General features: G+C 66.3%; 52 protein-coding genes (1 of these 52 cut by a window edge). 16 read left to right on the forward strand and 36 right to left on the reverse strand.

From position 1 onward, the window contains the following. The 3 genes in view from AC4JJG_RS17800 to AC4JJG_RS17810 are tightly spaced (at most 32 nt apart) and all read right to left on the reverse strand, a layout consistent with a single transcriptional unit that may run on beyond the window. Positions 1-668 carry the 5' portion of a class I SAM-dependent methyltransferase gene (locus AC4JJG_RS17800; RefSeq protein WP_495401800.1) on the reverse strand. The gene continues 61 nt to the left of window position 1, outside the view, so 668 of the gene's 729 nt are visible here — the first part of the coding sequence; it begins with the start codon at positions 666-668; the stop codon falls past the left edge of the window. Between the two features lie 32 nt (positions 669-700). After that, positions 701-1,954 (reverse strand): glycosyltransferase family 4 protein, encoded by a 1,254-nt coding sequence (locus AC4JJG_RS17805; protein WP_495401801.1) that lies wholly within the window; start codon positions 1,952-1,954, stop codon positions 701-703. Positions 1,955-1,956: 2 nt separating this feature from the next. Continuing rightward, positions 1,957-3,648, reverse strand: a complete 1,692-nt coding sequence (locus AC4JJG_RS17810; protein ID WP_495401802.1) for an FAD-dependent oxidoreductase — start codon at positions 3,646-3,648, stop codon at positions 1,957-1,959. Between the two features lie 99 nt (positions 3,649-3,747). Here AC4JJG_RS17810 and AC4JJG_RS17815 point away from each other — a divergent pair, with 99 nt between their 5' ends. Beyond that, positions 3,748-4,605, forward strand: coding sequence for an acyl-[acyl-carrier-protein] thioesterase (locus AC4JJG_RS17815; protein ID WP_495401803.1), 858 nt, complete (start codon positions 3,748-3,750; stop codon positions 4,603-4,605). 89 nt (positions 4,606-4,694) lie between these two features. On the opposite strand, the gene AC4JJG_RS17820 is transcribed toward AC4JJG_RS17815, so the two are convergent. The 8 genes from AC4JJG_RS17820 to AC4JJG_RS17855 form a co-directional block, all read right to left on the reverse strand. After that, positions 4,695-5,240 (reverse strand): DUF3558 domain-containing protein, encoded by a 546-nt coding sequence (locus AC4JJG_RS17820; RefSeq protein ID WP_495401804.1) that lies wholly within the window; start codon positions 5,238-5,240, stop codon positions 4,695-4,697. Next, positions 5,237-6,133, reverse strand: coding sequence for a DUF3558 family protein (locus AC4JJG_RS17825; protein WP_495401805.1), 897 nt, complete (start codon positions 6,131-6,133; stop codon positions 5,237-5,239). The genes AC4JJG_RS17820 and AC4JJG_RS17825 overlap by 4 nt, the downstream gene beginning before the upstream one ends. Positions 6,134-6,142: 9 nt before the next feature. After that, complete coding sequence (locus AC4JJG_RS17830) at positions 6,143-6,337, reverse strand: hypothetical protein (RefSeq protein ID WP_495401807.1); 195 nt, start codon at positions 6,335-6,337, stop codon at positions 6,143-6,145. A gap of 115 nt (positions 6,338-6,452) precedes the next feature. Then, the gene (locus AC4JJG_RS17835) at positions 6,453-8,159 is read right to left on the reverse strand and encodes a hypothetical protein (protein ID WP_495401808.1); all 1,707 of its coding nucleotides are present in this window, start codon (positions 8,157-8,159) and stop codon (positions 6,453-6,455) included. Positions 8,160-8,288: 129 nt separating this feature from the next. Continuing rightward, the gene (locus AC4JJG_RS17840; RefSeq protein WP_495401809.1) at positions 8,289-10,310 is read right to left on the reverse strand and encodes a 5-oxoprolinase/urea amidolyase family protein; all 2,022 of its coding nucleotides are present in this window, start codon (positions 10,308-10,310) and stop codon (positions 8,289-8,291) included. Between the two features lie 27 nt (positions 10,311-10,337). Continuing rightward, positions 10,338-11,015 (reverse strand): urea amidolyase associated protein UAAP2, encoded by a 678-nt coding sequence (locus AC4JJG_RS17845; protein ID WP_495401810.1) that lies wholly within the window; start codon positions 11,013-11,015, stop codon positions 10,338-10,340. Continuing rightward, positions 11,012-11,911, reverse strand: a complete 900-nt coding sequence (locus AC4JJG_RS17850) for an urea amidolyase associated protein UAAP1 (protein WP_495401811.1) — start codon at positions 11,909-11,911, stop codon at positions 11,012-11,014. Before AC4JJG_RS17850 ends, AC4JJG_RS17845 begins: the two co-directional genes overlap by 4 nt. 25 nt (positions 11,912-11,936) lie before the next feature. Further along, a complete protein-coding gene (locus tag AC4JJG_RS17855; RefSeq protein WP_495401812.1) occupies positions 11,937-13,496 on the reverse strand; it encodes an amino acid permease in 1,560 nt (519 codons plus the stop codon). Positions 13,497-13,744: 248 nt separating this feature from the next. On the opposite strand from AC4JJG_RS17855, the gene AC4JJG_RS17860 reads away from it, so the two are divergent. Both AC4JJG_RS17860 and AC4JJG_RS17865 read left to right on the forward strand, forming a co-directional pair. Continuing rightward, positions 13,745-14,401 carry a TetR/AcrR family transcriptional regulator gene (locus AC4JJG_RS17860; protein ID WP_495401813.1) on the forward strand — a complete coding sequence of 219 codons (657 nt, stop codon included), beginning with the start codon at positions 13,745-13,747 and terminating at the stop codon, positions 14,399-14,401. A 76-nt stretch (positions 14,402-14,477) separates the two neighbouring features. Continuing rightward, positions 14,478-14,966: a MarR family transcriptional regulator gene (locus AC4JJG_RS17865; RefSeq protein WP_495401858.1), complete on the forward strand. Its 489-nt coding sequence runs from the start codon at positions 14,478-14,480 to the stop codon at positions 14,964-14,966. 134 nt (positions 14,967-15,100) lie between these two features. On the opposite strand, the gene mmsB is transcribed toward AC4JJG_RS17865, so the two are convergent. The 3 genes from mmsB to AC4JJG_RS17880 form a co-directional block, all read right to left on the reverse strand. Then, positions 15,101-15,976: a 3-hydroxyisobutyrate dehydrogenase gene (gene mmsB / locus AC4JJG_RS17870; protein ID WP_495401859.1), complete on the reverse strand. Its 876-nt coding sequence runs from the start codon at positions 15,974-15,976 to the stop codon at positions 15,101-15,103. A 64-nt stretch (positions 15,977-16,040) separates the two neighbouring features. Continuing rightward, the gene (locus tag AC4JJG_RS17875; protein ID WP_495401814.1) at positions 16,041-17,216 is read right to left on the reverse strand and encodes an acyl-CoA dehydrogenase family protein; all 1,176 of its coding nucleotides are present in this window, start codon (positions 17,214-17,216) and stop codon (positions 16,041-16,043) included. A gap of 4 nt (positions 17,217-17,220) precedes the next feature. Then, a complete protein-coding gene (locus tag AC4JJG_RS17880; RefSeq protein ID WP_495401815.1) occupies positions 17,221-18,774 on the reverse strand; it encodes a CoA-acylating methylmalonate-semialdehyde dehydrogenase in 1,554 nt (517 codons plus the stop codon). A 181-nt stretch (positions 18,775-18,955) separates the two neighbouring features. On the opposite strand from AC4JJG_RS17880, the gene AC4JJG_RS17885 reads away from it, so the two are divergent. After that, positions 18,956-19,417, forward strand: a complete 462-nt coding sequence (locus tag AC4JJG_RS17885; protein ID WP_495401816.1) for a flavodoxin domain-containing protein — start codon at positions 18,956-18,958, stop codon at positions 19,415-19,417. Here the strand turns inward: AC4JJG_RS17885 and AC4JJG_RS17890 are convergent. After that, positions 19,334-20,272: a DMT family transporter gene (locus AC4JJG_RS17890; RefSeq protein ID WP_495401817.1), complete on the reverse strand. Its 939-nt coding sequence runs from the start codon at positions 20,270-20,272 to the stop codon at positions 19,334-19,336. The two genes, AC4JJG_RS17885 and AC4JJG_RS17890, sit on opposite strands and share 84 nt — an antisense overlap. Positions 20,273-20,404: 132 nt before the next feature. On the opposite strand from AC4JJG_RS17890, the gene AC4JJG_RS17895 reads away from it, so the two are divergent. From AC4JJG_RS17895 to AC4JJG_RS17910, 4 genes are all read left to right on the forward strand, one after another. Continuing rightward, positions 20,405-20,692, forward strand: a complete 288-nt coding sequence (locus tag AC4JJG_RS17895) for a hypothetical protein (RefSeq protein WP_495401818.1) — start codon at positions 20,405-20,407, stop codon at positions 20,690-20,692. Beyond that, positions 20,689-21,198, forward strand: coding sequence for a SixA phosphatase family protein (locus tag AC4JJG_RS17900; RefSeq protein ID WP_495401819.1), 510 nt, complete (start codon positions 20,689-20,691; stop codon positions 21,196-21,198). Before AC4JJG_RS17895 ends, AC4JJG_RS17900 begins: the two co-directional genes overlap by 4 nt. Before the next feature lie 25 nt (positions 21,199-21,223). Beyond that, positions 21,224-21,874: a DUF4126 domain-containing protein gene (locus AC4JJG_RS17905; protein ID WP_495401821.1), complete on the forward strand. Its 651-nt coding sequence runs from the start codon at positions 21,224-21,226 to the stop codon at positions 21,872-21,874. A gap of 61 nt (positions 21,875-21,935) precedes the next feature. After that, the gene (locus AC4JJG_RS17910; protein ID WP_495401822.1) at positions 21,936-22,307 is read left to right on the forward strand and encodes an ArsR/SmtB family transcription factor; all 372 of its coding nucleotides are present in this window, start codon (positions 21,936-21,938) and stop codon (positions 22,305-22,307) included. 15 nt (positions 22,308-22,322) lie between these two features. Here the strand turns inward: AC4JJG_RS17910 and AC4JJG_RS17915 are convergent, their stop codons facing one another. After that, positions 22,323-23,318: an esterase/lipase family protein gene (locus tag AC4JJG_RS17915; protein WP_495401823.1), complete on the reverse strand. Its 996-nt coding sequence runs from the start codon at positions 23,316-23,318 to the stop codon at positions 22,323-22,325. A 10-nt stretch (positions 23,319-23,328) separates the two neighbouring features. Beyond that, positions 23,329-24,504, reverse strand: a complete 1,176-nt coding sequence (locus tag AC4JJG_RS17920; RefSeq protein ID WP_495401824.1) for a DNA polymerase IV — start codon at positions 24,502-24,504, stop codon at positions 23,329-23,331. Positions 24,505-24,674: 170 nt separating this feature from the next. On the opposite strand from AC4JJG_RS17920, the gene AC4JJG_RS17925 reads away from it, so the two are divergent. Beyond that, on the forward strand, positions 24,675-26,075 hold the full coding sequence (locus AC4JJG_RS17925) for a lipase family protein (RefSeq protein ID WP_495401825.1): 1,401 nt from the start codon (positions 24,675-24,677) through the stop codon (positions 26,073-26,075). A gap of 96 nt (positions 26,076-26,171) precedes the next feature. Next, positions 26,172-26,546, forward strand: a complete 375-nt coding sequence (locus tag AC4JJG_RS17930; RefSeq protein WP_495401826.1) for a VOC family protein — start codon at positions 26,172-26,174, stop codon at positions 26,544-26,546. 54 nt (positions 26,547-26,600) lie between these two features. On the opposite strand, the gene AC4JJG_RS17935 is transcribed toward AC4JJG_RS17930, so the two are convergent. From AC4JJG_RS17935 to AC4JJG_RS17995, 13 genes are all read right to left on the reverse strand, one after another. Next, positions 26,601-30,557, reverse strand: coding sequence for a DNA-directed RNA polymerase subunit beta' (locus AC4JJG_RS17935; protein ID WP_495401827.1), 3,957 nt, complete (start codon positions 30,555-30,557; stop codon positions 26,601-26,603). Between the two features lie 46 nt (positions 30,558-30,603). After that, entirely contained in the window at positions 30,604-34,095 is a 3,492-nt protein-coding gene (rpoB, locus tag AC4JJG_RS17940; RefSeq protein WP_495401828.1) for a DNA-directed RNA polymerase subunit beta, read from the reverse strand. Positions 34,096-34,498: 403 nt separating this feature from the next. Then, the gene (locus tag AC4JJG_RS17945) at positions 34,499-35,515 is read right to left on the reverse strand and encodes a hypothetical protein (protein WP_495401829.1); all 1,017 of its coding nucleotides are present in this window, start codon (positions 35,513-35,515) and stop codon (positions 34,499-34,501) included. Continuing rightward, positions 35,515-36,129 (reverse strand): hypothetical protein, encoded by a 615-nt coding sequence (locus tag AC4JJG_RS17950; RefSeq protein ID WP_495401830.1) that lies wholly within the window; start codon positions 36,127-36,129, stop codon positions 35,515-35,517. Before AC4JJG_RS17950 ends, AC4JJG_RS17945 begins: the two co-directional genes overlap by 1 nt. A gap of 80 nt (positions 36,130-36,209) precedes the next feature. Then, on the reverse strand, positions 36,210-37,451 hold the full coding sequence (locus tag AC4JJG_RS17955) for an MCE family protein (RefSeq protein WP_495401831.1): 1,242 nt from the start codon (positions 37,449-37,451) through the stop codon (positions 36,210-36,212). A gap of 67 nt (positions 37,452-37,518) precedes the next feature. Next, on the reverse strand, positions 37,519-38,877 hold the full coding sequence (locus AC4JJG_RS17960) for an MlaD family protein (protein ID WP_495401832.1): 1,359 nt from the start codon (positions 38,875-38,877) through the stop codon (positions 37,519-37,521). 3 nt (positions 38,878-38,880) lie between these two features. After that, positions 38,881-40,236 carry an MCE family protein gene (locus AC4JJG_RS17965; protein ID WP_495401833.1) on the reverse strand — a complete coding sequence of 452 codons (1,356 nt, stop codon included), beginning with the start codon at positions 40,234-40,236 and terminating at the stop codon, positions 38,881-38,883. After that, on the reverse strand, positions 40,236-41,303 hold the full coding sequence (locus AC4JJG_RS17970; RefSeq protein WP_495401834.1) for an MCE family protein: 1,068 nt from the start codon (positions 41,301-41,303) through the stop codon (positions 40,236-40,238). Before AC4JJG_RS17970 ends, AC4JJG_RS17965 begins: the two co-directional genes overlap by 1 nt. 1 nt (position 41,304) lies before the next feature. Beyond that, positions 41,305-42,387 carry an MCE family protein gene (locus tag AC4JJG_RS17975; RefSeq protein WP_495401835.1) on the reverse strand — a complete coding sequence of 361 codons (1,083 nt, stop codon included), beginning with the start codon at positions 42,385-42,387 and terminating at the stop codon, positions 41,305-41,307. After that, positions 42,384-43,715, reverse strand: a complete 1,332-nt coding sequence (locus tag AC4JJG_RS17980; protein WP_495401837.1) for an MCE family protein — start codon at positions 43,713-43,715, stop codon at positions 42,384-42,386. The genes AC4JJG_RS17975 and AC4JJG_RS17980 overlap by 4 nt, the downstream gene beginning before the upstream one ends. 3 nt (positions 43,716-43,718) lie before the next feature. After that, positions 43,719-44,591 (reverse strand): MlaE family ABC transporter permease, encoded by an 873-nt coding sequence (locus AC4JJG_RS17985; RefSeq protein ID WP_495401838.1) that lies wholly within the window; start codon positions 44,589-44,591, stop codon positions 43,719-43,721. A 2-nt stretch (positions 44,592-44,593) separates the two neighbouring features. Continuing rightward, on the reverse strand, positions 44,594-45,400 hold the full coding sequence (locus AC4JJG_RS17990; protein WP_495401839.1) for an MlaE family ABC transporter permease: 807 nt from the start codon (positions 45,398-45,400) through the stop codon (positions 44,594-44,596). 6 nt (positions 45,401-45,406) lie between these two features. After that, positions 45,407-46,624, reverse strand: coding sequence for an ABC transporter ATP-binding protein (locus tag AC4JJG_RS17995; protein ID WP_495401840.1), 1,218 nt, complete (start codon positions 46,622-46,624; stop codon positions 45,407-45,409). A gap of 547 nt (positions 46,625-47,171) precedes the next feature. Here AC4JJG_RS17995 and AC4JJG_RS18000 point away from each other — a divergent pair. Together AC4JJG_RS18000 and AC4JJG_RS18005 are read left to right on the forward strand one after the other, a co-directional pair. Continuing rightward, a complete protein-coding gene (locus tag AC4JJG_RS18000) occupies positions 47,172-47,525 on the forward strand; it encodes a YciI family protein (RefSeq protein WP_495401842.1) in 354 nt (117 codons plus the stop codon). Then, complete coding sequence (locus AC4JJG_RS18005) at positions 47,522-48,748, forward strand: RNA polymerase sigma factor (RefSeq protein WP_495401843.1); 1,227 nt, start codon at positions 47,522-47,524, stop codon at positions 48,746-48,748. Before AC4JJG_RS18000 ends, AC4JJG_RS18005 begins: the two co-directional genes overlap by 4 nt. Positions 48,749-48,822: 74 nt before the next feature. On the opposite strand, the gene rplL is transcribed toward AC4JJG_RS18005, so the two are convergent. Further along, positions 48,823-49,215 (reverse strand): 50S ribosomal protein L7/L12, encoded by a 393-nt coding sequence (gene rplL / locus AC4JJG_RS18010; protein ID WP_495401844.1) that lies wholly within the window; start codon positions 49,213-49,215, stop codon positions 48,823-48,825. 82 nt (positions 49,216-49,297) lie between these two features. Further along, positions 49,298-49,822, reverse strand: coding sequence for a 50S ribosomal protein L10 (gene rplJ / locus AC4JJG_RS18015; protein ID WP_495401845.1), 525 nt, complete (start codon positions 49,820-49,822; stop codon positions 49,298-49,300). Positions 49,823-50,226: 404 nt separating this feature from the next. Between rplJ and AC4JJG_RS18020 the strand changes: the two genes are divergently transcribed. Both AC4JJG_RS18020 and AC4JJG_RS18025 read left to right on the forward strand, forming a co-directional pair. Continuing rightward, on the forward strand, positions 50,227-51,339 hold the full coding sequence (locus AC4JJG_RS18020) for a glycoside hydrolase family 76 protein (RefSeq protein WP_495401860.1): 1,113 nt from the start codon (positions 50,227-50,229) through the stop codon (positions 51,337-51,339). Between the two features lie 164 nt (positions 51,340-51,503). Then, positions 51,504-53,543: a CocE/NonD family hydrolase gene (locus tag AC4JJG_RS18025; protein ID WP_495401846.1), complete on the forward strand. Its 2,040-nt coding sequence runs from the start codon at positions 51,504-51,506 to the stop codon at positions 53,541-53,543. Positions 53,544-53,594: 51 nt separating this feature from the next. On the opposite strand, the gene AC4JJG_RS18030 is transcribed toward AC4JJG_RS18025, so the two are convergent. Together AC4JJG_RS18030 and AC4JJG_RS18035 are read right to left on the reverse strand one after the other, a co-directional pair. After that, complete coding sequence (locus AC4JJG_RS18030) at positions 53,595-54,131, reverse strand: TIGR04338 family metallohydrolase (protein WP_495401847.1); 537 nt, start codon at positions 54,129-54,131, stop codon at positions 53,595-53,597. Continuing rightward, positions 54,128-54,958: a DUF2786 domain-containing protein gene (locus AC4JJG_RS18035; protein ID WP_495401848.1), complete on the reverse strand. Its 831-nt coding sequence runs from the start codon at positions 54,956-54,958 to the stop codon at positions 54,128-54,130. Before AC4JJG_RS18035 ends, AC4JJG_RS18030 begins: the two co-directional genes overlap by 4 nt. Before the next feature lie 98 nt (positions 54,959-55,056). On the opposite strand from AC4JJG_RS18035, the gene AC4JJG_RS18040 reads away from it, so the two are divergent. Then, positions 55,057-55,659 (forward strand): NADPH-dependent FMN reductase, encoded by a 603-nt coding sequence (locus tag AC4JJG_RS18040; protein ID WP_495401849.1) that lies wholly within the window; start codon positions 55,057-55,059, stop codon positions 55,657-55,659. A gap of 17 nt (positions 55,660-55,676) precedes the next feature. After that, positions 55,677-56,063, forward strand: a complete 387-nt coding sequence (locus tag AC4JJG_RS18045) for a MerR family DNA-binding transcriptional regulator (RefSeq protein WP_495401850.1) — start codon at positions 55,677-55,679, stop codon at positions 56,061-56,063. Positions 56,064-56,146: 83 nt separating this feature from the next. Here the strand turns inward: AC4JJG_RS18045 and AC4JJG_RS18050 are convergent, their stop codons facing one another. Both AC4JJG_RS18050 and AC4JJG_RS18055 read right to left on the reverse strand, forming a co-directional pair. Continuing rightward, the gene (locus tag AC4JJG_RS18050; RefSeq protein ID WP_495401851.1) at positions 56,147-56,554 is read right to left on the reverse strand and encodes a hypothetical protein; all 408 of its coding nucleotides are present in this window, start codon (positions 56,552-56,554) and stop codon (positions 56,147-56,149) included. 111 nt (positions 56,555-56,665) lie between these two features. Next, entirely contained in the window at positions 56,666-57,073 is a 408-nt protein-coding gene (locus AC4JJG_RS18055; RefSeq protein ID WP_495401852.1) for a hypothetical protein, read from the reverse strand. Between the last annotated feature and the right edge of the window lie 39 nt (positions 57,074-57,112).

The raw sequence follows: 57,112 nt of genomic DNA on the forward strand, positions 1-57,112 counted from the left end.
GGATTCAGAATCTGCTCGCCGACGCGGGTCAGCCACGGCTTGCTCATCATGTCCCACACCAGCAGCTTGTGGTAGCCCTGAACCAGCGGGTTGTCGTTGTTCTCCACGCCCACAGCACATTTGAGCCACCAGTACGGGGCATGCAGCGCGTGGGCGTGATCCACGTCGGTCACCTCGAGCCCGGCGGCGGTGAGCTTGTCGGCCAATTCGGAGGCCTTGTAGATGCGCACGTGGCCGCCCTCGACCTCGTGATACTCGTCCGACAGGGACCAGCACACCTTCTCGGGCCAGTACCGCGGTACGGTCACCGCTGCCAGGCCGCCCGGCTTCAGGATGCGCACCATCTCACTGATGGCGGCCTCGTCGGACGGGATGTGCTCCAGGATCTCCGACATCAGCACCACATCGAAGCTGTTGTCCGCATAGGGAAGCCGCAACGCGTCGCCGACCTCGGCGCGCGCTTTGGCGGAGTCGGGCACGTGTCCCTCGGCCATCATCGCGTCGAACATCTCGCCGACCTCGGCCATATCCGACTCGGACTGATCGAAGGCGACGACATCGGCGCCGCGCCGGAACATCTCGAACGAGTGCCGTCCCTGGCCGGCCCCGATGTCGATGGCCTTGGTGTTCGGTCCGACCCGGAGACGATCGAAATCCACTGTCAGCACAAGCGTTTCCCTTCTGTCGACACCCGGCGGTGTCAGTTCGCCGAGCGCCCCACGCGCGCGAGCACGGTCTCGTAGTGGGCAGCGGTCTTGGCGGCCACTGCCGCCCAGCTGTAACGTTCCTCCACCCGTGCACGGCCACCCGCGCCCAGCCGGGCACGCAGATCGGCGTCATCGAGCAGCCGCCCGATGGACTGGGCGAGTTTGCCGGAATCACGCGGCGGCACCAGCAGCGCCGCCTCCTCCTCGGTCCCGACGACCTCCGGGATCGCCCCGGCGCGCGTGGCGACCAACGGTGTGCCACAGCTCATGAACTCCACCGCGGGCAACGAGAAGCCCTCGTACAACGAAGGGACACAAGCGACTTCGGCCGAAGCCATCAGTTCGGCCATCTCCTCGTCGGCCAGCCCGGAGACGACCCGGACACGATCGGCGATCGCGAGTTCGTCGATCATCGCGGCCGACGGACCGTCCGGATCCAGCTTGGACACCAGCACGAGCTCGACCTCGCGTTCGGCACTGAGCTTCGCGACCGCCTCCAGCAGATAGGACACACCCTTCAGGGGCGCATCGGCACTGGCCACGCACACGATCCGGCCGGGGACGCGCTGCGCCGACGGCGTGAAGATCGCGGTGTCCACCCCGAGCGGGATGGTGGTGATGCGTCCCGCCGGGATGTCGAAGGCCTTCCGGATGTCGACCTCGCTGCTGCGCGACACCGTGAGCAGTTCGGGGATCTGACGCGACACGCGACCCTGCATGCGCAGGAAGGAATGCCACCGCCACGCGGTGATCTTCCGCCAGCCCTTCGCCGCCTTCACCGCGAGGCTCCGGTCGCGGGTGATCGGATGATGGATCGTCGCGATCAGCGGGAAGCCGTCCTTCTGGATGTCCAGCAACCCGTAACCGAGACACTGATTGTCGTGCACGACGTCGAAATCGTCGCGACGCTTCTTCAGCAGCCGGGCGACCCGCTTGCTGAACGTGTACGGCTCGCCGAAGCTCGCCGTCCACATCGATACGACCTCGCGGACGTCGATCCAGTCCCGGATCTCCCTCGGCCGGGGAGTCCGGAACGGATTCGGTTCGTCGTACAGGCCGAGGCTGGGCACCTTGGTCAGCGTGACGCCCGCGTCCAGTGCGACCTGATCGAGGTCCGGATACGGCTGGCCGGAGAAGATCTCGACGTCGTGGCCGAGGAGTGCGAGTTCCCGGCTCAGATGGCGGACGTACACACCCTGGCCACCGCAATGCGGTTTGCTCCGGTACGAGAGCAGTGCGACGCGCATGCTCAGCGCACCGATTCCAGGCCGGCGGCGACCTCGAGATCACCGAGGGTCACGATCTTCACGCGGCGACGTCCCGCAGCCTTGCCCGCATCACGTTCGGCGGCGTCGATCGACTTCCAGGCGGCGAGATCGATGCGGCGGGCGCCCCGGCTCGCGACCAGGTCGGCGACATCGTCCCGCGAAGCGGACGGCGTGGGCAGCGTCCCGGCGACGAAATCGAGCAGCACGGCCTCGGCGGTCTCCTGCCCGCACATGCGGTTCATGCCGATGCCACCGGTGGCACCGCGCTTGATCCAGCCCGCGACATACAGGCCGGGCAGCACCTCACCCTCGACGGACTGGACGCGACCGTCGGTGTTCGGGACCAGCCCGCGCACCTCGTCGAATGGCAGATCCGGCACTGCGACACCGCGATAGCCGATGGCGCGCAACACGATTCCGGTTTCGATCTCGAAACGCTCATCGGTCGGGGTGACCGAGACGCGCTCTCCCGGAACGTATTCGTTGCGAACACATGTCACCGACCGCACCGCGCCGTCGCCGGTGAGTTCCACCGGGGAGACGAGGAAGCGGAACACGATGCGCCGGTTGCCGTCCGTCGTCGGCCGCTCCGAGAACTCCCGTGCCAGACGGATCTTCGTGGCGATCGTGGAATCCAGCGAGTCGTCGTCGAGCGCCGATGCGGTGGCCGGATCGAGAGTCAGTTCGTCGGGATCGATCACCACGTCGACGCCGTCGACATCACCGAGCGCCAGGAATTCACTGTTCGTGTAGGCGGCCTGCGCGACTCCGCGCCGGGCCAGCAACTCGACCTCTTTGACGTTCGACTCGCGGAGCTTCGCGAGCGCGTGATCCGCGATATCGGTCGTCGCCAGGTCATCCGGATTGCTGACCAGGATGCGGGCGACGTCGAGGGCAACATTGCCGTTGCCGACCACCACGGCCTTCTCCGAGGACAGGTCGACGTCCAGGTCCGCGTAGTCGGGGTGGCCGTTGTACCAGGCGACGAAATCCGTGGCGGAGATGGAACCCGGCAGGTCCTCGCCGTCGATCCCCAGCCGCTTGTCGGTCGCGGCGCCGACCGCGTAGATGACCGCTTGATACCGCGCGACCAGTTCGTCGTGGCTGATGTGGGAATCGCCGTCGACGTCGTCGCCGACGCGGACGTTGAGGAAGTATTCGAAGTTCCGCTTCCCGGCCGTCGACGCGAAGTGCTTCTCGACGCCCTTGGTGGCGGCATGGTCGGGTGCGACGCCGGCGCGCACGAGCCCGTAGGGCGTGGGCAGCCGGTCGAACATGTCGACCTTGATCTGCGGCTTGCGCACCAGTTCCTCGGCGGCATAGAAGGCGGCGGGGCCGGCACCGACGATCGCGACGTGCAATTCCCCCTCGGGCAACTGGGGGGCCTTCTTCGGCGGCACCAGCCCGGCCTCGACGTCGTGATCCTTGTAGTAGTCGGCGTTGATCTGCAGATACGGCTCGTCGCGGGCCTCGAGCTGATCGTCGGGGAGAATGGCCTCCACCGGGCACTCGTCGATACAGGCACCGCAGTCGATACAGGTCTCCGGATCGATGTACAACATCTCTGCGGTGGCGAACTCGGGCTCGTCCGGAGTTGGGTGAATGCAGTTGACCGGACACACGCTGACGCAACTTCCATCGTTGCAACATGGTCTGGTGATCACATGCGCCATCTGCTGTTTCCTTGATTCCCGACACGTGGAACGTGTTCTAGTTTTGCCGTTGACTGTATCTTAGCTTCAAAACTACAGGTGACCCGAAAGTAGGTCGGCGTGACCGCCCCCTCCCCGAATTCCGGGACTTTTGTCCCCACACCCGTCGAGCCGCTCGGCGACCGCAAACCCGACGCACGTTACTTCGGTGTCGATTATCGCGTCCGCACGGGTGATGTCGATCAGCAGATGCGCGTACGCCTGGATTCGGTGGCCCGCTATCTCCAGGATGTCGCCAACGACAACATCGAGGCCACCGACTTCGGTGACACCGATCCGTTCTGGATCGTCCGCCGCACCGTCATCGACGTGCTCCGGCCGTTCTCCTGGCCCGCGTCGATCCGTGCGGAACGCTGGTGCGGCGCCCTGTCCACCCGGTGGACCAACATGCGCGTCCGGTTGACCGCCGACCATGAGACCAACCGCTTCAACCCCGACGAACGTGCGCCCGGCCTCATCGAGACCGAGGCTTTCTGGATCAACGTCAACGATCAGGGCATGCCGTCGAGGCTGAGCGACGCGGCCTTCGAGATGTTGTCCTCGATGAACGACGAACACCGGCTGCGCTGGAAGTCGATGAATCCGGAGAAGGCCCCGGACGCTTCCGGCATCGCACTGCCCGACCGCGAGCACACTCTGCGCAGCACCGACTTCGATCCGTTCAAACACCTCAACAACGCCGCCTACCTGGAGGCCATCGAGGACGAGCTGACCGATCACCCCGACCTCATCGACGGTCCGCACCGGCTCGTCATCGAATACCTTCGGCCCATCGTGCCGGGCGTCCCGATCACCCTGCGCCGCGTCCGCGAGGACGACCGCCTGCTCGTGTGGATGCTGATCGACGGTGACGAACCCGGCGACAAGGTCGTCGCGGCGACCGTGACGGTCACCGTGCTGCCCGGGTCGTCGGCGTAACCGTCACCGCTGACGCCGCCGGAGTGGGTTTTCGCCGTGAATGAGCCCGGAGCGGTGACGGTTACGCCACGACCGCACCATCCGCTGACTTACTGTCCGCCGTTGAGCAGTAGTTCCATCAGTTTCGTCGGTGCGGCGCAGGGGTCGGCGGGCACGGCATTCGACATGGGTTCGACCCACCAGGTGTAGACGCCGCGGCTCGGCGCGCGGGCGGTGACGCCACACATCGCGGGACGTTTCGGGTCGCGCTGGGTGAAGGCCGACTGGCTCGCGATCTTGATGTTCTCGGTCTCGTAGCCGAGCTTGCGACCGACTTCCTTCTCGACGCTGTAGTTGCCCCACTCGAACCAGTTGAAGGTGACGTTCGCCGACACCGCACCATCGACCAGCCAGCGGCAGATGGCGCCGTTGAAGGTGCCCCGGGCGACGACCCCGCCGACGGCCTTGGCCACCTTCTCGGGCGAGACGACCTGACATTCGAGGGTCAGTTTGTCGAACGAGTCGGTGTCGACGTTTCCGGACTGATGCTCGTCCGCGCCGCCCACCGCGAAGGGCTGACCGTCGACCGTGCAGCCCGCCGTCACACCGACGATCAGCGTCAACGAGGCGAGCAGCAGGAGCAGTCTGCGCTTCATGACGCACGCTCGATGGACAGTCGTGACAGCTCGGTGACGGCGTCACAGAGTTGTTCGGTGGTCGGGCCGGGTGCACCGCCGAGATTCAGCACCCCGGAACTCACCGACCATTCGAAGAAGTCCGCACCGAACGCCACGCCGGTCTCACAGATGCCCGCGTCGTGCGCGATGAAACCCTTGTGGCCGTTGACCTCGAAGTCCTTGGTGGACTCCCGGGAGAGTTGTTCGGTGGCGCGCTCACGTCCGATCGGCGACCCGCGATACCAGTTGAACGACGCGACCGGACCGGTCCGATCGTTGCTCGATCCCCACTCGCAGACGGACGCATTGTTGACGGTGTTGGAAAGTCCGGAGAAGGTGGTGATCTTGATGACCTCCTCGGTGGTGAGGCCGCCGCACGCTCCGAAGAACGGTCCGGCTCCGGCCTTACCGGGCGGCTCCGGGGTGTTGCCCCCACCGGTGTCACCGGAGTCGTCGCCCGAACAGGCCGAGAGCAGCAGAACGATGACGGCCAGCATCGAGACCAACATCCCGCCGGACATCCGCAGCCGGTCGAGTTCGCGGCGCTCCCGTTTGGTGGGACGCCCGGCGCCCCGGTCGCGGCGCGGCACGCTCGCAAGAATCTCGCGGGGCGGGGGCGGCGGGCTGTTGTCGATGTAGCACTCGGCGGCGAGCGGCGCCGACACCCGTTTGCTGATCAGCTTCGTCACCTCGACGATCCGCTCCTGACCATGCAGCCGCACCCGGACCTCGTCACCCACGACGACCGGCTGCGCGGGCTTCGCGGTCGCACCGTTGACGCGCACGTGACCGCCACGGCAGGCCGCACCGGCGGCAGATCGGGTCTTCGTCAGGCGGATCGCCCAGATCCAGCTGTCGACGCGGGTGGACACGCAGGCGGCCTATTTCTGCCGGGTGAGGAAGTAATAACCGGCACCGGCGGCGACCACACCGACGATCACCGCGAGCCAGAAATTGGTCAGCAACCACAGGACCGCGAAGACCGCGATGCCGGGCGCGACCGCGGCCAGCGCCATTCCGGGATGCTGCCGGGCGACCTGCGAGACCGCCTTGCTTTTTGCGGGGTCAATGGCCATGACGTCTCCTTGGTAGGGATGTGCCTCCCACTGTAGCCAAGGAGCACGTCCGGTCGGCCCTGCCGCGGACTACGGATTCGCCACCACGCGACCGGTGACCGCCATGGATCGCGGACTACGAAGCGCTGCCGTCCGAGCCGCCGGACGACGAGGACGACTCGGAATCGCCCGACGAATCGGAGCCGGCCTCCGAGCCGGACGAATCGGCGCCGGAATCCGGGTCGCCACCGCCATCGGCCTCATCGGCACCCGACGAGTCACCGCCATCCGCGGAGTCGTCCGACCCGGAATCGGCGGCGGTGTCGTTCGCCCCGGCCCCGGAGGCGTTCTCCGCGTCGGCGCTGTCGTCGGCACGATGCCTGCCCTCGTAGGCCCGATGCTTGCCGACGTATTCCTCGGCGGCCTCCGCCTCGCTCGTGTCGCTCGACGCATCGGACTCCGGCGCATCGGACTCCGCAGTAGTGGGCGCGGGAGCCGGCGCCTCCACGACGCCGCCCTCCTCGACGGCGGGTGCAGCCGAACGCAACGCCGTCGGCTCGGGGGCCGCGGACGTCGTCCGCAGCGCGGTGGTCGACGGCGCGGACGGCGTTGCGTAGGGCCCGAATGCCGGCAACCCGAACGGGAGCCGGTACTCCGGCAGTGTCAGCACCGGGACCAACTCGCCGGTATCCACGGTGCCGAGCGTGATCACCGGCAATCCAAGGTGATTCGGCTTCGATGTACCGTTCACCTCGACCTCGGGATTGAAGGTGATCGACGACCCGAGCCAGGACAGGGTGATCGGATCCTGCGAACCGTAGTCACTGGTGAGTGTCAGCAGAACCGGCAGTCCGTAGGCATCCGTACGATCGCCGCCCATGCCGAGGCGAACGACATCCTTGCTGAGGCTGAGCGGTTGACCGTTCAGCAGCTGCGTGAGTACCTGACCGAACACACCGGCCGGATCGACGAGGATCGCCGTCGGATCCGTCAGGCCCAGTTGCAATTCCGGGATGCTCTTCCGCAGATCGAGCCGCGCGTCGAGGGTGCCCGCGACATTCGCGCAGCCGCCGACGCCCTCCGCGTACGCGCCGGTCAGTCCGCCGTAGCAGCTGACCGAGGAGATGCCCGGGATGTCGAGCCCGGTGTCGATGCCCATGACGGTGATCGGGATGTCGTCGGTGGTCCAGGCGTTGGCCATGCCGACGATGGCGAACGCATACGCGCTGCGGCCGCCACTGGCGCCGGCGGTCGCGAGGCTCACCGGCAGATAGGAGACGGCCGTCGCCGAGCCGCCGGTCGATGCGGCCGCGAACTGGAATCCGCTGCCGATGACCGTCGCGCTGCCCTCCGGGAGAAGAGCATCGGGCACCGTGGCGTCGATATCGAAGAGGTCCAGGATCCACTGCGTGAACGCGTTGTTCGCCGCCGCCTGGATGACGCCGTACGGTCCGTCCGGCACCACCTCCAGATTCCCCGGAAGCACCAGCGCGACACCGGTTCCCGTGGATCGGGAGCAATCAGCACCACCGGAGGTCCCGCCGGTGCCGCATCCCTCGATACGCCATTGCTCGAGCAGATACTGCGTGGCGCCGTTGTTCAGTGCACCGTCGACGATCTGTCCGATGCCCGCTGCCGGATCGAGGCTCTCCGCGAGCGCGGCCGCCTCCGACAACGTCATCGCCCGCGCGGGAGCCGGCTCGGCCATCTGTCCGGCCCCGACGGCCGCAACGGTGGCGGCAGCCATGACGCCGACGGCCGCACGCTTCCGTGACTCCTTGCGATCCCGGCGACGAGCCTCCTTCTGCGCGCGACGAATTCCCCGGTCCCCGGTGCCTGCCATGTGTCCCCAACCTCAATGCCTGACAGCGCCATCCGCTGTGATCGGGATCAGTGAAGCATGGGCAGTGGATCGGTTGTGTGCAATTTCAAATATTTCTCGGAGCGGACAAACGCGGGGGATCTCGGCTGATCAGGCAACCCGCTCGGCGTCGACGGGAACCGCGGGACGCGCGGCGAACTCTCCGGCCTGCGCCCAGCGCATCCGTTCCTCGGCGCGAGCGCCCTCCATCGCCGCTCGAGTGGCCGCGATGTCGGCGGCGTTGTCGTCGAGGAAACGCTGGTGCCCGGCGAGGGAGAAGGAGCCCTCGGTGATGCGGCAGCTGTCCCCGCGCCCCGCGGCGACATCGGCACGCAGGTCGAGGAGTTCGTCGGCGCCCACCGGGTACCAGCTGATGCGATCGAAAAACCTGAGGAGCCAGGGGTGTTCGGGATCGAAGCCGGGTGTCGGGTCAGGATGCCGGTGATTCCACACCTGCGTCGTCCGGCCGACGAACTGGTAGCCGCCGGGCCCCTCCATGCCGTAGATGCACATGTAGGCGCCGCCGATACCGACCGCGTTCTCCGGGGTCCAGGTCCGCGCCGGATTGTATTTCGTGGTCACCAGCCGGTGGCGCGGGTCCATCGGAACCGCCACCGGCGCACCGAGATACACGTCGCCGAGGCCGAGCACCAGATAGTCGGCGCCGAAGACGATCCGATGGACGTCGTCGACCGAGTCGAGGCCGTTCATCCGGCGGATGAACTCGATGTTCCACGGGCACCACGGCGCATCGGAACGCACGCCCAGCATGTAGCGTTCGATGGCCTCGCGGGTCGCGGGGTCGTCCCACGAGAGCGGCAGTTCGACGGTCCGGCTCGGCACGACCAGGTCTTCGGCCGGCGGCAACTGCTCCTCGCATTCGCGCAGCCAGTCGAGCATCGCCGACTGCGACCACACATCCGGGTCGGCCTTCACCTGCAGCGACCTGATCCCGGGCGTGAGGTCGAGCAGACCCGTCGGCCGTTCGGCGTCGATACGTTCGGCGAGCGCGTGCACTCGCGCCCGCAGCGCGAGATCCAATGTGAGGTCGCCGTATTCGATGAGGATGTTGTCATCGCCGCTGCGCCGGTACACGACCTCGGTCTCGCCGTCGGCGGTCGTCGTACGTCCGAGGACCCCGGCGTCGACGTCGCCGCCCGGGGACAGCACGTCGACGAGGTGGGACCGCCGGGCATGGCCGATCGACCGGGGCGACGCGCTCTGCTCGGAGCGGACCGGAACGAAACGCACGGTGTCCCCCGGCTTGAGCTGGCCCAGCTTCCATCGCTGCGCGGTCACCACGGTCACCGGGCAGACGAAACCGCCGAGGCTGGGGCCGTCCGGCCCGAGCAGGATCGGGGTGTCACCGGTGAAGTCCAGTGCGCCCACCGAATACGCGTTGTCGTGGATGTTCGACGGATGCAGGCCGGCCTCGCCGCCATCGGTGCGCGCCCACTCCGGTTGCGGACCGATCAACCGGATGCCGGTCCGGTCGGAATTGAAGTGGACCTCGTAGTCGGTGCCGAGAATGTCGGCGATGTCGTCCTCGGTGAAGAACTCCGGGGCGCCGTGCGGCCCCATCGTGACCGCGAGCTGCCACGCGTTGGTGAAGGCCGGCCGCTCCTCGAAGAGGATGCGGCGCGGTGACCCGGCAGGTTCTGCCGCCGTGGACAACTCGTCGCCGACGGCCAGCGAACGTCCCTCCGGCCCACCGAATCTGCCGAGCGTGAACGTCGAGCGGCTGCCCAGATACTCGTCGGCGGCGATGCCCCCGGCGACCGCCAGGTAGGCCCGCATGCCGAGCGATCCGAGGGTGCCCACGTCCACCGTCTCCCCTGCCGCCACCTCAACAGGGACCCACTGCGGAACCGCACGCCCGTCGACCGTCACGGCGACGGGGGCGCCGGTCACCGCGATCACCACCGGTTCGTCGAAGCGCAGGGCGGGACCCATCAGCGTGATCTCCAGTCCTGCCGCGGAATCCGGGTTGCCGACGGCCTGGTTCGCGAGCCGGAAGGACAGATCGTCCATCGGACCGGAGGGCGGTACACCGACCTTCCAGTAGCCGATGCGACCGGGCCAGTCCTGGACGGTGGTCATCGGGCCGGGACGGAGGACGGAGATGGCAACCATGAGTGTGTGCTCCTGAGGATTCGCGGTTCAGGCGGGGCGGGTGACGATGACGCGCACGGCGGTCGGGTCGAAACCGTTGCAGGGGTTGTTGATCTGCGGGCAGTTGGAGATGAGCACCAGGGTGTCGGCATCGGCCCGCAGGGCGAGACGCTTACCGGGCGCCGACAATCCGTCGACGATGCCGAGCGCGCCGTCCGGATCGACGGGCACGTTCATGAAGAAGTTGACGTTGCCGACCAGGTCGCGCTTGCCGAGCCCATGCCGGGCACCGCCGATCAGGAAGTTCTCCACGCAGGCGTGCTGATGTTTGGTGTGGTGGCCGTAGCGGAGGGTGTTCGACTCCTGTGAGCAGGCACCGCCGAGCGTGTCGTGATTGCCCACCTCGTCGGCGACGACCGTCATCATCGGTTGCGATTCCTGATCGCGGACAACGGTTCCGGTGGTCAGGAAGATGTTGCCCTGGTCGGCGATGGTGGCCTGCGCGGAGTAGCGGATCGAATGATCGCTGCCACCGAAGAACAGGGTGTCCACGGCCTGATTGCCGTAGAGGTCGACGATGGTGAGGACATCACCCACGGCCACGACTCCCGACCACGGGGCGCGAGCACCGATGATGGCGTCGTCGATGACGGTTCCGGGAACGAGCGCGAGATCGGCGGCGGGCGCCACGGTCAGTTCGTCGCCTGCGGCGAGCACGGTCGTCATGACTTGTCTCCTGGTGCGGTGGTGGATGTTTCGGCAGCGTCGTGGACGTCCTCGCTGTTGAGGACGGCACGGCGATACTCGGGATCACGGTTCGGTGAGTCGGCGAGCAGATCGTCGAGATCGGCGCCGGCCCGCCACGCCAACACCTCTAGTGAGCCCGTCTCGAATCGTGGCGACGGATCGAGCGGATGCGCGGTGTTGGCGACGGCGACGATCACGGGCAGATGCACGATCAGGTCGACGGAGGTGCCGGCACCGGCGTTGCCCAGATAGCCGAATGATCCGTCGTCCTCGACGCGCACCCCGGCGAAGAACGAGACGGTCGGCGCGACGTCCGTCGGTGTCAGTCCATGTTTCGCGGCCGCGAGCTTGAGCAGCTCTCGCCCGGCCGGGCTCTCCGAATGCACCTCACCCGCACCGTATTTCGCGGTGTTCTGGGCGAGTGTGGTGGTTCCGGTGAGTGCGTCGTGGTGCCCCGAGGTGTCGGCGACGACGGTCGCGAGCACCCGGCCCTGGTCGCTGAGCAGAGGATGTCCCGCGGTCATGTATGCCTGCCACGGCACCTTCACCGTGTCCGCCACGCTGATGCGTTCCCACGGGGTATCGGCCCGCCACATCATCAGGTGTGCGCAGGCGGTGCCTGCGACATCGCGTAGACGCAGCCGGGTGCCGCGGGCGAGAACCTTGGTGGTGTACCGGCCGCCGGGGACCGTCTCCGCCCACGTCAACAGGGCCGGGTCGACACCCGCGGGCGGAGCCGGCCAGTCGGCGGCGGGGACCACGGGCATGGATGTGGTGATCGTACCGGCCTGGGCGCGGGCGTGGGCCCGTGCTCCCGCGGTGGATCCGGTGTCCGTGGTGGAATCGGCGGTGGCATCGGCAAGGGTGCCGGTCATGAGAACCTCCTGGTTCGGGTCGGGGTCAGGCGGGATTCGGAAGCGAAACGGCTTTGGCGGCCAACGGATAACGGTGCTGCTTGCCACGCGGGTAGCAGGCGATGCCGATCAGGATCGTCGCCGCGATGCAGATGGGACCCGCCCACCGCAGGATCGGCATCTCCCCCGCCGGGTCGAAGACCTCGGCACGGGGCCACGCCAGATTGACGACCATCAGGCTGCCGTACAGCACGGCGAGGGCGTTGATGACGATGCCGAATCGCCCCATGGTGAACAGCTTTCGTCCCTCCGCATCGACGGTCACCGCCCCCTTCGGCCAGCCCTGCAGCCGCCGCCACAGCATCGGTGCCGTGACCGCGAGGTAGGCGAGGTAGATGAGGATGATGCACACGCTGGCGAGCGTCGCGAAGATCGCGGAGTTGCCGACATTGACGAGGAGCACGCCGATGCACAGCACGCCGACGACGATCGACGGCAGGATCGGGGTACCGGTGCGGCGGTTGACGTGGGACAGCTTGTCGGAGAAGGGAAGCCGGTTGTCGCGAGCCATTCCGAACATCAGTCGGGAGCAGGCGGTCTGGATGGCCAGGGTGCAGATGACGATGGCGATCGCGACGTCACACAGCAGAACCTTGCCCCAGAAGCCGCCGAGTACCGAGTTGAGCACGTAGGGCAGACCGCCCGCGGCCAGTTCCTCGCCGAGTGTCGGTGCCGCCATCAACGCACCGAGCAGCATCAGGCCGCCGCCGACCGCGGAGACGGTGAGCGCCATCCGGATGGTGCGCGGAGCGACGCGGCGCGGGTTGCAGGTCTCCTCGGCCAATTCGCCTGCCGAACCGAAGCCGACCATCACGTAGGCGGCCATCAGGCCGGACACGATGAACGCCCAGATGTAGCCGGGCTGCTGGCCGGGCAGGCCGGTGTCGAAGACCACCGACGGTCCGCGCCGGGCGTGGGTGAACAGTGCCAGCACCACGGCGGTGACACCGATCAGCTCGCAGGCGACACCGATGTTGTTGACCCGGCTCATCCAGCGCACGCCGATGCAGTTGATGGTGGTGACCACCACCAGCAGCAGCGAGCCGAGGAGCACGGCGTTGGCCGCACCGGAACGGCTGGTGAGCGTCGGATCGTCGCCGATGATCTGGAATCCGCTCCACACGGTGGGCAGGACCACCTGCAGGGCGAGTGCCGCGGCGGAGGCGGTGACGATCTGGGCGATCATCATGAACCAGCCGCCGAACCAGCCGACGACCTCTCCGCCCATGCGGCGCGACCACTGATAGATGGCACCGGAGATCGGATACCGGGCGGCGATCTCGGCGAAGCACAGCGCCACCAGCAACTGGCCCACGTAGACGGCGGGCCAGGTCCAGAAGAAGGCCGGTCCGCCGAAGCCGAAGCCGAGGCCGAAGAGCTGGAAGATGGTGGTGAGGATGGAGACGAAGGAGAACCCCGCGGCGAAGGACGCGAACGTGCCGAGCGAGCGATGCAACTGGGGTTCGTAGCCGAGGCCGGCGAGGTCGTCGGCATCGGCGCGGGCGGACGCGGCGGTGTCGACGGGAGGCTGCGCGGTGAGTGTCATGTGTCGGGCTCCAGAGCGGGAGTGTCGGATGAGATCGCGGATGCGACGCTCTCCGTTGAGTCGTCGACCTTGGGATACAGGGAACAGTCGCGCAATTTCTGTCGGGTGACAGGTTTGTTTCGGCGCCGATAATCGATGCAACGAACTCGTTAACCGCCGCTCACCGCGAGTCCCGGACAGCGCGCGAACGTGGCGACTGACCTAGGCTCGATGACGTAGGGACCAGCGCGATTCACGGGAGGTATGCCATGACGGGGCAGGTATCCATCCCCCGGACAGTGGGAGCGGTTCCGTCTGGACCGGGCCGCCCGCGACTGCTCGGACCAAAACGTTCGGGCGACAGTGCGCGTGACGAGATCCTGGATGCCGCGGCCGAACTGTTTGTCCGGCACGGCTATACCGGTACGTCCACTCGGAAGATCGCCGAGGCGGTCGGCATTCGCCAGGCGTCGCTGTATCACCACTTCCGTACCAAGGACGACATCCTCGCCGCTCTGCTGTCCACCACCGTCGACCGGTCACTGGTCCGCGCGCGTGAACTCCTCACCACCGACGGTCCCGCACTCGACCGGCTGCTGCGGCTGGCCCGCTTCGACATCGAGCAACTCGCTTCTGCGCCTTGGAATCTCGGAGCGCTCTACCTGCTCCCCGAGGTGGCCGAACAGCATTTCACCGAATTCCGCAGTGCACGTTATGAACTCGCACGGGCCTATGAATCACTGGCCGCGGCGGCCGTCGGGGATGCGGATGACACCCGCACTCTCCTGCCGTTGCGGCTGGTGGAATCGGTCATCATGCTCCGCGCCGACGAAGAACACGGAGAGCTCGGCGGGCACACCGTCGACGAACTCGTCGACAGCCTCGTCCGCACGATTCGCCTCGTCCTCACCAGCCCCGCCGATTAGCCGTTCCGACACGGACTCCGATGTCCGCCGGGACCGTGTGGTCGCACCGACTATGCTGATCACCATGGGCCGCAGTATGGATTTCGACCCGATCGCGCAGGCGCGGGACAATTGGGCCGAGGCAGGGTGGGGAGACGTGGCCGACGGCATGGTCGCGGTGACCTCGATCATGCGGGCCCACCAGATCCTGCTCGCCCGCGTCGAAGCCGCGCTGCGGCCATACGATCTGACCTTCTCGCGCTTCGAATTGCTTCGGCTGCTGGCCTTCTCGCGACGCGGCTCACTGCCCATCACCAAGGCCAGCGTCCGCCTCCAGGTGCACGTCACCAGTGTCACCCACGCGATCCGCCGCCTGGAGGAAACCGACCTCGTCCGCCGGGTCCCCCACCCCACCGACGGCCGCACCACCCTCGTCGAGATCACCGACCTGGGCCGCTCGACCGTCGAGGACGCCACCACCACCCTCAATCGCGAGGTCTTCGCCGACGTGGGCATGACCGACGGCCAGGTGAACGGCCTGGTCACCGCGATCCAATCCCTCCGCCATCACGCCGGGGACTTCTGAGTCGGCGGTCTCGATACGCGCCGTGCTCGCTGCGCTCACTCGTCGCTACTCGACCAGCGATCCATTACCCAATTCGCCGGTCGAGTAGCCGCGAACGGAGTGAGTGGCGTATCGAGACCGACGGTGATCGTCCCTCAGTGCAGCGACGTGATGATCGCGCTGAAGTCCAGATCCGAATGCTGTTCGGCGAAGGCCTTGTACAGCTGCGCGGCATGGGTGCCGAGCGGCGCGCGACTGCCGGTGCTCATGACGGCATCCATGGCGAGGCCGAGGTCCTTGTTCATCAGTCCGGTGGCGAAGCCCGGCTTGTAGTCGTTGTTCGCCGGGGAGGTCGGGACGGGTCCGGGCACCGGGCAGTTGGTCTGCACTGCCCAGCAGTTGCCGGTGGCTCCGGTGATGACGTCGAAGAGCGCCTGATCGGACAGACCCAGCTTCTCGGCGAGGACGAAGGCCTCACCGACGGCGATCTGCTGGACGGCGAGCACCATGTTGTTGCAGACCTTCGCCGCCTGACCCGCGCCGGCGTCACCACAGTGGATGATCTTGCCCGCCATGGGATCCAGAGTCGAACGCGCAGCGGCGAACGCCTCGTCCTCACCGCCGACCATGAACGCGAGCGTGCCCGCCACGGCCCCCTTCACCCCGCCCGAGACCGGTGCGTCGACCTGGGCGAAGCCGTGCTCGACGGCCTGCGCGTGGATCGCGCGGGCGTCGTCGACGGAGATCGTCGAACTGTCGATGAACAGGGCGCCGGTGGGGGTCGCGGGGAGGATCTCGGCGTAGAGGTTCCGGACGATGGTCCCGTTGGGCAGCATGGTGATGACCACTTCGGCGGCGCCGACCGCCTCCACCGCACTCGCATAGGTCGTCACGCCGTTGTCCTCTGCGGCCTTCACCGCCTCGGGCACCGGGTCGAATCCGTGCACGGTATGTCCGGCCTTCACGAGGTTCGCGGCCATCGGGCCGCCCATGTTGCCGAGCCCCAGAAATGCGATCGTCGTCATCCGAATGTCTCCTGACCTGTGAAATCCGCTGAATTGTGCTGCGCTGCCGGGACTGTCACGTCACCCGCGATCAACTCTCCCGGAAGTTGTTCGCGATGGAGCGGCCGACGACCACCCGCATGATCTCGTTCGTCCCCTCCAGGATGCGGTGTACCCGCAGATCCCGCAGGATTTTCTCGACGCCGTATTCGGTGAGGTAGCCGTATCCGCCGTGCAACTGGAGCGCCTGGTCGGCCACCGTGTAGCAGTTGTCGGTGACGAACCGTTTGGCCATGGCACACTGTTCGACCTTGTCGGGCGCATCGGCGTCGAGCGCGGCCGCCGCACGCCACAGCATCAGCCGCGATGCCTGGAGCGCGGTCGCCATGTCGGCCAGGGTGAAACGGATCGTCGGCTCGTCGATGAGCGCCGATCCGAAGGCCTTCCGGCCGGCCACGTACGCCGCCGCCTTGTCGAAGGCGGCCTGTGCACCGCCGAGGGACGAGGCGGCGATGTTGAGGCGCCCGCCGTTGAGCCCGTTCATCGCGATGCTGAAGCCGATGCCCTCGGTGCCGCCGAGCAGGTTGGCCGCCGGGACGTGCACGTCGTCGAGGATCACCTGCGCCGTGGGCTGCGCATGCCAGCCCATCTTCCGTTCCTGCGCACCGAAACTCAGGCCCGGGGTGCCCTTCTCCACCAGGAAGGCGGAGATGCCGCGTGGGCCCTCGCCCCCGGTGCGCGCCATCAGCACGTACAGGTCACTGGCGCCGGCACCGGAGATGAATTGCTTCACCCCGTTGAGGACGTAGCCGTCGTCGGTGGCGACCGCACGGGTCGACAATGCTGCGGCGTCGGAACCGGCACCGGGTTCGGTGAGGCAGTAGCTGGCCACCGTCTCCATCGACGCCAGCGCCGGAACCCACTGTGTGCGTTGCTCGTCGGTGCCGTACTTGTCGACCATCCACGTGCACATGTTGTGGATGGACAGGAAGGCGGCGACTGCCGGGTCGGCGTAGGCGAGCTGCTCGAAGATCCGGACGCCGTCGAGGCGGCGCAGCCCGCTGCCCCCGACCTCCTCCGAACAGTAGATCGCGCCCATGCCGAGTTCGGCGGCCTCGCGGAGTTCGTCGACCGGAAAGTGGTGGGTCTCGTCCCATTCCAGCGCGAACGGCGCGAGTTTCTTCGCCGCGAAGGCCGCCGCGGTCTCGACGATGACGCGCTCGTCGTCATCGAGACCACCGTCGATCGGTGCGTTGATGGTGGTCAAGAGATCAGTCCATCGTCGGGATGACGAATTCGGCGCCATCCTTGATGCCGGACGGCCAGCGCGTGGTCACCGTCTTGGTCTTCGTATAGAACTGGATCGACGTCGGGCCGTGCTGGTTGAGATCACCGAAGCCCGACCGCTTCCAGCCGCCGAAGGTGTAGTACGCCACCGGAACCGGGATCGGTACGTTCACTCCGACCATGCCGACGTTCACGCGGGCGGTGAAGTCACGGGCGGCATCGCCGTCCTGGGTGAAGATGGCGACACCGTTGCCGTACTGGTGATCGGAGGCCAGCGCGAGCGCCTCCTCGTAGTCGTTCGCCCGCACGATGGCCAGCACCGGGCCGAAGATCTCGTCGGTGTAGATCGACATGTCCTTGGTGACATGGTCGAAAAGGGTTGGGCCGACGAAGAATCCGTTCGAGATGTCGGCGTCACCGAAGGACTGCTCGTCGCTGCCGCGTTCCCGTCCGTCGACGACGATCTCGGCACCCTCCTCGGCGCCCTTCGCGATGTATCCCTTCACGCGGTCGAGCGCGGCCGCCGTCACGAGCGGACCGTAGTCGGCCTTGGGGTCGAGGCTGTGTCCGACACGCAGGGCGTTGACCTTGTCGACCAACTTGGCGCGCAGGCGATTCGCGGTCTCCTCGCCGACCGGCACCGCGACACTGATGGCCATGCAACGCTCACCGGCGCTGCCGTAACCCGCACCGATCAGCGCGTCGACGACCTGATCCATATCGGCGTCGGGCATGACGATCATGTGGTTCTTGGCACCACCGAAGCACTGCGAGCGCTTGCCGTTGCGGGCGGCGTTCTCGTAGATGTACTGGGCGATGTCGGAGCTGCCGACGAATCCGAGCGCCTGCACGTCGGGGTTGTTGATCAGGGCGTCGACGGACTCCTTGTCGCCGTGGATCACCTGGAAGACGCCGTCGGGAAGGCCTGCCTCGGTGAAGAGTTCGGCCAGACGCACCGGCACGGACGGGTCGCGTTCGCTGGGCTTGAGGATGAAGGCGTTGCCGCAGGCGAGTGCGGGTCCGGCCTTCCACAGCGGGATCATGGCCGGGAAGTTGAACGGCGTGATGCCGGCGACCACACCGAGCGGCTGGCGGATCGAGTGCACGTCGATGCCCGCGCCGGCACCTTCGGTGAACTCACCCTTGAGCAGATGCGGGATGCCGATGGCGAATTCGATGACCTCGATGCCGCGCTGGATATCGCCCTTCGCGTCCGGGAAGGTCTTGCCGTGTTCGAGGGACAGGAGTTCGGCGAGTTCGTCGGCGTTCTGGTTGACCAGGTCGACGAACTTCATCATCACGCGCGCACGACGCTGCGGATTCCAGGCAGCCCATTCACGCTGAGCTTCGACGGCGGTGGCGACGGCGGCGTCGACCTCTGCGGTGGACGCGAGCGGCACACGGGCGGCGACGGCACCGGTGCTCGGATTGAAGACGTCGGCGAACCGCCCGTCGGCGACGGTGACGGTCGCGCCACCGAGGTAATGCGGGATGGTGCGCACGTCGCCGGCGGTATCGGAGGAAGTGGAGTCGGACACGGGATCACCTGGATTCACGATCGGATGTCTGTGGGGTCACCTTCGATAGTAGGACATCCAAGTAAATATCCCAACCCCGTGGCCGATCGCACAGCGCCGAAGCCGACAAATAAGGGTAGCCTTAGTTACATTGTCATTCCTGTGTTCGGGCGACCGCCCGCACCGTTCGAGAGGAGCCGAAATGTCTGTCGTCATCCTGTACGGAACCGAGACCGGCACCGCCGAATTGGTCGCCGACGCGATCGCGGACGTATTGGACGCCGATTTCGACACCTCGGTCCACGACATGACCGAGTACGCGGTCGACCGTCTCGATCCCGCCGACTTCGCGGTCGTCGTGTGTTCCACCTACGGTGACGGCGAACTCCCGACCGGTGCCGAACCGTTCGCCGACGCCCTCGAGGCGGAGAATCCGGATCTGACCGGACTGCGCTTCGCGGTCTTCGGCCTCGGCGACATCGTCTACGACGACACCTTCAATCGGGGCGGCGAGATCATGGCCGAGATGCTCACCGCTCGCGGAGCCCGACAGGTCGGCGAACATGCGCGCCACGACTACTCATCGTCGGTCCGGCCCGCGGTCCTCGCCTCCGAGTGGGCCCGCGGCCTCGCCGGACTCATCGACCCCGTGCCCAGTCGCTGACACCGTCGTCTCCGATGAGTCGCCCGCGTGCTCCTCGTACCACTCGGCCCGGGCGGCCGCGAGCTTGGTCAGTTCGAGAACCGACCGCACCATGGCCCCGAGCACCAGACCGAGGAAGATCGCGGTCGGTACCGACACGTGCAGGTTCTCGCCGAGCAACAGGACGCCGAGTGCCATCGACACGACGAGTTCCATCACCGTCAGGGCGGGGAACGACGTCTGCAACTCCCCCGCACCGAAGGCCCGCTGCTGCGCCACGATCGCAAAGACCGCGACCACCGCGAACAGGTAGATCTCCGGCCGGGAAAAGGTGTGCGCGAAGTGATGGAAGAGCTGGTAGATCACGGCTTTCACGAGCAACGCGGAGACACCGAACAGCACGCCCGCGGTGACGCCGTACAGCAGCGCCTTGTAGTGCCGGTTCGATCGCTCCGCGGCCACCACGCACAGCAGCAGGCCGATGATGACACCGCTGATGGTCGCGACCATCAGCAGATCGTCGGGCCGTCGGGGTGACGGTTCCGGACGCGAGACCACCAGGAACACCGTCACGCACGCGACGAGCAGTACACCCCACATCCACTCGACGCGCAGCGGCCTGCGACGATCCGCCCAGGCCTCCATCGGCAGCGCGAACAGCACCGTGAACATCACCAGCGGCTGCACGAGAAGAATGGAGCCGAGTCCCAGGGCCGCGGCCTGCAATGCGAATCCACCGAGCGCGATCATCGCGCCGATCCACCATTTCCAGGTGATCGCACCGCTGGTGTGCGATTCACGCTGCCGCAACACCGTGCCGCCGGCGATCAGCAGTGCTGCCGCCACCGCCAGCACGGCGGGAACCCAGGAATGCACCGGTTCAGGGTAATGGTCAAGCGACCCGACGGCTGAACCACGCGTGGGCATCCGCTGCCGACACGCCATCCGACCTCGCGATTCCCGGTGTGGCGGCGCGAACCTGTCGGGGAGTCGTCGTACGTTGTTCACATGCGACACCGGTCTGATCTGGAACGCCTGGCCACCCTGGACGCGGAGACCATCACACTCGTATGCGAGTCCGCCGACGCGGCACGCCGCGTACTCGATGATGCGGTGGACGAATACCTGGAGATGGACGCCATCGCCGACGAACTGCTTGCCGCCGGCGCCGACGAGGACTCCGTGTTCCATCGTCAGGAGGCGGCAGCCTGGCGTGCGACGGTGACCGTGCTCCGCACCGTCCTCACGAGCACCGACACCGGCAGTCGGAGCACCATCCGTGTGGAGGTCGCATGACCCGCACGCTGATACTGATGCGCCACGGCAAATCCGGCTATCCGGCGGGCGTCGGCGATCACGAACGGCCACTCGCCGAGCGCGGTGACCGGGAGGCCGCCCTCGCCGGCGCATGGATGGCCGACGAAGGAATGCACGTCGACGCCGTTCTCTGCTCGACGGCCACCCGCACACGCGAGACGCTGGCGCGCACCGGCATCGACGCACCCGTCACCTATATCGACGACATCTACGGCGGCTACCCCGAGCAGATCCTCGAGGCGATCCGCCTCTACGCGCCCGAGGACGCCTCGACGGTCCTGGTCGTCGGACACGAACCCGGCATGCCGGCCACGGCCGTGACACTCGATCCGAATGGTCATATCGACCGTTTCCCCACCTCCGCCTATGCGGTGGTGACCGTCGGTGTGCCCTGGTCGGACCTCGGACTGACGGTCGACCCGGCGGCGCGACTGGCCGGGGTTCGCATTCCCCGCGAACCGCTTTCGCCCGAATCCACCGACTGAGCCGCACACGCATTACAGTCCAGTCATGCTCGAAATGCTGACGGGGGCCGGGCTCGCCGCGTCGGCCGGGCTCAACGCCTACATACCGCTGCTCGTACTCGGCATCGCCGGCCGGTACATCGACGTCATCCAGCTGCCCGCCGCCGCCAACTGGCTCACCAACGGCTGGGTCCTCACCATCCTGGGCGTACTCCTCCTCATCGAGGTGATCGCCGACAAGATCCCTGTCGTGGACACGGTCAACGACGCCATCCAGACCGTGGTTCGTCCCACCTCCGGCGGCATCGTGTTCGGGACGGGTGCGGCGTCGGAGACGGCGGTCGTCACCGATCCCGGGAGCTTCTTCACCAGTTCCGCCTGGGTGCCGGTGATCGTGGGCATCGTCATCGCGCTGCTGGTGCACATCGGCAAGGCGACGATCCGTCCGCCCGTGGACGCGGCGACGGCCGGTGTCGGAACCCCCGTCGTGAGTTCGGTGGAGGATGTGGGCAGTGTCGCGATGTCGGTGCTCGCGCTGGTCGCCCCTGTTGTCGCACTCGTGGTGCTGATCGTCGGGCTCGCGCTCTTCTGGTGGGGATACCGGAGGTTCCGACGCTTCCGCGATCGGTTCGGGGCACGGGTCCGTCGCTTGCGCGGACACACCGGCGAGACGGACGGAGCTCCGGCGGCGCCCTGATATATTCGGTTTGAGTGATTCGTGCAATCCGTCAATCGCGGGGGCCGGGAAAGTGGGCTGTATGTCGGCAACCGTCAACGGACGAGAACGACCGTTATACGAGATCAAGGCCAATCTCTTCAAAGGTCTGGCGCACCCGGCGCGCATTCGCGTCCTCGAGGTATTGAGCGCCAACATCGAACCGACCCCGGTCAGTGAACTCCTCACCATCACCGGGCTCGAACCAACCCTGCTGTCCCAGCATCTGGCCGTACTGAAGCGACATCACGTCGTCATCAGCGAACGTGTCGGCAACGCCGTCTTCTACGAGCTGGCACACCCCATGGTGTCCGAACTCCTCGTCATCGCCCGCACCTTCCTGACCGACACCGTCGGTGCCCAGCGTGCCCAGTGGGATGTCATCGCGTCGTTGCCGCCCGTCGTCCGGCACTGACCGACGCCTGTGCGGTCACGCGCCGGCGAACGGGGCCACGGGCACACACGGCACCGGACGCCCATGTGCCGGATCGAGTGCGTTGAGGACCAGCGCGGCCGACCGCCGGTTGGCGACGATCGTCATGTGATCCGACCGGTCCGCCGGACAACCGCTCTGCACCACGATGTTTCGTACGTCGGTGCCGGGCGGGCCCGGTAGCAGTCCGGCGGTATAGGGCGTGACGATCTGATCGTGTCTGGTGACGATATTGGTGTAGCGGATACCCGGTAAGTACGGAGTCGGCTCCCGCACGGCGCGATTGAAGTTCACGTCGGGCGGCGACACACAGCCCGCGCAATTCGCCGGAGTGAGCGGCGGGGTCAACGGCGGAATACCGAGGAGGCTCTTGACGTCAGCCACCAGTTCGCTACGGGCATCGTCCTCGTCGGGCTGCTGACGCCAATAGGGTGCCAGGGACACGTAGTGCGCCACCGATTGTCGGCCGCCCAGGTATTTCACCCAGTAGGTGGGGATCTCCGTGCCGAGTGAATGTCCGACGATGTCGACCTGCGCAGCACCGGTCGCCGCTCGCACCCGATCCACGAACACCTTGATCTGCCAGGCCGAATCGGTCTTCACTCCCATACCGCCGACCGCCGATATCGGCCACACGGTCCCGAGCCCGCCGTAGGTCGGGGCGAAGACGCAGTAGCCCTCATTGGCCAGCACCGGTGCCAGCGTGCCCCAATTGGTCTGTCGCCCACCGCCACTGCCGTGCAGCAGAACCACCGGTCGCGGATGGCGCGCAGTGGGCCGGCAGCCGAAGTCGTTGGTGCCGGGCAATGAACCCCCGGGATGTGCGAGTTCCGCCCGAATACCGGATGCGAAGTCGTAGACGACGGGTAGTCGCGGCTGCGCCGACGCGACCGGCACGGCGGTCAGGGCGGACAGCAGCACGGCGACCGACAGGATGAGTAGGCCACCGAGCGGATGTCGCGAAGACCGTTGCGGTGACGACATTCTCGTCATGTCTTCCTCGTCATGTCGTCGCCCGCGTATCCGGTGAGTGATCGAGATCGGTTCCAACATCCTCGTCCTCGTCGACGACCAGGTCGAGCCGGACACCGAGAAGCCGCACCGGACGGTCCTGCTCGAACCGGTCGAGCAACTCCGCGACGACCGGCAGGATCGCGTCGAAGGACTGCGTCGGCTCGGGCAACTTGCGCGATTTGGTGCGGGTGTAGAACGTCGACGTGCGTACGGTGACGGCCACCCGGAACACCATGCGCTGCTCATCGACGGACTGGTCGAGCACCTCCCTCGTGAGTTCGGTTGCCGCGGCGTGGATCTCGGATCGATCGAGGAGGTCGGCTGCAAAGGTCCGCGATTTCGAGTGGGAGCGGGCCAGCCAGGGTTCCACGGTGATCGTCGGGTCACCGCCACCCCGGCACAGCACATAGAGCCAGTTGCCCTGATGCGGCCCGAAGATCTCGATCAGCTCGTCGCGCGGGGTGTCGATCAGTTCACGGACCGTGCCGACGCCGTGATCGACGAGTTTGGCCGCGGTCTTCGGCCCGACGCTCCACAGGTCGCGGCAGGGCCGGTCCCCCATGAGCGACAACCAGTTCCGGCCGTCGAGGAGGAATACCTTGTCGTCGGCGGCCTCGGCGAAACCGGCCTTCGCGAATCCGGTGGCCATCTTCGCGCGCTGTTTGTTGTCGCTGATGCCGATCGAGCACGCCAGGCCGTTGGTGTCGCGCACCGCGGCCCGCAACTCGCGTGCGCGGGCGCGAACCTGCTCGTCGCCGAGTTCGACCGCGTCGCCGATCGGCCGGCCGTCATCGTCGATCGGTCCGATGCCGAGGTATGCCTCGTCCCATCCCCACACCTCCACCGGATGGCCGAAACCGCGCAGGACGTCCATCACGCCCGCCGAGGCGACGTCGTAGGCATCGGTGTCGAGCGGCAGATACACGGCGTCGGGCATCTTGCGGTGCGCGTTGCGCAACGGCATGCCCGCCCGCACCCCCTGCGCACGCGCTTCGTACGACGCGCAGGTCACGACCTTGCGCGCCTCGGTGGGGTCACCGTTGCCGCCGACGATCACCGGCACACCGGCGAGTTCCGGGCTGCGCAGTCTCTCGACCGAGACCTGGAATTGGTCGAGGTCCACATGCAGCAGCCATCGGAAACGTTGCGCCTGCCCTTCAGCCACAGGACCAGCGTAATCCGCTGTCCCCGATTTGTTTGCCGCTGATCGCATCGTGATCGGTTCCGGGAATGCCGCCATTTCGTCGTCATCGAGTCGTCGGAGTGGCTATCGTTACCGCCACTCGACGTCGGACGGGGCCGATGCGCCGGGGGACCACTGATCGAGGGGGACGTATGTGGGTTCGGCTATGGCGGGTTCTGGCGGTCTCGATGGCCGTGGTGCTGACGGCGGCGACCGGAGCGGCGCTACGGGCCGACGCCCCCGCGTCGGCAACACCGGCGCCACCGCCCGACGCCTTCTACACCCTGCCCGCGGGATGGCAGAAGGCGAAGCCCGGCGACGTGCTCCGCTCACGACCCGTCACGGCGAAGATGATGCAGATCTTCCCGATGAATGTCCGGGCGTGGCAGCTGCTGTACCGCAGCACCGGCGCGAACGGTGAGCCCTACGCCGCGGTCACCACTCTCCTGCTACCCGCGGGGCCATCTCGCCCTCGAGCCTTGCTGTCTTATCAGTCGGCGACCGATTCCGTGATGCGCCAATGCAATCCGTCGTACGGACTGATCCGCGGGTTTCCGCTGGAGCCGACGAGCCCGATCGGACCGCTGACCTTCCCGACGGCGGCGGCCGAGGTCGCGCTGGCCTTCGCCGGTCTGGAGCAGGGCTGGGCCGTCGCACTGCCCGACCACGGCGGCGTCGACAACCGTTTCCTCACCCCGCGGCAGCCCGGATACGCGGTGCTGGACGGAATCCGGGCCGTCGAGAGCTTCCGGCCGGCCCGATTGACGGGTGCATCCACGCCCGTGGGCATGTGGGGCTACTCGGGCGGAGGCATCGCCTCGAGCTGGGCCATCGAGGAGCAGCCCACGTACGCACCGGAGCTGAACATCGCGGGCGCTGCCCTCGGCGCACCGGAACGGTCGTTGCAGATGTCGGTCCACACGGTGAACGCGACGCCACTGGCCGGACTCATCCCACTCGCGCTCGGCGCGATCCTCAAGGACGAGCCAGCACTGCTCGGTCCGCTTCGCAAATACGTGAAACCCGAAGCGGTGCGCCAAATCCGGGACACGCAGAGCTCCTGCCTGGGCCAGAACGCGCTCAAACACCTCTGGTACGACATCCACCGGTATCTCAAGGTTCCGCTGCGGACCGTGCTCAACGATCCGATCGTCAAGGCCGCTCTCGACGAACGCGGGATCAGCGGCAAGAGCCCGACGGCACCGACCTATGTGTACAACGGCGTCACCGAAGAAGTCGGCCCCATCGCGGGAGCCGATGCGATGGTGCGCTCGTACTGCACTGGCGGCACACCGGTGACCTACCGTCGAGAGGCGTTGCCGCCCCGACCGATCCCGCAGCTGATGACCACCCACGGGGTCGTCGCGGTGACGGGCGCCCCCGGCGCGCTGCACTGGCTCAAACAGCGGCTGACACAACGCATCCCGCCCCGGCCGGGATGCGACATCCGAACCATCCCCTCGGCGACACTCACCCCGGAGGGACTGTCCGAACTCGGCCCGGTGGTCAGCAGTGTCATCCTCGGCACGCTCGGGGTGCCTGTCGGTCGCTGACGGGCGTTCGGAGCGATCTCAGTCAATCAGGACCGAAATTGTCCGCGATCGTCGGTTGAATAGCGGTACCAACGTCACCAACCGAAGGATCTGATCATGAACTGGACGCTCGAAGTCGCCATGCTGCCCGTCACCGACGTGGACCGGGCCAAGGAGTTCTACACCCGCATCGGCTTCCACCCCGATCACGATCATGTCGTGTCCGAGGACCTCCGATTCGTCCAGATGACCCCGCCCGGGTCAGCCTGCTCGATCGCCTTCGGCACGGGCATCGTCGACGGCTCCGCCCCGACCGCGGGCATCCACATGTTGTGCGTCTCCGACATCGAGGCCGCCCGCCAACAGTTGCTCGACGCCGGTGTGGAGGTCAGCGAGGTCGACGTCCAGGCGTGGGGACACTTCGTCTACTTCGACGATCCCGACGGCAATCACTGGAACGTCCAGTATCTCCCCTATCGCGACAACGACTGACCCCCGCACCCTTGCGGGATACGGGGGTCAGTCAGTCGATTGTCGCGCGAGCGACTAGCGGTAATCCGTGGAGTAGCCGTAGTCGTCGAGCGGGACCGCAGCACCGGACGGGGCACCGAAGGTGCCGTCCGGGCTGTAGTAGGTGTCGTCGTAGGACGGCACCGCGTACGCCGCGGCACGCGCTTCCTCGGTCGGCTGCACCTGGATGTTGCGGTACCGGTTGATGCCGGTACCGGCCGGGATCAGCTTACCGATGATCACGTTCTCCTTGAGGCCCACGAGCTTGTCGCTGCGGCTGTTGATGGCCGCATCGGTCAGCACGCGAGTGGTCTCCTGGAACGACGCCGCCGACAGCCACGACTCGGTGGCCAGCGATGCCTTGGTGATACCCATGAGCACCGGACGGCCGGCCGCGGGCTCGCCACCCTCGGCGACGACCCGACGGTTCTCCGACTCGAACTCCGAACGCTCGGTGAGCGAACCGGGCAGGAACTCGGTGGCACCCGAATCGATGATCGTCACGCGACGCAGCATCTGACGGACGATCGTCTCGATGTGCTTGTCGTGGATCGACACACCCTGGCTCCGGTACACCTCCTGGACCTCGTTGACGAGGTGGATCTGCACCTGGCGGGGACCCATCACGCGCAGCACCTCGTGCGGATCGGCCGCGCCCTCCATGAGCTGCTGACCGACGTCGACGTGGTCACCGTCGGCGAGCAGACGCTCGGAGCCGTCCTCGTGCTTGAACACACGCAGACGCTGACGCTTCGAGATCTTGTCGTAGACAACCTCTTCCGAGCCGTCGTCGGGAACGATGGTGATCTTGTAGAAACGATCGTCGTCCTCGAGACGCACGCGGCCGGAGACCTCGGCGATCGGGGCCTTGCCCTTGGGGACACGGGCCTCGAACAGCTCCTGGACACGCGGCAGACCACCGGTGATGTCGTCACCGACGCCACCCTGGTGGAACGTACGCATCGTCAGCTGGGTACCGGGCTCACCGATCGACTGGGCCGCGATGATGCCCACGGCCTCGCCGATGTCGACGAGCTTGCCGGTCGCCATCGAACGGCCGTAGCACATGGCGCAGACGCCGGTGCCGGTCGCACAGGTGAGGACCGAACGGACCTTGACCTCGTCGATACCGGCCGCGAGGAGTGCCTCGATGGCCGGGTCGCCCAGGTCGTGTCCACGCTCGACGATGACGTTGCCGTCGGCGTCGACCGCGTCGGCGGCCAGAGTCCGGGCGTAGGCCGCGGTCTCCACGTGCGGGTCGCGGATGATCGAGCCGTCCGGCTGCTTCTCGCCCAGCGGGACGATGATGCCGCGCTCGGTGCCACAGTCGGTCTCGCGCACGATGACGTCCTGGCTCACGTCGACCAGACGACGGGTCAGGTAACCCGAGTCGGCGGTACGAAGTGCGGTGTCCGCCAGACCCTTTCGGGCGCCGTGCGTGTTGATGAAGTACTCCAGCACGGTCAGGCCCTCGCGGAACGAGGACTTGATCGGACGCGGGATGAACTCACCCTTCGGGTTGGTCACCAGACCCTTCATGCCCGACAGGTTACGAACCTGCGTCAGGTTACCGGTGGCACCCGACTTCGGGATCATGATGATCGGGTTGTCCTCGGGGTAGTACTCCTCCATGACCTTGCCGACCTCTTCGGTGGCCTGCTTCCAGATCTCGACCAGCGCGTCGCGCCGCTCGTCCGGGGTCAGGGCACCGCGCTGGAACTTGCGCTCCAGACCATCGGCACGCTCCTCGTAACGCTCGAGGATCTCGGCCTTCTGCGGCGGCACGAGCACGTCGGACATGGCGACCGTGACACCCGAGCGGGTGGCCCAGTAGAAGCCCACGTCCTTCAGCTTGTCGACGGTCTGCGCGACGACGATCATCGGGTAGCGCTCGGCGAGATCGTTGATGATCGCGGCCTGACGCTTCTTCGGCATCTGCTCGTCGACGAACGGGTACTCGATCGGCAGCAGCTCGTTGAAGAGCACCCGGCCCAGCGTGGTCTCGGTGGTCCACGGCTGGCCGTAACGCCATCCGTCCGGGAACTGCTCGGCCTCGATGTCGGCGGGCGGACGCTGATCGGTCAGCCGCACCTTGATCTTGGACTGCACGGTCAGGACACCGCGGTCGACGGCCATGATTGCCTCGGCCGGGCTCGAGTACACGCCCTCCTCGGGGTGATCCTCGGTGGCCGGCTTGTATTCGCCTTCCGCACCCTCCTTGAGGGTGGTCAGGTAGAACAGGCCGGTCACCATGTCCAGACGCGGCATGGCCAGCGGGCGACCCGACGCGGGCGACAGGATGTTGTTCGAGGACAGCATCAGGATGCGTGCCTCGGCCTGCGCCTCCGCGGACAGCGGCAGGTGCACGGCCATCTGGTCACCGTCGAAGTCGGCGTTGAACGCCTCACACACGAGCGGGTGCAGCTGGATGGCCTTGCCCTCGACGAGCTGCGGCTCGAAGGCCTGGATGCCCAGGCGGTGCAGCGTCGGCGCACGGTTCAGCAGAACCGGGTGCTCGGCGATGACCTCTTCGAGGACGTCCCACACGGCGGGGCGCTGACGCTCCACCATGCGCTTGGCCGACTTGATGTTCTGCGCCTGGTTCAGGTCGACCAGACGCTTCATCACGAACGGCTTGAACAGCTCGAGCGCCATCAGCTTCGGCAGGCCGCACTGGTGCAGCTTGAGCTGCGGGCCGACCACGATGACCGAACGGCCCGAGTAGTCGACACGCTTGCCGAGCAGGTTCTGACGGAAACGACCCTGCTTGCCCTTGAGCAGATCGCTCAGCGACTTCAGCGGGCGGTTACCCGGTCCGGTGACCGGACGGCCGCGACGACCGTTGTCGAACAGGGCGTCGACCGACTCCTGCAGCATCCGCTTCTCGTTGTTCACGATGATCTCGGGCGCACCCAGGTCGATCAGTCGCTTGAGGCGGTTGTTGCGGTTGATGACGCGACGGTAGAGGTCGTTCAGGTCGGAGGTCGCGAAGCGGCCACCGTCGAGCTGAACCATCGGACGCAGCTCCGGCGGGATCACCGGGACGGCGTCGAGCACCATGCCGAGCGGGCTGTTGCCCGACTGCTGGAACGCGGCGACGACCTTCAGACGCTTCAGCGCGCGAAGCTTCTTCTGGCCCTTGCCGTTACGGATGGTGTCGCGCAGCGACTCGGCCTCGGCGTCGATGTCGAAGTTCTCCAGGAGCTTCTTGATCGCCTCGGCACCCATCGCGCCGGTGAAGTACTCACCGAAGCGCTCGTCGAGCTGGCGGTACAGCTTCTCGTCGATGATCAGCTCGCCCGGGCTCAGCTTGGTGAAGCGGTCCCAGATCTCCTCGAGCTCGTCGATGGCGCGTTGCGCGTGATCGCGCATCCGCTTCATCTCGCGCTCCGCACCGTCGCGCACCTTGCGGCGCACGTCGGCCTTGGCACCCTCGGCCTCGAGCTCGGCGAGGTCGGCCTCGAGCTTCTGCTGACGCTCGTTCAGGTCGACATCGCGCTGATCGGCGATGGCCTTCTTCTCGACCTCGATCTCGGCCTCACGGGTCGACAGCTCCGCGTGGCGCAGCTCGTCGTCGACCGACGTGATGACGTAGGCGGCGAAGTAGATGATCTTCTCGAGATCCTTCGGCGCGAGGTCGAGCAGGTAACCGAGACGGCTCGGCACACCCTTGAAGTACCAGATGTGCGTGACCGGCGCGGCCAGCTCGATGTGGCCCATCCGCTCACGACGCACCTTGGCGCGAGTGACCTCGACGCCGCAGCGCTCGCAGATGATGCCCTTGAAGCGGACACGCTTGTACTTGCCGCAGTAGCACTCCCAGTCGCGAGTCGGTCCGAAGATCTTCTCGCAGAACAGGCCGTCCTTCTCCGGCTTCAGCGTGCGGTAGTTGATGGTCTCCGGCTTCTTGACCTCACCGTACGACCAATTGTGGATGTCATCGGCCGTGGCGAGGCCGATCTTCAGTTCATCGAAGTAGTTGACGTCGAGCACTATTTACCTTTCCAGAGCTCTTCTTCGTCTAGTGGTCGTCGGAGTGTCAGTTGGCGAGGTCGTCAACGGTCGCGGACTCGTTGCGCGACAGGTTGATGCCCAGGTTCGCCGCGGCGCGCTCCAGGTCCTCGTCGTCGTTGTCGGCCATCGTGATGGCGGCACCGTCCGAGGACAGCACCTCCACGTTCAGGCACAGCGACTGGAGTTCCTTGAGGAGCACCTTGAACGACTCGGGGATACCCGGCTCCGGGATGTTCTCACCCTTGACGATCGCCTCGTACACCTTCACGCGGCCGACCACGTCGTCCGACTTGATCGTGAGCAGCTCCTGCAGGGTGTAGGCGGCGCCGTAGGCCTGCATGGCCCAGCACTCCATCTCACCGAAGCGCTGACCACCGAACTGCGCCTTACCGCCGAGCGGCTGCTGCGTGATCATCGAGTACGGACCGGTCGAACGCGCGTGGATCTTGTCGTCGACCAGGTGGTGCAGCTTGATGATGTACATGTAGCCGACCGAGACCGGGTACGGGAACGGCTCGCCGGAGCGACCGTCGAACAGCGTCGCCTTGCCGTCGCCGTTCACCATCACGTCGCCGTCGCGGTTCGGAAGCGTCGAGGACAGCAGTCCGGTCAGCTCCTCTTCCCGCGCACCGTCGAACACCGGGGTGGCCGTGTTGGTGTCGGGCTCCGCCGAGTACATGTCCTCGGGCAGCTTCGACGCCCAGTCCGGCACGCCGGAGGCCACGTTGATGTTCCAGCCGGCCTTGGCGACCCACCCGAGGTGGGTTTCCAGGATCTGGCCGATGTTCATACGACGCGGCACACCGTGGGTGTTCAGGATGATGTCGACCGGGGTGCCGTCGGGCAGGAACGGCATGTCCTCCTGCGGGAGGATCTTGCCGATGACACCCTTGTTGCCGTGGCGGCCTGCGAGCTTGTCGCCGTCCTGGATCTTGCGCTTCTGAGCCACGTACACACGCACGAGCTCGTTCACGCCGGGAGCCAGATCGTCGTCGTCGTCGCGGCTGAACACGCGCACACCGATGACCTTGCCGGTCTCGCCGTGCGGCACCTTCAGCGACGTGTCGCGGACCTCGCGGGCCTTCTCACCGAAGATGGCGCGCAGCAGGCGCTCCTCCGGGGTCAGCTCGGTCTCGCCCTTCGGGGTGACCTTGCCGACCAGGATGTCGCCGTCGCGGACCTCGGCACCGATGCGCACGATGCCGCGCTCGTCGAGATCCGCGAGGACCTCGTCGGAGACGTTCGGGATGTCCCGGGTGATCTCTTCGGCACCGAGCTTGGTGTCGCGGGCGTCGATCTCGTGCTCCTCGATGTGGATCGAGGTCAGGGTGTCCTCTTCCACGAGGCGCTGCGACAGGATGATCGCGTCCTCGTAGTTGTGGCCCTCCCACGGCATGATCGCGACGAGCAGGTTCTTGCCCAGCGCCATCTCACCGTTCTCGGTGCACGGACCGTCGGCCAGCACCTGGCCGGCCTCGACGCGCTGACCCTCGTCCACGATCGGACGCTGGTTGGCGCAGGTGCCGTGGTTGGAGCGCGCGAACTTCCGCATGCGGTAGGTCTCGCGGCTGCCGTCGTCGTCCATGACGGTGATGTAGTCGGCCGAAACCTCTTCCACCACACCGGTCTTGCCGGACACGATGACGTCACCGGCGTCGACCGCGGCACGCAGCTCCATGCCGGTACCGACCAGCGGCGACTCGTTACGCACCAGCGGCACGGCCTGACGCTGCATGTTCGCACCCATCAGGGCGCGGTTCGCGTCGTCGTGCTCGAGGAACGGGATCATCGCGGTCGCGACCGACACCATCTGGCGCGGCGAGACGTCGAGGTACTCGACCTGATCGACCGAGACGAACTCGACCTCGGCGCCCTTCTTGCGGACGAGAACGCGGTCGTCGGTGATGCGGCCGTCGGCGTCGACGCCGATGTTCGCGTTACCGATGTAGTAGCGGTCCTCTTCGTCGGCGGTCATGTAGACGATGTCGTCGGTGACGACACCGTCGACGACCTTGCGGTACGGCGTCTCGATGAAGCCGAACGGGTTGACCCGCGCGTACACGGCGAGCGAACCGATCAGACCGATGTTCGGACCCTCGGGGGTCTCGATCGGGCACATGCGGCCGTAGTGCGACGGGTGTACGTCACGGACCTCGAGGCCGGCGCGCTCACGGCTCAGACCGCCCGGGCCCAGCGCGTTGAGGCGGCGCTTGTGGGTCAGACCCGAGAGCGGGTTGTTCTGGTCCATGAACTGCGACAGCTGCGACGTGCCGAAGAACTCCTTGATCGCCGCCACGACGGGACGGATGTTGATCAGGGTCTGCGGCGTGATCGCCTCGACGTCCTGGGTGGTCATGCGCTCACGCACGACACGCTCCATACGCGACAAGCCGACGCGGATCTGGTTCTGGATCAGCTCGCCCACGGTACGGATACGACGGTTGCCGAAGTGGTCGATGTCGTCGACCTCGACCGGAACCTCGACGCCACCGGGCACGGTCATGTGCGTGGTGGTGTGCGGGTCGGCCTCGTGCAGGCGCACCAGGTACTCGACGGTCGCGATGATGTCCTCGCGGGTCAGCGTGGAGGCGCCGCCCATCGGGTTGGCGACCAGACCCAGCTTCTTGTTGACCTTGTAGCGGCCGACGCGTGCGAGGTCGTAGCGCTTCTCCTTGAAGAACAGGTTCTCCAGCAGGTTCTCCGCCGACTCACGGGTCGGTGGCTCGCCCGGGCGCAGCTTCCGGTAGACCTCGAGCAGTGCCTCGTCCTGGTTGGCGGTGTTGTCCTTCTCCAGGGTGGACATCATGATCTCGGAGAACCCGAAACGCTCGGTGATCTCCTCGTTGGTCATGCCCAGCGCCTTCAGCAGCACGGTGACCGGCTGCCGGCGCTTGCGGTCGATGCGGACACCGACGGTGTCACGCTTGTCGACGTCGAATTCCAGCCATGCGCCACGGCCCGGGATGACCTTCACGGTGTGCAGGGTCTTCTCGGTCGCCTTGTCGATGGCGGCATCGAAGTAGATGCCCGGCGAACGGACGAGCTGGCTCACCACGACACGCTCGGTGCCGTTGATGATGAAGCTGCCCTTGTCGGTCATGATCGGGAAGTCGCCCATGAAGACGGTCTGCGACTTGATCTCGCCGGTGTTGTTGTTGATGAACTCCGCGGTGACGAACAACGGCGCCGCGTAGGTCATGTCCTTGTCCTTGCACTCCTCGACGGAGGCCTTGACCTCGTCGAAGTGCGGATCGGAGAAGGACAGGGACATGGAGCCGGAGAAGTCCTCGATCGGCGACAGCTCACGGAGGACGTCGTCGAGTCCGCCCGTCGGGTTCTCCTCGCCTCGGGAGATCGCCTTCGCGCGCCATTCCGGGGATCCGACGAGCCACTCGAACGAGTCGAGTTGTACGTCGAGGAGTCCCGGTACCTCGAGCGGCTCACTGAACTTTGCGAACGAAGCGCGGTGAGGCGCTCCGGGGATGGTTGTTGAGGTGGACTGGCGGTCGAGTGCCAAGATGCGTCCTTCCAACACGAAGTGTCTACCTAGCCGGTGCGTGACCCGATGGGGTCCGTTCGCTGGTGACTAACCGTCGAACCGGTGATCACCACGAGACACACAGGGGTGTGGCCAGAGGAAGGATCGAAAGGTGGACAGGAGGCAGCCAGCGCAACGTCCAACTGTACCAGAAAATAGACGCCCTTTGTCAAGTGACGTCTGACACGATTTCGCACGGGTGGCTGCCTGCACGTCGATCGCTGCTGACAGCGTGGCGCGACGACGACCGTTCGTCAAGCGCTACGCGCGATTTTTACCAACTTTGCCGTCAACAAACCGTTCTGACCACGGCGAATCATGCGCTCGACACGCCCGCGACACAACGGTCCCCGCAATTCGGACACAGGCAACGGGCGACGGCTCAGAAAACCTCGACCTCGTTGATGAGCCACTGATCGTCGCGCTTGACCATGGCGAACTGGTAGCGGGGCGCGCCGCTCTGTCCGTTCAGGCCCGCCATCTGCTGGCTGACGATCATATTGACGAGCACACGAGCGCTGGTGCCGTCGCCGCTCAGGTCCGCGACACCGACGGACTCGACGCGGCAATCCGCGACGGCCTGCGTCTGGCCGAGGATCTTCTTCTGCTCGGGCAGGTATTCGTCGAAGGTCTTCAGTGCGGGACCGGTCAGTGCCGAACGCGCCTGTTTCGCCCACTTGTCCACGTCGGTGGAGGTGACGGTCAGGAAACACGCCTTGTCCTGCACCTGCGAGGTCAACTCGGTGGTCGCGGCGCGATCGACGAAGGCCCGGTTGTCGGAGGGCTCGGCACCCGGATGCAGGGCGCCGATCACCGCGATCACCGCGAGGACCGCGGCGAGGACACCCAGCACGACCATGGTGCGATTGCCGAAACCGAACCCGCCGGCGCGCGGAGGTGTCGTGGAACGGGAGCCGGTCGACGGACGGGCCTTCCCGGTCGTCGACGTACGCGTGGTGCCGGTGTCCCCGGGCCGTAGGGTGGACACCCGCGCCACCCGGCGTTTGCCCGACGGTTGCGGACGATCGCCGTCGGCCTTGTCCCTGTCGACGCCATCCGTCTCGGCGGACTCCCCCTCGACGACCTCCGTCCCGGGCACATCGTCAGCAGTCACATCGTCGCCGGCACTATCGTCGCCGACGTCGTCCGAGACCACCGATTCGGTTGCCGCAGTGGCTGTTTCGTCATCGCGCGCCGGTTCCTGCGCAGCCTCATCGATCTTGCTTGCCGCAGGGGGGCTTTCGGTGGAGAGGTCGTCGGCGGTGACATCCTCCGGCACCGATGCGGGTGACGTGACCTCCGACCCCTCGGCGGGGCGCTTCGACGTCTGGCGGCCTGCGATGCGCGGAGTCGACGACCGGTTCGGGTTACGGCGCGGACGGCGTGGATTGGTTGCCATCAGTTCCCTCCCGTCCCTGCGTTACCGGGCGCGGCCGGTGCGGGTGCGCCCTGCTGCCCCGGCTGCTCCTCCATCGGAATGGAGTTCAGCGGCACGATGTCGTTGGCCTTCCAGCGGTCGCCGTCCTTGGTCATGCCGACGGAGAATCCCATCATCTGGCTGACGCCGCCGTCCTTCGGATCGTTCAGCTTCTTGGCGGTGGTGGTCACGTACACGAGCACCTTGGCCGAGTTCTCGTCCGCGTCGACCTCCACCGGCGCCGAACGCACCAGCCGCGAGGTGAGCGCCGAGACGTCGTCGCCGGCCTGCTTCAGACGGCCGTCGAGGTTGGTGATGTCCTGTGGGGAGATCTGCTCGAGTGCCTTACCCGTGAGGGAGGCATCGACGCGCTTCTTCCACTCGTCGGTCTCGCGGGGATCCACCGACGTGACGTTGAGGATCGCGGTCTCGGCCCCGTCAACGGCGCCGTCGCGCGCCGACTGGATGGGCTTGTCGACGAAATACGCCTGGTAGCCGTGATATCCGAAGATCACCGCGCACACCAGCGCCGCGATCACCGCGAGCAGGGCCAGCACCGAGAGCACGGCGCGGGCGGGAGAAGAGGTTCTGGTCATCGGCCGTCACTGTAGTAGTTCGCACCTGAGAGCACCCCAAGCGTGCCCGCGCAACCGAATGTCGCGGGGCACGTGCGGGGTCACCTCGGGTGCACGCCCATCATCGCCGCGAGCTGCGATGCCAGCGGGTTCAGATTGAGCTTGTCGGGGTCCTTCTTGGGCTTGTTGTCCCACGGCTGCGGCACATCGGGATCAGCCATCTCCGCGCGAGCCGCCGACCGCACACCGGTCGGATTGCCCACCGGCACCGTGCACTTCGCCTCAGTGTTGAACGGGAACTCGTCGTACCGGATGTCGAAGGTCGGATCCTTGTCCTTCATCCGCTGGATCATCGCCGCCGTCGACTCATAACCCCGGGTACAGGCCGGCGGATTGTTCGTCTCGAGCACCACACCGAAGTGGATCTGACCGTCACCGGGCGCCGGGCTATGGCTACCGGCCGACAGCGCGGAGAGCATCGCGACAGTGGCGTTCGTTGCGAAGCCGGTCGGGGCGACCTCGCGGACGGTGGCGCCGAGGTCCTTGACGACCTTGGTGATGTCACCACCATGCTCACGCAACAACTTCGAGATCTGCGCCGCCGACAACGTCCCCGTCGACAACAACCGCCGCACATCCGGATCCGCCGACACCAACGTCTGCGACACCAGATCCAGACCCCGCGCCCACGAACGAATCTCATCCGACTGCGCCGCCTGGGTCCCCAACACCACATTCGAGTTCTGAATCAACGAAATCGTCTGCGACAAATTGTCCACACCCGCCGCCGACAACTTCGACAACGCATCCACCAACCGGGTCACATTCTCACCCTGACCGTTGAACGCCTTACCCAACTCCGAGACCACCGTCTGCAAATCATCCACCGGAATCGACCCCGTGAAATCAATCGCCGAGGACACCACGTCCTCCAACTTCGGCGGCACCGACGACTTCACAATCCGCGACCCATCCCGCAAGTACGGACCATCATTCGACGACGGCTGCAAATCCACGAACTGCTCACCGATCGCCGACCGATTCGCCACCACCGCAACCGCCGAATCCGGAATCTTCGGACCACCCGAATTCAGATCCAACGTCACATCCACACCCTTGTCGGTGAGCTTCAGCGGGCCGACCCGACCCACCGGCACACCCTGATAGGTGACCTCCGCATTCTCGAAAATGCCGCCGGAATCCGGCATCGACGCGGTGACGGTGTACTGCCCCACGCCGACCAGTTTGTCGAGACGCGCGTACTTCGCGCCGACGAAGATCAGAGCCAGGACACCGACGACGACGAAGACGATGAGCTGTATCCGCACAGTTTTCGACAACATCACCGGACTCCGATCAGTGACATGGGGATGATCGTGAGTCCCCACCCACTCGACAATGCAGCACTCATCACCGGACTCCGATCATGGACAACGGCCCGTCGATGAAGCGCTGACCGGGCTCCGCCGGAGGCATCACCGAGTACTGGTTCTCCGTGGACTTCGCGGCAGGCTTCCGTGCGATCGGATACCGGCCACCCGACGGCGGGGTGTTCGGTCCCGGACGCGCGTTGCCCGACGGCGGCAGCAGAGTGATCGTCGGCCAGCCATACCGCGGGCCGTTATTGCCCACGTACGGGTTATTCGGATTCACCGGCACGTTGACACGCGCGGGCGGCGCGTACTTCGGTTCCGGCTGTCCGACGCCGAGCGCCTCCAGCTGATTCAGCAGACGCAGGTCGAGAGTCATGAACAGGTTCGTCGAGTCACCCTTGACCGCCGGCAGCAACCAGTCCGGGAACGGGTGCGTCAGCATCAGCGGGGCCGCGGTGATCAGATCCGGGGCCGCCTTGGACAGCTCGGTCAGCACCGGGCGCAACGCCTTCAGATCGTTGATCAGTGCCTTGCGCGACTTGCCCAGCACGTCGGTGCCAACCTTGCCGAGCTGATCGAGCTTGGTGAGCAATTCGACGAACTGCGGTCGCTGCTCCTCGAGGACCGCGACACCGGCCGGCAGTTCCTTGAGGATGCGCTCGATCTGGGTGGTCTGCTTGACGGCCCGGTTGGACAACGCCCCCAGACCGTCGATCGCACGCACGATGTCGTCGCGCTGACGATCCAGCGAGAGCATGAGCCGCTGCGTCTCGTCGAGCAGGCTGCGGAACATCGGGCAGTTGGTCGTCCGTGCGGACCTCGGGGTGTTCGCGGTGTTCGGGCACGGCGCACCGGTCGTCCCCGCGAGCGCTTTGTTCAGTTCGGTGACGATCGGCTGGAGCTGATTGATGCCGCCCCCGTTGAGGAGCATCGACAGTGCACCGAGAACCTGCTCGATGTCGGTCGCGGTCCGCGTCCGGGACAGTCCGATCGGCTGTGACGGATTCTGGCGCGGTTGCGACGCGGCATCCTCGGGCTCGCTGATCGCGATGAACTTCTCACCGAGCAGCGACGTCTGCTGGACTGCGGCCTGCGCCTTGTCCGACAGTTCCACCTCGTTCTTCACGCGGATCTTCACCTGCGCGAACCACTGGTTCTCCGGCACCTCGACCGACAGCACCCGGCCGACCGGGATGCCGTCCTTCTTCACCACCGACTGTGGGACGAGGTCGAGGATGTCGTCGAACTGCACCTGATAGGTGACCGCGTTGTCGCCGGTATCGACACCGCCGGGCAGCGGGATCGACTGGATGCCGTTGCTGCCACATCCGGCCACGACCAAGGCCGAGGCCAGCGCGGCACCGGCGACCATCGTGCGGGACAGGAACTTTCGCATCGCCTAGCCTCCTGTCGCGGGTCGTGCGGCCGACGGCCGGGTGGATGAAGCGGCGGGCTTGCGCGGCGACGGACTCTGCGCCGCGGGCCTCTTCGGTGCCTGCGGACCGACACGGAGATCCGGGTTCGGATTGCCCGGGACGGCGCCCGGTGCCGGATTCCGCTGCAGCTTGTTGTTGCTCATGATGCCGAACGGCAGCACCGGCAGCAGCGGGTCGATCCCCTTCTGGATCTGCATGCCGAGCTTCTCGCACTGGTTGATCAGCGGCCGCAGCGTGTTGCTGAACTGGACCATCGCCGGGTTGCCCGGGGCCAGCGCGCCGAGGTCGAGCAGGCGGCACTGCGCACCGATCAGGTCCTGCAGATCCGGAATGGTCAGCCGCATCGCGAGGGTGCCGGACTCGGCGTCATAGGCATTGATGAGGTTGTTGATGGTGACGGGCAGGACCGTCAGGATCTCCTTCAGGTGATCCTTGTTGTCCACCATCGCTTTGGTGGTCGGCTGCAGATCGCGCACGGTCTGCCCGATCGCGTCGTTGTTGTCCTCGACGAACCTGGCGACGTCACCGAGGGCGACGGACAGCTTGTTGAGGGCCGCGCCCAGTTGTTCGCGCTCGTTGGACAGGAAGGTGTTGAACGACGCCATCTGCGTGTTGAACTGACGCACCTGCGAATCGTTCTCCCGCAGCGCACCGACGAACACGTCGAGGTTCTTGATCGTGTCGACGAGGTTGCCGCGCGAATCGCTGAGGGTCGTCGCGGCCTTCGAGAGATTGCTGATGGCCGAGCCGAGCTTCTCTCCGTTGCCGCGCAGATTGTCGGCGCCGACGCGGATCACGTCGGTGACCGCGCCGTTCTTGTTCGCGCCCTGCGGACCGAGTGCCTCGGACAGGTTCTGCAGGCTCTTGTAGATCTGGTCCACCTCGACCGGCACGATCGTCTTGTCCTCGCCGAGCGTGATGTCGCGGGGGGCCTTCGGTCCACCGGAGTACGCGGGCGCCAGTTGCACGTAGCGGTCGGCGACGACCGACGGAATGATCTGCGCCGCACGCACATCGGCAGGTAGCTCGATGCCACGGTCGACCGTCATGGTGACCTTGACCTTGTCGCCCTCCGGCGTCACCGAGTCGACCTTGCCGACCGGCACGCCCAGTACGCGCACGTCCGATCCGGAGTAGATGCCGACGCTGCGCTGGAAGGTGGCGGTGATCTTGGTGGTGCCGATCATCGAGAACGCCCACCACAGCACGGCGGCGACGATCAGCGCGAGGATCACGCCGAGTACGAGCCCCACGATGTGCCGCGGGGTGAACCATCGTCCCGGACCCGAGGTCCGGGTGAGGTCGGGAGCTGTCGTCATCAGCCGGCCTCCGTTCCACCGTTGTTCTGCAGAACCTGCTTGTTGGGCGGTCGTGTGGTGTTCTGCTGCGGCAGAGCCGGCGGCAGCAGGTTGGTGACGACCGATTCGAACCACCGGCCGTTACCGAGGACGCCCGCATAGAGCCGGTAGAACGGCGCCATGTACTTGATGGTGTCCCGCAGGTTCTGGTTCTGCTTGGTCAGCAGGGCGGCGACGCCGCGCAGTGACTCGAGCGCCGGGCCGATCTGCTCCTCGTTGTCGCGGACGATGCCGGTCAGCGCATCGGACAACGATGTGGTGCTGGTCAGCAGCGTCTCGATGCTCCGCTGACGATTGTTGAGCTCGTCGAGCAACTGTCCCGCACCGGCGATCAGCTTCACGAACTCCTCATTGCGATCGGCGAGGATCTTCGACGTCGACTTGGTCGCGGCCAGCAGTCGCTGCACCTCCTGGTCGCGACTCGCGATGGTCGCCGAGAGGCGGGAGATGCCCTCCAGCGACGGGCCGATGTCACCCGAGGTACCCGAGAAGGCATCCGACAGTGCCTTCATCGAGGTGGTCAGCTGATCGGTGTCGAGGTCCTCGATCTGGGTGGCGGCCTGCGAGAACGCATCGATCACGTCATAGGGCGACACCGTGTCGGTCAGCGCCTTGTCCGGATCCGCGGGCTCGCTGCCGCGCGGATTCAGTGACAGGTACTTCTGGCCGAGGATCGTCTTGATCTGGATCGACGCCTGCGTCTGATTGCCGACCCAGGTGTTGTTGACGCGGAACTTCACATTCACGCGGTTCCCGTCGAGGCTCACGCTGTCGACCTCGCCGACCTTGACGCCCGCGACGCGAACCTCGGCGCCCGGCTTGAGCCCGGCCGCCTCGGAGAACTGCGCGGTGTAGCGCGCACCCGCGCCGACGAGCGGCAGCGAGTTCAGATAGAACGCCGCCACCGCCGTCATCAGCAGCACCAGGATGCCGATGCCACCGATGCCGACCGGGGAACGCCTGCCCGCGAAACGCCGCGGCTTGTGCGAGGTGTGCGCGGGTGTCGCTGTCGTGTCGTCGTCGGCCATGTCAGCCACCCGCCCTCTCGTCCTTCCAGCAGCGGGTCGCCGCGCTGGTGTACAGGACATGGTTGATGTCGGGCAGCCCGATCAGCGGCTGGGTCAGCAGCGTCGACTTGCCGTTGCCCGCCACGACGTCGATACCGCACAGGTAGAACTGGAACCACGAACCGAAGGTGGCGGCGCGGCCGATCTTCTGCAGCTTCACCGGCAGGTTCGTCAGGATCTGCTCGACGTCCTTGTTCCGCTTGTTCAGTTGATCCGACAGCGACTTCAGGCCGGCGATGTCGCCCTGGATCGCCGGACGCGTCGGCCCAAGGATCGACGCGGTCACCGCGGTCAGGTTCGACAGCGACGACACGGCCGAGCCCACCGAACCACGCTGTGCGGCAAGACCACTCACCAGCTGCGACGTGTTGTCCAGCAGCGACGTGAACTGTTCGTCGTTGCGATTGACCGTGTTGAGCACCTTGCTCAGGTTGGTGACCAGATCACCGATCACCTTGTCCTTGTTGGCGATCGCGTTGGTCAGATCCGCGGTGCTGGCCAGCAACTGGGAGATCGTCTGACCTTCGCCCTGGAAGACCTTGATGATCTGCTCGGACAGCTTGTTGACGTCGCTGGCCGACAACTCCTTGAACAACGGCTTGAAGCCGTTGAACAGCTCGGTCAGGTTCACCGCCGGGTGGGTGTCCCGGTTATCGGGGTCGGTGCCGAAGGTGTGCCCGGTGCCGACGGTCCGCTCCGGATCACCCGCGCCCTTCTCCAGTGCGACGTAGCGCAAGCCGGTCAGGTTGCGGTAACGGATGTAGACCTGGGTGCCCTCGGGCAGACGGTCGCGGTCCACGTTGAACTCGACGAGCGCCTTGTTGCGGTCATGGACCTTGACGTCCATGACCTGGCCGACGCGCACGCCCGCGATGCGCACGTCATCGCCCTTGTTGAGCATCGCCGCATCGGAGAAGACGGCCTTGAACTTGCTGTCGCCGTCGCCGCCCGCGTTGGCGATGGTCAAGGCGAGCAGGCTCGTCGCGACCACGGTGACCACCGCGAACACGACCAGCTTGATCAACGGTCCGACGATCGACCTCATCGGATGGTCACCTTCGCTCCCTGCAGTCCGGCGCCGCCGATCGTGGTCACCCACGTCGGCACCTGCTCCGGGTTCTTGTCGCCGGCGGCGCTGTAGACCACCTTCAATTGCTTCACGTATTCCGGGTCGTCGAACGGGGTGGCGCCGATGGCGCCCGCCGGGGTCGCGGTGAACTGCGGCTGCGGCAGCGACGGCATGGTCCGCGGTCCCGGATTGCGCGACGGTGGCTGATACGAACCGTCACCCAGGCCACCGCCCGGATACTGCGGGAACGGGCGCCCGTCCTTGGCCGGCTTGTAGCAGACCGCGGGCGGGTTCCGATCCAGCAGACGTGGCTCATCCTGATTGGGCAGATAGCGGCCACGCGGATTGACGAAGGTCAGGTTCACGCGGACGCCCGGGTTCTTGGTGCCCTGGCCGACGATCTTGCGCGACTCCGGGATGAGGCCGGCGAAGTTCTCGAACGTGCACACGAACGTCGGCGACTGCTTGGCCAGGCCGACCAGGAACGGCTCCGAATCGACCGCGATGTCGATGAGGTCGGTGCGGTTGGTGCGCAGGAACTGCGTGGTGTCGGTGGCCGCGATGCCCAGCGTGGAGATCAGGGTTCGGAGGTCGCCCTGCCGCTGTACCAGGGTGTTGCCGGTGACGCGCAGGTTGTCGAGGGCGTCGACGACGTCGGGCAGCGCGTCGGAATACGTCTCGGAGAAGCTCGCCAGGCCACGCAGCGTGCCCTGCAGATCGTCGGTGTGTTCGTTGAACTTGCCGAAGATCGTGTTGAGCCGCTCGACGGTGGCTCCGATCTCCTGGCCCCGACCGGAGAGGGCCTGGGAGAGCGACGTCAGGGTGACGTTGAGATCCTGGGGCGGAACGGCGCGCAGGACGGGCAGCAGCTTGTCGAAGAGCTCCTGAACCTCCTTGGCGTTCCCGCTGGTGTCGGTGCGGATCGTGTCGCCCGCGCGCAACTTCACCGGCTGCGCGTCCTGCGGCAACTGGAGCGCCACGTAGCGCTCACCGAAGAGGGTCTTCGGAAGGATGCGGGCGGTCGTGTTGGCCGGCAGCTGCTTGGCCATGTCGGGCTTGAGGCCCAGGGTCACCGCGACCGAACCGTCCGACGCGGGCTGGACGTCGCGCACCTGACCGACGATGACGCCGCGCGCCTTCACGTCGGCGTTGGCGGGCAACGCGTTTCCGGTCGAATCGGTCGTCAGCTTCACATCGGTGAACGACGTGAAGGTGTTGTTGAACTTCATGATCGTCACCGCGAAGAACAGTGCGACCACGACGAAGAACACCAGCCCGAGCAGCCGGCGGCGGATCACCGACATCTTCTAGCCTCCCACTCGGACGGTCGTCGTCGTTCCCCAGATCGCCAGGCCCAGGAAGAAGTCGAGCACGGCGATCAACACGAGCGCGGCGCGCACCGCGTGTCCCACGGCCACGCCGACGCCCGCCGGGCCGCCCGACGCGTAGTAGCCGTAGTAGCAGTGCACCAGGATGATCACGAATGCGAACACCAGCACCTTGCCGAACGACCACAGCACGTCGCCGGGTGGCAGGAACAGGTTGAAGTAATGATCGTAGGAGCCACCGGACTGTCCGTTGAACACGGTGGTGATCACGCGGGACGCCAGGTACGCCGAGAGCAGGCCCAGCACGTACAGCGGGATGACCGCCACGAAGCCGGCGATGACGCGGGTGCTCACGAGGAACGGAATCGACGGGACGGCCATCGACTCGAGGGCGTCGATCTCCTCGGAGATGCGCATGGCGCCGAGCTGTGCGGTGAATCCGCAGCCGACCGTCGCCGACAGCGCGAGTCCGGCCACCAGGGGCGCGACCTCACGGGTGTTGACGTAGGCGGAGAGGAAGCCGGTCAGCGCCTGGGAACCGATCTGGTCCAGGGCGGCATACCCCTGCAGGCCGACGACCACGCCGGTGAACCCCGACATCAGCACCATCACGCCGATGGTGCCGCCGATGACCGCGAGACCACCGGAGCCGAAGGCCACCTCGGCGAGCAGCCGGAGCACCTCGCGCGTGTAGTGCACGAGGGTCTTCGGGATCCAGGCGAGCGTGCGGCCGTAGAACGACATCTGTTCGCCCGCACCGTCGATCAGCTTGAGCGGCTTGCCCAGCTGTTTGCGCGCCTCGTACAGGTAGTACTCGGGTCGCGACTTCGAGATCGTCACACCACCGGCCATCGCTAGCTCCCCTTCGGCGGGACGATCTGCAGGTACACCGCAGTGATGATCAGGTTGGCCAGGAAGAGCAGGAGGAAGGTGATGACGACGCTCTGGTTGACGGCGTCACCCACACCCTTCGGACCGCCCTTCGGGTTGAGGCCCTTGTACGCGGCGATGACACCGGCGATGACACCGAAGATCGCCGCCTTGAGGGTCGACACGTACAGGTCGGGCAACTGGGCGAGCGCACCGAAGGACGCCAGGTATGCGCCCGGCGTTCCGCCCTGGACGACCACGTTGAAGAAGTAACCACCACCGATGCCGATGACCGCGACCAGGCCGTTGAGCAGCATGGCCACCAGGACCATCGCGATGACGCGCGGCACCACCAGGCGCTGGATCGGGTTGATGCCCAGCACCTCCATGGCGTCGATCTCCTCACGGATCGTCCGTGAACCGAGATCGGCGGCCACGGCCGAGCCGGCCGCACCGGCGATCAGCAGCGAGGTCACCAATGGCGAACCCTGCTGGATGACCACCAGGACGCTCGCCGCTCCGGTGTACGACTCCGCACCGAGCTGCTTGATCAGCGAGCCGGTCTGGAGGGAGACGATCGCGCCGAACGGGATCGCGATGAGCGCGGTCGGCAAGATCGTGACGCTGGCAATGAACCATGCCTGCTGAATGAACTCCCGCCATTGAAACGGGCGCACAAAGGTTTGCCGCGCGACGTCGACGAACAGCTGCACGATATTGCCGGTCTGAGCGAGGGCACCCGTTCCGGCCTGAGCGATCCGATCAACGCCACGCGTGGTGGCACTGCTCATGTCTGGTTAACTCCGACCGTCGTTGGGGTGGGGATTCACCGGGCGGGTCGGGGTCTGCCCGCTCGCTCCGGTGTCGATCGGCTGAGTCGTCGTGTTGTCCGGGATGGGCCACGACTGGGTCGGATTGTCGTTGCCGGCGAAGTCCGGGGCCGCGTGGGCACCGCCACCGCTCTGGGTAGCGGGTGCGCCCGCGCCGACGGGGACGTTCTCGCGCTGTGCGCGGGCCTCGGCCAGCGCCTGGTCTTCGGCGGCCATGCTCTCGCGGATGGCGACCTGGGCGCGCTCGGGCAACGTCGGGAGCAGCTCCAGTACGCGCTCGCGGTGCCGTCCGACGGCCTTGCGTTCGGGCATCCCGGGATTGGGCTGCACCTGCGGGATGATCTCGGTGAAGTCGTCCTTGGTGCCACCACCGGAGATGCCCGCGGCCTGCATCGCCTCTTCCTGCTTCTGGACCGCCTCGTCCTTCTCCTCGGACATACCGATCGGACCGAACCGGTCACCGGCGAGGAACTGCTTGACGACCGGCTGCTCGGAGGTGAGCAACTGTTCGCGCGGCCCGAACATCACCAGTTCCTTGCGGAACAGCATGCCGATGTTGTCGGGGATGGTCCGGGCGATGTTGATGTTGTGCGTGACGATCAGGATCGTGGCGTCGATCTCGGCGTTGATGTCGATCAACAGCTGGGAGATGTAGGCGGTACGGACCGGGTCGAGACCCGAGTCCGGCTCGTCGCAGAGGATGATCTGCGGATCCAGCACCAGCGCGCGGGCCAGGCCGGCACGCTTGCGCATACCGCCGGAGATCTCACCGGGCAGCTTGTCCTCGGCGCCGCTCAGACCGACCAGGTCGATCTTCTCCAGCACGATCCGGCGGATCTCGTCTTCCTTCTTCTTCGTGTGCTCACGAAGCGGGAACGCGATGTTGTCGTACAGGCTCATCGAACCGAAGAGCGCACCGTCCTGGAACAGGACGCCGAACAGCTTGCGGATCTCGTAGAGCTCCTTGGCCGAGCACTGGGTGATGTCGGTGCCGTCGATGATGACCGAACCCTGCTCGGGGTGCAGCAGACCGATGAGGGTCTTGAGGAACACCGACTTACCGGTACCGGACGGTCCCAGCAGGGCCGAGACCTCGCCCTCGGGCAGCGTCAACGACACGTCACGCCAGATGTTCTGTGAACCAAACGACTTGGTCAGACCCTCAACGCTTACCTCTACACCCACGGCATCCTCCCAGACATTCGCTGCCCCCTAGCGGCGGTCGGGCGCGACCGCTCACGAACTGGTGACATATGTGGCTGGGGTCACTGTAGCGGACAGGCGACCCGGGACCACACCAGTACGTGCGAGCGGTCACAACTCAGACGAATGCCGACCGCTGCCCGGCCCGTACCCGTCGGTAACTTGCTCTGCAGCAGCGTAGCGGATGCCACCCGAATAGGAAAAGTGCGTCAGCCGTCACACGATCGATCTCGCAGGTCAGAAATTGTTTTGCCGACGATCACCGCCCGGCCGCGATCGTGCTCCCCGAAATTTTCCGTCGATGTGCTGTCGCAATCCGTCCGCGCGGTTCGTGGAAGAGGTGAGGAAGGCCCCGCGGGCCGACCGAATCACCAACAGTCAGAAGGAGCGGCCATGGAGCCCGGAAATTGCCAGTTCATCACCCCTCGCACCGGCCACGCCGTGGTGAAGGATGACATCGACACCGTCGTCACGAACTGACACGACACCACCGAAGAACAAGATGAACAAGAAGGAAAAGGAGACCACCATGCCTGAGTACATGCTCTCGGTCATTCACGGCGACGACGACGCCGTGCCACCGGGCACCGATATCAACGATCTGATCGCCACGGTCGGCGCGTTCAACACCGCGCTGCAGGAGGCCGATGCGATGGTCTACGCCGCCGGGCTGACGCCGGGCTCGGACGCCACCGTCGTCGACTCCGCCGGCGGTGAACCGGTGATCACCGACGGCCCCTACCTGGAGACGCGCGAATACCTGGGCGGCTTCTGGATCATCGCCGCCGAGGATCTCGATGCCGCGTTGCGGTGGGCGGCCCGGGCATCGACGGCCTGCCGGCACGCGGTCGAGGTCCGGCCGGTGCAGAGCGTCGACGAATGACGGCGGCCGCCGACGTTCTCGAGCGGGTCTTCAGGACCGAGCATGCGGCGCTCGTCGGCGGCCTCGTCCGCACGTACACCGATGTCGAACTGGCGGCCGACAGCGTCTCCGAGGCCTACGCGGAGGCAGCGGCGCGGTGGCCGCGCGACGGCGTGCCGGGCAATCCGGGCGGCTGGCTCGCGCTCACCGCACGCCGGAAGGCACTCGATCGGTTGCGCAGGGAATCGTCGCGCCTGGATCGGGAACTGGAGGGCCGCCGGATGTTCGTCGCGGACGCTCCCCCGCTCGGGGTCGTCGACGACGACCGGCTCCGGCTCGTGTTCATGTGTTGCCATCCCGCGCTCGCGCCGGACGTCAGGGTCGCGCTCACCCTGCGTCTGGTGACCGGGCTGTCGGTGGCCGAGATCGCCGCGGCCTTCCTCGTCGAGGAACGAACCATGGCGCAGCGGATCACGCGCGCGAAACGCAAGATCAAGAATGCGCGCATCCCGTTCCGCATCCCTGAGCGCGATGACATCCCCCGCCGCCTCGACAGTGTTCTCACTGCCGTGTACCTCATGTACAACGAGGGCTATCTGTCCCACGGGCACGAACGGGCCGTGCGCGACGACCTGTGCGCGGAGGCTGTCCGGCTGGCCCGGCTGGTGCGGCAGCTCGTCCCCGGCCACACCGAGGCGGCGGGACTGCTGGCACTCCTCCTGCTAACCCACGCGCGACGGGAGGCCCGGGTCAACGCCGACGGTCTCGTGCTCTTCGCCGATCAGGACCGCGCGCACTGGGATTCGGTGATGCTCGTCGAAGGATTGTCGATGGCCGGGGAGTTGGTCGCGGGCTGGTCGTCGGCGCGACCGGCCGGGCGCTACCAACTGATGGCGACCATCGCGGCGTGTCATGCGTCGGCTCCGTCCCCGGACGAGGTCGACCATCGGCGTGTGCGCGCACTCTACGATCGGCTCGCCGAGATCGATCCGGGCCCGGTGGTCGGACTGAATCGCGCACTGGCCGGGGCGCCGCTGATCGGCGACGCCGCCGCGCTGGCGGAGATCGACGCCCTCGCCATTGCTCAATACGCCCCGTGGCATATCGCCCGTGCGCACCTCCTGCATCGGCTCGCGCGGCACGCCGAGGCGCGGACCGCACTCGAGGCGGCGCTGGACTCGACGTCGAATGCCTTGGAGCGGCAGGAGATCCACAAACGATTGAGCGCTTTGCCCGCCCACTGAGCGTGCCGAGAACACAGAAGAGCCCGGGACGGCGGACCGTCCCGGGCTCTTCGTGCAGTGAGTAAGAGAGAGTCTTACTTGACGGAGACTGCGGCGCCGGCCTCTTCGAGCTTGGCCTTGGCAGCGTCGGCGTCTTCCTTGCTGACCTTCTCCAGGAGCGGCTTCGGAGCACCCTCGACGAGGTCCTTGGCTTCCTTCAGGCCCAGGCCGGAGACGATCTCGCGAACGACCTTGATGACCTGGATCTTCTTGTCGCCGGCACCCTCGAGGATGACGTCGAACTCGTCCTGCTCGGCAGCAGCGTCGGCACCGCCGGCAGCAGCCGGGGCACCCGCAGCGGCGACGGCGACCGGAGCAGCCGCGGTGACCTCGAAGACCTCTTCGAACTTCTTCACGAAATCGCTGAGCTCCAGCAGGGTCAGTTCCTTGAACTGATCGATGAGCTCGTCAGCGGTGAGCTTCGCCATGGTGGCGTCCTTCCTGTCGTTCCCCGATTCGGGGGGAGTTGTGGTTCATCCCCGGATGGGGATTGGTTTCACGCGGCGCGAATTACTCGCCGGCTTCGTTCTTCTTCTCCTGCAGGGCCGCGGCGAGACGCGCCACCTGCGAGGCCGGCTGGTTGAACAGTCCGGCAGCCTTTGCCAAGTTGCCCTTCATGGCACCGGCGAGCTTGGCCAACAGCACCTCTCGGGTCTCCAGGTCGGCGATCTGTTCGATCTCGGACACGGACAGCGCGCGGCCGTCCATGTACCCGCCCTTGACCACGAGCGCTTTGTTGTCCTTGGCGAAGTTCTTGATCGCCTTCGCGGCCACCACCGGCTCGCCTTCGATGAAGGCAATCGCGGTCGGACCGGTGAACAGCTCGTCGAGCCCTTCCACGCCCGCCTCTGCGGCGGCACGCTTCACCAGGGTGTTCTTGGCGACGGAGTAGGTTGCACCCTCACCGAGGGACCGGCGCAATTCGGTGATCTGGGTGACGGACAGGCCACGGTATTCCGTGATCACTGTTGCCGTCGAGCCCTTGAACTGCTCGGCGATCTCCGCAACCGCGGCGACCTTCTCAGACTTGGCCATACTCTTCGCCTCCTCTCTCATCACTGGAGTTGGGTCGAGTCCGACCGGAGACGAGACGTGAGGCGAAAATCAAAAAACGCCCCGGCACACAGAGGCACGGGGCGCGTTCGATGCGATATCGACGATCCTCGTTCTCCCTGCGTGGGCTGCCGCTGCGACATCATGGATGTCGATGCGGACCTTCGGCCGGAATCTCTTCCGGCAACCGACGGTCTCTGGTCGAACCGATACGGCACACGGATGCGTGCCACACCGAGGAGTTAGGCTACCGGACTGTGGGGGATGCAACCAAATCACCGACCGGCGACAGCAACGACGACGCCTCCGGCGACCTCGGGCCACTGTCCCCGGGCGACGCGACGATCACCGCGAACGAGCGGGCCGCGGTGGCCGCCGACGCGGTCATGCACCGGCATCTGCGCCGCATGTGGTGGCTGCCGGGCACCCGACTGGCCTCGGTCGCCTGGCCGGTCCCGGCGCTGCGCAGCCAGTTCGGCATGTGGCACTACTGGTGGCATGCGCATCTGGTCGACCTGCTGACCGACGCGGCGATCCATCGCCCGCCGGACGGCATGTCCTTCGCACCGGACATCGCCGACGACGTGAATCGACTGCTGCGCGGCATCCGTTTGCGCAATCTCGGGAAGTGGACGAACAACTACTACGACGACATGGCTTGGCTTGGCCTGGCCATCGAACGTGCGGACCGGCACCTGGGTCTTCATCACCCGACGGCGCGGGCCAAGCTGACGAACCGCATGCTGGCGGCCTGGGTGCCGAGCCGCGGTGGCGGCATCCCGTGGCGCACCATGGACCTCTTCTTCAACGCTCCCGCCAACGGCCCGGCCGCCATCCTGCTCGCACGCACCGGACATCTGGATCGCGCCCGCGAGATGGCGGGCTGGATGGACGCCCATCTCATCGATCCGAAGAGTCACCTGGTCATCGACGGCATCAAACCCGATGGGGATGGATTTGAGCGGGTGACGGCGATTTATACGTATTGCCAGGGCGTGGTGCTCGGCACCGAGCTGGAGTTGCTGCGGCAGACCGGTCGGCCTCTGCATCTGGAGCGCATCGAGCGGCTGCTGAGCGCGGTCGAGAAGAACCTGACGCCGGACGGGGTCATCCCGGGTGCGGGCGGTGGTGACGGCGGATTGTTCGCGGGCATCCTCGCGCGCTACCTCGCCCTGGTGGCCACCGATACGCCCGATGACGTGACCGGCGCCGACGACGTCCGCACGCGGGCGGCGCGCATCGTGACGACCAGCGCGGACGCCGCCTGGACGAATCGGGCGGTCACGCCGGAGGGACCGGTCTTCGGCGCGGACTGGCGGAAGCCTGCCGCCGTTCCGGGCGCCGACGGCGGTGAGGCGCGGTTCGTCGGCGGGGCGGTCAATTCGTCGCAGATCCCGGAGCGGGACCTGTCGGTGCAGCTCTCGGCGTGGATGGCGCTGGAGGCCGCGGCCGCGGTGGAGCTCCCGCGAACCGAACATGACCGAATAGTGGCCCCCTAGTTAGCGATCCGATATTCGCGCTGAGTTATCCTCGTCCAACAGGTGACGTACGACACATTTGTGATCGTGAATCATCTGCTCCGGCACAAGGGGTGTGCCGGATCGAGCAGGTTCGACGATCCGCCTCCTGGGGACGTCGAACCGCAGGCAGGGAGTGATGCACCGTGACGTATCAGCTGGACAACGACGGTCGGGCCACCGCACGCGCACGAGTCGCACCCGCGACGGAGACCACGCGTGTCGGCACCATCGGAGCGCCGCATTTCGGCACTCTCCCACTCGGCGATCCGACCGGCGGAGCCGCCGGCATCCGCTGGCGTGAACAGGTCGACAGCAAGCAGATGTATCCGCGGGTGACCGTGGACCGCAACGTCGTGATCACCATGAGCGACGGAGTGCGCCTGCGCGCCACCGTGATCCGCCCGGCGAACCGCTTCGGGCAGACGGTCCTGAGCCCCTATCCGGCGATCGTCAACATCAACCCGTACAACCGGGCCGCGATCGACCTGATCGACCAGACCATCCATGCGCCCGTGCTCGGCAAGGCGATCACCACCGCATCCCGGTCCATTGATGCGTCCGGTACCGCCCTCGAAGGCCTCACCACCCTGACGAAGACCTTGGCCGGAGGCGTCATCGATGTCTTCGGCGTCAACCGCAATCTGGTGCGCAGCGGCTACGTCCAGGTGATCGTCGATGTGCGCGGTACCGGTGCCAGCCAGGGCAAGTGGCAGATCCTGGGTGCGCGGGAACAGCAGGATTCGGTGGAGATCCTGGACTGGGTTGCCGGCCAGGAGTGGTGCGACGGTTCGATCGGCCTGGTCGGCTGGTCATATTCGGCGATCAACTCGCTCCAGGCCGCCGACAAACAACATCCGAACCTGAAGGCCGTCTTCGCGGTGGAGGGCTGCGACGACATCGTCCGCGACATCTACATCACGGGCGGTATGCCGTCGGCGTTCATCCCGTTCTGGCTGTCGATGGTGAATGTCCTGAAATGGGTGCCCAATCCGTCGTCGGCGGTCCGCGACCTGATGCGCGGGGACGCGCTGCGCTGGGCGGTGGACCGGATCAAGTCACCGGCCACCGAGATCCCTTCGCTGCTGTGGGGTTTCCTCACCGCGCGCGACGACCGCATCTTCGACGACCCGTATTTCGACGAGCGGGATCCGAAGGTCGACCGCATTCAGGCACCGACGTTCACGGTGGGCGCCTGGCACGATCTGTTCGGCCACAGCGCGACCGGCGTCTATGAGCGCCTGCAGATGGAGCCGGGCCGCAAGCAGATGGTCGTCGGCGACGGCTATCACGTGGATGTCGGTTCGGGATTCGGCGGCGATTTCGCTCCGCCCCGCCTCGACGTGCTGGAGCGGGCGTGGTTCGATCGCTGGCTCAAGGGACATCAGAACGGCGTCGAGCATTACGGCCCGGTGACCATGGTTCAGCAGGGCGGCGCGTGGACGTCGGGACACAGCTTCCCGCGCACCGGTGTCCGCCCCCAGCGGTTGTACCTGCGTGACGAATCGTCGGGCTCGGCCGACCATGCGGTGCATGATGGTTCCTTGCATTCCGAGCCGATGGATCATGTCTCGTCGCTGGCCGTGCGTGCCGACCTACGCGGCGCGATGTCGCGCGACATGACGCAGGTGACCGCCGGAGTGTCGATGATCTTCGGCCGCGGCTTCACCACCGATGCCCGGTACCAGGAGGGCGGCGGATTGTCGTTCTCCACCGAACCGGTCACCGAGGCGACCACCATCAGCGGCGGCATGAACCTGCGGCTGAACGTGGCGACCACCGCGCATGAGGCGATCTGGGCGGTCACCGTGAACGACGTCGCCCCGGACGGCACGTCGACGGTTCTCACCAATGGCGCTCTCTCCGCGTCGAATCGGGCTCTTGATCCCTCCGAGTCGAAGTACGCGTCCGACGGCAATCTGCTGACCGCACACCACTATCTGTCGCGTAAGCGCAAGCTGCCGGTGCCTGCCGACGAGCCGGTGCGCATCGATGTCGACCTCGTCCCCACCGATGCGGTCCTGCAGCCCGGTCACCGTCTGCGCGTCGATGTCTACGCCGCGAGCTTCCCGCGGTATCTGACCGTGGTACCGGATCTGATCAAGGCCCGCGGTCGTCGTCAGCGCCTCGTGCTCGACCCCAAGCACCCGAGCTACCTGACGTTCCTCTCCGGCGGCAGCTGGTGACGGCCCCGGCCTGACACGGACAGCGAACGGACCTGTGCCGCAACGCGTCCGTCATGTCCGGTCGCCTTCTCCCATCGGCACTCCACTGTCGCCGAAGATCACGCGGTAGAGGAAGCCCATCTCCGGGCCGAGCACCAGCCCGGTGAGATCGATCAGGCAGAGGGCGAACGCGTCGCCGTGCGGCGCACCATCGGCATCGTCGAGATGATGGGCGATCTCGTGCAGGACCACCAGTTCTCGCAGAGCCCAGCGGCCGTCGACGGAGGCCGGAATCGCGATCTCCGGCGTCGCCGAGCCTCCGACGGAACGAATGTATTCGGCGGACCGATGACCACGGCGCTCCCGCACCGCCACCGGCGCCTCCGCACGCGGAAACCGTTCGCGCACAGTCGGCATCGACAACACCTGCTCGACGTAATCCCGCACCGAGTCGATGGATGCGAATCTCGCCTCGACGGGCAGGGTCACCGATGTCCCCGCGATTTCCACGACATGCGCCGGGCCTGCTCGGTCGATCAATCGATGGACGAGCGACTCCGCCTCGTACAGCCGAGCACGGCCGGTGTCACGGGGACGTCCGCCGGTCATCGGTCGATGGCGCCACGCGCGGAACCGAATTCGCGGTCGGCGCCGATCTTCGCCCGACGGCCCGCTCGATCGCCGGCTCTGCGCGCCGCCTCCGAATACCCGGCCGACGCACTCGACGGACGCCAGTGTCCCCGTGCCGTGGACTCGGACTTGTAGAAATCCGTCACCTCGATTTCCTTGTCCCGCAGGGCAAGTGCCGTCGACGACGGCGCATGCTCGTCGTCCGGGTCGTTGTGCAGCGCTTCGGACCGCGCCGCCTCCCGTGCCTCACTGAGCCGCTTGCCGATACGTTCGGCGAAGGCCGACTGGAAGTTGAGCCGTGCCGTGATGGGCGACAACGGCTTGGTCTCCACGACCCGGCGTGTGCGCCTGCCGCTTCCGACAGTCACGACCCGCGAGAACTCCTCGCCCTTGTAGTCCCCCGACCGCAGGTACGCGCCACTCGCACCGACCATCTGCACCACGAGCGAGCTGTACAGCGTCTCGCAGGTGTCGATATCGGAACCGAAACCGTAGGCCAGCACGAATGTCGAGTTGCCCGCCACGTCGACGGTTACATCGTTGGCGCGCGCGATGGCCACGAACAACTGCACATACGTCTTGAGTCCGCGCTTGCCCGGCTCACCTATCGCTATCTGCCGCGACACCGGCGTGGTCTGCGTGCGGCCCGCCGGGTCGTGGGCGCGCGCCACCGCCAGATCGATCGACGAGGCGGTCGCGAGTCGCTGGGCGGCCTGCATGAACGTCTCGGCCTCATGCGGATTGTCGGTGCCCTCGGCCTGCCGGAGCAGGGCCGAGATCCGGGTGAGCAGCTTGTCGTCGCGCATATCCATCAGACTAACGAGAGCGGCGATCGGTTCCGTCCCACACCGAATTCGATCGCACCATTGACCTCAACAAAGGTTGAACTCCTAGCGTCGTCGGCATGAGTACAACAGACCTCTCCCCCGACACCGTCCGCACGGGCATCCCGACGGCGGATGACCTGCGGCTCGGCATCATCATCGGCAGCTCACGGAACGGGCGGATGGCCGACCCCATCACCGCCTGGATCGGTACGCACCTCTCGACGAGAACCGAATTCAGCACCGACGTCGTCGATGTGCGCGAGGCCGACCTGCCCATGTCCGAACTCGGTGCACACGAACGATCCCCGATCGCCGGGCGACTCGCCGACGCGGACGGCTTCCTCGTGGTGACCCCCGAGTACAACCACAGCTTTCCCGCCGCCCTGAAGAATCTGATCGACTGGCATGTCGACGAGTGGGCCCGCAAACCCGTCGCCTTCGTGTCCTACGGCGCCGCATCGGGCGGCCTGCGCGCAGTGGAGCATCTCCGGCAGGTGTTCGCCGAACTGTATGCCGTCACCATGCGGAACTCCGTCGCTCTGAGTGCCCCGTGGGAGCGCATCGACGCCACCGGACGCTTTGAAACCGATCCGCGAGAGCCCGCCGCCCTGGATGCCACGCTCGACGAATTGGCGTGGTGGGCAACCGCTCTCCGAGCTGCTCGGCAGCAACCCAACTAACTCCTGGAGGTCGAACGATGACTGCCGAACCCGTGATCGACGCCGCGTTCCTCGCCCGCACACTGTCCGTCGGACAGGTCGCCGAGGCCAGTGGCGTGTCCCCGTCCGCGGTGCGGTTCTACGAGAGCAACGGGCTGATCACCTCGATCAGGACATCGGGCAATCAGCGACGATTCCTGCCGGTATCCTCGTGCCGCATCCGCGTGGCGCGGGTGGCCCAGCGCGTCGGACTCACGGTTCGCGAGATCGCGGACATTCTCGACGGCCTCCCCGAGGAACCGACCGTCGACGACTGGAACACGCTCAACGACGTACTGATCGACCAGGCGCACAAGCGCATTCGCTATCTACGTGCCACCCTCGACGACCTCGCGTCCGACAGCAGACTCTGCGAGATCGGCTGACCCACTGCGATCACATCGCGCTCACGAATTCCGTTCCCGCTCATCCGGTCGGGTGAGCGGGAACGAAACGCATGCGCGGGCCGCTACCGACCGTGACGCGGAGGCACCTTCTTCAGCAGCACATTGCCGACCGGGATCTGACCGTAGACGTACCTGGTGCCGTAGTAGCCGTTCTTGGTCTTGCGGAATTCATCGTGGCTGAGCCACAGCTCGATAGGCGTGCCGTTACCGGAAACGATCCCGCCTCGTTTGGTGCTGATGATCTTCTGGTTCGTCAGGTTGTACGGCCCGAGCCCGTAGTAGTCTCCGTACAGCCTATTGCCGACGACTCGGCTGTTCCATTCCGGAGTCGGGATGAACCCGTAGATCAGAGACTGCGACTTGTACTGTCCAGGCTCAATCTTCGCCTCGGCCGTTCCTGCGCCGACGCTGATGCCCACCGCAGCCGCACCCGCGATCAGGCAACCTCCAACCAATCTCTTCATCATCATGGGCGATAACCCTATCGACTCGGTCGCCTCGACGGGATCGGCTACCCGACTGACAGGCGCGAACTCGCACTCGCACTTGCCTCGCTCGTGCGCGCCGGGCTATGGGAGGTATCAGCGGTACCGTTGATGAGGAATCTTCTTCAGCATGACGTTGCCCATCGGGACGCCCCAGCTATAGACCGTGCCGTAATACCCGTTGCGCGTTTTCCGGAGCTCCGCCCGTCCGAGCCACTGTTCCACCGGACTGCCCCCACCGGTGGCCAGGATGCCACCATGCTTGGTGTGAATGACCTTCTGGCTGTTGAGATCCGATGACATCGGCACTGCAGTATGCGGATACATCCGGCCGTTCCGGATTGTCACATCGCCCTGGGGGGTGGGAATGAAGCCGTATATGAGCGTTTGGTACTTGTAGTGGCCGGATTCGATCTTCGCCTCTCCCGCACCGGCACCCACAGCGATCCCGAATGCCGCTGCACCGGCGATCAGTGCGCCCGCGACCAACCTCTTTATCACCATGCCGACCGAGGCTAACGATCGAACGTGGGATCTACTATC

The sequence above is a fragment of the Gordonia sp. B8661-1 genome, assembly GCF_059427765.1.

Excerpts from the sequence above, each read along its gene's own strand:
- AC4JJG_RS17840 (WP_495401809.1), bottom strand. The coding sequence starts at position 10,310 with ATGGTTGCCATCTCCGTCCTCCGTCCCGGCCCGATGACCACCGTCCAG.
- AC4JJG_RS17865 (WP_495401858.1), top strand. The coding sequence starts at position 14,478 with ATGGATTTCGACCCGATCGCGCAGGCGCGGGACAATTGGGCCGAGGCA.
- AC4JJG_RS17970 (WP_495401834.1), bottom strand. The coding sequence starts at position 41,303 with ATGGCCGACGACGACACGACAGCGACACCCGCGCACACCTCGCACAAG.
- AC4JJG_RS17975 (WP_495401835.1), bottom strand. The coding sequence starts at position 42,387 with ATGAGGTCGATCGTCGGACCGTTGATCAAGCTGGTCGTGTTCGCGGTG.
- AC4JJG_RS17945 (WP_495401829.1), bottom strand. The coding sequence starts at position 35,515 with ATGGCAACCAATCCACGCCGTCCGCGCCGTAACCCGAACCGGTCGTCG.
- AC4JJG_RS17805 (WP_495401801.1), bottom strand. The coding sequence starts at position 1,954 with ATGCGCGTCGCACTGCTCTCGTACCGGAGCAAACCGCATTGCGGTGGC.
- AC4JJG_RS17930 (WP_495401826.1), top strand. The coding sequence starts at position 26,172 with ATGAACTGGACGCTCGAAGTCGCCATGCTGCCCGTCACCGACGTGGAC.
- rplL (WP_495401844.1), bottom strand. The coding sequence starts at position 49,215 with ATGGCGAAGCTCACCGCTGACGAGCTCATCGATCAGTTCAAGGAACTG.
- AC4JJG_RS17830 (WP_495401807.1), bottom strand. The coding sequence starts at position 6,337 with ATGGCCATTGACCCCGCAAAAAGCAAGGCGGTCTCGCAGGTCGCCCGG.
- AC4JJG_RS17835 (WP_495401808.1), bottom strand. The coding sequence starts at position 8,159 with ATGGCAGGCACCGGGGACCGGGGAATTCGTCGCGCGCAGAAGGAGGCT.
- AC4JJG_RS17845 (WP_495401810.1), bottom strand. The coding sequence starts at position 11,015 with ATGACGACCGTGCTCGCCGCAGGCGACGAACTGACCGTGGCGCCCGCC.
- AC4JJG_RS17820 (WP_495401804.1), bottom strand. The coding sequence starts at position 5,240 with ATGAAGCGCAGACTGCTCCTGCTGCTCGCCTCGTTGACGCTGATCGTC.
- AC4JJG_RS17910 (WP_495401822.1), top strand. The coding sequence starts at position 21,936 with ATGTCGGCAACCGTCAACGGACGAGAACGACCGTTATACGAGATCAAG.
- AC4JJG_RS17960 (WP_495401832.1), bottom strand. The coding sequence starts at position 38,877 with ATGCGAAAGTTCCTGTCCCGCACGATGGTCGCCGGTGCCGCGCTGGCC.
- AC4JJG_RS17860 (WP_495401813.1), top strand. The coding sequence starts at position 13,745 with ATGACGGGGCAGGTATCCATCCCCCGGACAGTGGGAGCGGTTCCGTCT.
- AC4JJG_RS17895 (WP_495401818.1), top strand. The coding sequence starts at position 20,405 with ATGCGACACCGGTCTGATCTGGAACGCCTGGCCACCCTGGACGCGGAG.
- AC4JJG_RS17980 (WP_495401837.1), bottom strand. The coding sequence starts at position 43,715 with ATGTCGGTGATCCGCCGCCGGCTGCTCGGGCTGGTGTTCTTCGTCGTG.
- AC4JJG_RS18035 (WP_495401848.1), bottom strand. The coding sequence starts at position 54,958 with ATGCGCGACGACAAGCTGCTCACCCGGATCTCGGCCCTGCTCCGGCAG.
- AC4JJG_RS17950 (WP_495401830.1), bottom strand. The coding sequence starts at position 36,129 with ATGACCAGAACCTCTTCTCCCGCCCGCGCCGTGCTCTCGGTGCTGGCC.
- AC4JJG_RS17985 (WP_495401838.1), bottom strand. The coding sequence starts at position 44,591 with ATGGCCGGTGGTGTGACGATCTCGAAGTCGCGACCCGAGTACTACCTG.
- AC4JJG_RS17915 (WP_495401823.1), bottom strand. The coding sequence starts at position 23,318 with ATGACGAGAATGTCGTCACCGCAACGGTCTTCGCGACATCCGCTCGGT.
- AC4JJG_RS17990 (WP_495401839.1), bottom strand. The coding sequence starts at position 45,400 with ATGAGCAGTGCCACCACGCGTGGCGTTGATCGGATCGCTCAGGCCGGA.
- AC4JJG_RS18050 (WP_495401851.1), bottom strand. The coding sequence starts at position 56,554 with ATGATGATGAAGAGATTGGTTGGAGGTTGCCTGATCGCGGGTGCGGCT.
- AC4JJG_RS17955 (WP_495401831.1), bottom strand. The coding sequence starts at position 37,451 with ATGTTGTCGAAAACTGTGCGGATACAGCTCATCGTCTTCGTCGTCGTC.
- AC4JJG_RS17925 (WP_495401825.1), top strand. The coding sequence starts at position 24,675 with ATGTGGGTTCGGCTATGGCGGGTTCTGGCGGTCTCGATGGCCGTGGTG.
- AC4JJG_RS17905 (WP_495401821.1), top strand. The coding sequence starts at position 21,224 with ATGCTCGAAATGCTGACGGGGGCCGGGCTCGCCGCGTCGGCCGGGCTC.
- AC4JJG_RS18020 (WP_495401860.1), top strand. The coding sequence starts at position 50,227 with ATGCACCGGCATCTGCGCCGCATGTGGTGGCTGCCGGGCACCCGACTG.
- AC4JJG_RS18005 (WP_495401843.1), top strand. The coding sequence starts at position 47,522 with ATGACGGCGGCCGCCGACGTTCTCGAGCGGGTCTTCAGGACCGAGCAT.
- AC4JJG_RS18055 (WP_495401852.1), bottom strand. The coding sequence starts at position 57,073 with ATGGTGATAAAGAGGTTGGTCGCGGGCGCACTGATCGCCGGTGCAGCG.
- AC4JJG_RS18045 (WP_495401850.1), top strand. The coding sequence starts at position 55,677 with ATGACTGCCGAACCCGTGATCGACGCCGCGTTCCTCGCCCGCACACTG.
- AC4JJG_RS17850 (WP_495401811.1), bottom strand. The coding sequence starts at position 11,911 with ATGACCGGCACCCTTGCCGATGCCACCGCCGATTCCACCACGGACACC.
- AC4JJG_RS17885 (WP_495401816.1), top strand. The coding sequence starts at position 18,956 with ATGTCTGTCGTCATCCTGTACGGAACCGAGACCGGCACCGCCGAATTG.
- AC4JJG_RS17810 (WP_495401802.1), bottom strand. The coding sequence starts at position 3,648 with ATGGCGCATGTGATCACCAGACCATGTTGCAACGATGGAAGTTGCGTC.
- AC4JJG_RS18000 (WP_495401842.1), top strand. The coding sequence starts at position 47,172 with ATGCCTGAGTACATGCTCTCGGTCATTCACGGCGACGACGACGCCGTG.
- AC4JJG_RS17855 (WP_495401812.1), bottom strand. The coding sequence starts at position 13,496 with ATGACACTCACCGCGCAGCCTCCCGTCGACACCGCCGCGTCCGCCCGC.
- AC4JJG_RS17965 (WP_495401833.1), bottom strand. The coding sequence starts at position 40,236 with ATGACGACAGCTCCCGACCTCACCCGGACCTCGGGTCCGGGACGATGG.
- rplJ (WP_495401845.1), bottom strand. The coding sequence starts at position 49,822 with ATGGCCAAGTCTGAGAAGGTCGCCGCGGTTGCGGAGATCGCCGAGCAG.
- AC4JJG_RS18040 (WP_495401849.1), top strand. The coding sequence starts at position 55,057 with ATGAGTACAACAGACCTCTCCCCCGACACCGTCCGCACGGGCATCCCG.
- AC4JJG_RS18030 (WP_495401847.1), bottom strand. The coding sequence starts at position 54,131 with ATGACCGGCGGACGTCCCCGTGACACCGGCCGTGCTCGGCTGTACGAG.
- AC4JJG_RS17900 (WP_495401819.1), top strand. The coding sequence starts at position 20,689 with ATGACCCGCACGCTGATACTGATGCGCCACGGCAAATCCGGCTATCCG.